Source organism: Streptococcus sp. SG1, from assembly GCF_030439935.1.
In the GTDB taxonomy this organism is placed as follows: domain Bacteria; phylum Bacillota; class Bacilli; order Lactobacillales; family Streptococcaceae; genus Streptococcus; species Streptococcus gordonii.
The window spans coordinates 1-55,600 of the sequence record NZ_JAQFJC010000012.1 but is presented as its reverse complement, the minus strand read 5'-3'; the positions used below and the strand labels follow the sequence as shown (position 1 = coordinate 55,600).

Genomic DNA, 55,600 nt, shown 5'->3' with positions numbered 1-55,600 from the left:
CTTCCTCAAAAGAAAAATAGATACAAAAGCGATTGATGCTGCCGGTATTCAAACAATCTATGCTGACAAACTCATTGAAATTTCAATTCCATTAAAATAAGCTTCTAAGCTTATTTTTTTATTCTTTTATAACAACTTAATCTGCCTTATAAACCATGGTAAGGTGAGGTGTTGACTCAAATAGAAAGGGCTGACCAACTGCCTCAAAGCCGTATTTCTCATAGAGTTCAACAACTTGTTCTTGTGCCTCAATTTTAATTTCCTTTCCTGGCCATTTTTCGGCACAGAAACTCAGAATTTCTCTGATAAGCTGTCCTCCCAATCCTTTTCCTCGACTAGATTTAGCTGTAACAACTCGACCAAAGACTAGATGTTCACCCTCCACAAAGACACGAGCATAAGCGTCAATTTCTTCGCCTTCATTAGTATGAAAAACGTGTACTGCTTCTAGATCCTTCGCATCTAATTCATGGTAGATTCGCTCCTGCTCCACCACAAAAGTATCAATTCGTAGTTTTAGGATTTGATAAAATTCTATCACATCCAGCTCACTTAAATTTTTCTTCCACCACATACTTGTTTCCTCCAAACTTTTAATGTATAATAATTGCAAATGCAACTACAAAGGAGTTCCTATGGATTACCGTCAACTTTTCAGACAAATGGGTTTCATTTCAAGACAGGCCATGATGAAAATGAATCAGGAAGCTAGTAACTACGGGCTTGACAATAATCTGTTTCTACTTCTGATTCGCATCGTCGAGAATGAAGGGATGACACAATCTCAACTAGCAGAAATGGTCCAGATTGATAAAACAACTCTTAGCAGATCTTTACAAAAGTTGGAAGATCGAGGGCTTATTATCAAAAAGACCAAAGCTCAAAATAAGAAATTCAAAGAGCTCTATCCTAGTAGTCAGGCTCTCAAACTCTATGACCAACTGATTGGCTTTGAAAATAGCTACGTCAGTCAGGCACTGCAGCAACTGACCTCTTCTGAGCTCTTTCAGCTCCAAAACATTTTATCTAAAATAAGCACTCCTAGATTATAATCTAGTATAGCACACTATAGTTGCAAATGCAACTATGGATTTTATTCCAATATCCAACAATATAAAATAGAATTAGTTTATATAAAAACGGCTTGCCATTTAAAGGCAAAGCCGTTTTTATTGTTTTAAGAAATTAATTATTTTGTCTCAAATCCTTCTGCGACCGCATCTGCAAAGTTTTCTTCTACAATGCTTGCACAGTGGTCACAGATAACTGCATGGTAGCTACGTTCAGCAGTAGTTGGATCAATACGACGACAACGGTCACAAACTTCACCTGTAGCGCGTTCAACTGTAAAGGTTACGTCTTCGAAGCTAACTGCGCCTTCTGGAGCTGGTCCTTCTGCGATGGTCAATTCAGACACGATCAAAAGTTGAGCCACATTGCTGTCCACTGCTCCAAGAAGAGTTTTCACCACTTCATTTGGGTAAACTGTCAAGTGTGCTTCGAGTGATTTACCGATTACTTTGGCATTACGTGCCTCTTCCAAGGCTTTTTGGGCCTGTCCACGGAAGCCCATGAAGGCTGCCCATGTATCCAAGATTTCTTCTTGATTAGCAAAAGTTTCCGCTTCTGGCAATTCTGACAATTGAACAAAGTCTTCAGCTTCAAACTCAAGATATGACCAGATTTCTTCCGCAGTGTGAGGAAGGATTGGTGTCAAGAGTTTGGTGATTTTCACAAGAATATCATAGAAAACAGTCTGCATTTGACGGCGTTCGAGTGATTTGGCACCTTCAATGTAAACAACGTCTTTAGCGAAGTCAAGGTAGAAGGCTGACAAGTCAACGTTGATAAAGTTCACCAAGGCCTTGTAGATTGTCAAGAATTCAAAGTCTGCATAGGCATCACGAATAGTCTTAACAAGCTGATTAAAGCGAACAGTCATGTACTTATCAACTGAACGGAGCTCATCGTAAGCTACTGCGTCCTCAGCTGGGTTAAAGTCAGATGTATTAGCAATCAAGAAACGAAGAGTGTTACGAATCTTACGGTAAGTTTCAGAGACTTGGCTCAAGATATCCATAGAGATACGCACATCGTTGCTTGAGTCCACACTTGTTACCCAGAGACGCAAGATTTCCGCACCAAATTGTTTTTCAACATCGCTTGGAGCAATCGTATTCCCAAGAGATTTAGACATCTTCTCACCTTTACCGTCAAGGGCAAAACCTTGTGACAAGATTTGTTTGTATGGCGCTACGCCATGGTTAGCAACTGATGTGATAAGTGATGAGTTGAACCAACCACGGTATTGGTCAGAACCTTCTAGGTAGAGGTCAGCTGGGTATTTGAGTTCTGGACGGTTGACCACAACTCCATTCCATGAAGAACCTGAGTCGAACCATACGTCCATGATATCCGTTTCTTTCTTGAACTCACCATTTGGTGAACCTGGATGGGTAAATCCTTCTGGCAAGAGGTCTTTAGCCTCACATTCCCACCAGATGATAGAACCGTGTTCCTCAAAGAGTTGAGCCACGTGCTCAATAGTTTCAGCTGTCATAATTGGCGTTCCGTCTTCTGCATAGAAGATAGGAAGAGGAACTCCCCAAGCACGTTGACGAGAGATTACCCAGTCACCACGGTCACGAATCATGTTGTAAAGACGCACTTTACCCCATTCTGAGTGGAATTTCACTTTTTCAATTTCGTCCAAGATTTCTTGGCGGAATTTTGAAACTGAGGCAAACCACTGTGGAACTGCACGCCAGATGATTGGTTTTTTCGTACGCCAGTCAAATGGGTATGAGTGAGAGATTTCTTCTTGAGCAAGAAGGAGATTACCAAGTTTTTCGATAACAGTTGGAACAACCTTGTCATAGAACTGACCTGCAAAATCAGGACCTGCATTCTCCATCATGATACCACGTTCGTTAACTGTTACAGCAACTTCAAGACCGTTAGCAACACCGACATTGTAGTCGTCCTCACCAAAACCAGGGGCTGTATGGACAATACCTGTACCAGAGTCAGTCGTAACGTGGTCACCAAGGATCACCAACTCATCTACAGCTGTATCCCATGGGTGGACTGTCACAATGTGGTTCAATTCTTGACCACGATAGGTCGCCAAGACTTGCACATCAGCCCAACCAAATTTCTCAGAAAGACTATTTAATAATTCTGAAGCAACCACAAACTTACGAGATTCACCAGCTGGTTGTACGACTACATAATCAATATCTGCTCCAACTGTCAATCCACGAGAAGCCGTAATGGTAAATGGCGTAGTTGTCCATACGACGATATAAGTATCTGTATCTAGCACACCTTTTCCGTCTTTGACGCGGTTAGCATAGTAAAGGGAAGTTGAAAGCAAATCATGGTACTCAATTTCCGCTTCAGCAAGGGCTGACTCAGAAGACCATGACCAGTAAACTGGCTTGGCACCACGATAGATATAACCTTTTTTAGCCATTTCACCGAAGACACGGATTTGAGCTGCTTCATAGTCTGGTGTCAAGGTCACATAAGGATTTTCCCAGTCACCAGAAACACCCAAACGTTTAAAGTCTTCTCGTTGTTTATCAACTTGAGAAAGAGCGTACTCACGGCAAAGTTTCAAGTACTCAACCAAGTCCATTTCTTTGCGTTTAACACCTTGTTTTGCCAATACCTGCTCGATTGGCAGACCATGTGTATCCCAACCAGGAATATAAGGTGCGTAAAATCCAGACATAGACTTCGAACGAACAATAATATCTTTAGAAATCTTGTTCATCGCGTGTCCAACGTGGATATTTCCGTTTGCATACGGAGGTCCATCATGCAAGGTGAAATGCGGTTTTCCTTGGTTCAATTCTTGACGACGTTGGTAAAGTTTTGCTTCTTCCCATTCTTTTTGCCAAACTGGTTCTTTAGTTGGAAGACCAGCACGCATTGGAAAGTCTGTTTTCCCAAGATTAAGGGTTTCTTTAAGTTTCATTGTTTCTCCTTTAATTTAAAATGACAAAATAAAAACCACGACTCGCAAAAAGGACGAAAATCGTGGTACCACCTTTGTTTAGATAGAAAATAGCCACTACTATTACTATCCCTCTTTTTCCGTAACGTGGAAGAAACGTCGTATTTTACTAATTTCAAATACGATATTGTAAAATGATAAATCAACTAATAGGGATTGCAAGTCTTACACCACCACTTGCTCGCTAGGAATATATTGGTTAATTTGTGTTTTTACAGTTCTTTCTTATAGGATATCAACAGGTTCAGAAGTTTTTTCTTCTGTTGCTTCTGGAACAGCCTCCATAACTCTCGTCTCAGACAAGTCACCATCTGACTCAGCAATTCGTTGCTGTAAATCAGCCATCTCTTCTGGTGAAAATTGACGAGTTACTTCAGATTCGTCATCTACATAAGGCGTCATTGTTTGACCAAGTGCCTCTTGAATAACTTCTTTGAATGCATCATCACTTGTTTGGAGATAAGTTGCTGTCGGGCGAAGAATTTCTTCCCATTCAGATGAATCAACAATGCTCAATTGACTTTCAATTGTTGACTTAAGACGTTGATGGAAGACACGAGCCTTATTTTTCAGCTCTTCTGTTTCTATCGCAACTTTTTTAGCGTTATCAGTTGCTTGGCGTAAAATTTCGTTTGCCTTGAACTTAGCATGGTCTAAAAGATGTTGCGCTTCTTGATCAGCCTGACGCATGATGTTATCAGATCTTTCTTGAGAAGCCTGTTTAAGCTTTTCAGCAGTGTCTTGTGCTATTAAAACAGACTGACTAAGAGAATCTTTCATCTCATCAAAATAAGTTAAACGCTCTTCTAAGTTCTTAATGCGTGCATCTTTATTATGATTTTCACGAACCAAGTCCTCGTAATCGCGAACTACAATATCAAGAAATTCGTCTACTTCCTCAACATTGTAACCTCTAAATTTCGTACTAAAGGATTTATCTTTAATTTCTAATGATGTAAGAGCCATATTTTTTCCTCATTTACTAGATTGTATTTGAATCGTTAATTTATGCTTCCCATTCTTAGAGAAGCCATTTTCTTTTACTATTTTAAATCTTCCAAATCTACGGACACTAATCAAATCATTTAATTCAACTAAATAACTGGGATTATCAATAATAGAATAGTTTACTTTCACGTGTTTCCCAAAAATCAACTGGGAGGCATCATTCCGAGATAGTTTAAAGCTACTAGCAATCAATTTGTCCAATCTCATACTCGAAGCAAGAATCTCTTTAGAAACCTGAGCCTCTTGCACTCGTAAAAGCCTCTCAAAGCCAACTTCTTTTAGTTTAACAGGAGTTTTAGCAATTTTAGAGATATGATCTATAAAAAATTGAGTAAACCTTTTATCTACTAGAACCTGAGCCCTATCCTTTTCCACCAGAATATCACCAAAAGTTCGACGATCCAATCCTAATCGGTTCATCAAAGTCCCAAAGATTTGAGAATGAGTTAGTTGCTGAAATTTACTAGGATAGACAATTTCAAGCAAGGTCAAATCAAAATCTTCTTTATCTAATTGGTAATAGGAAGGTGCAATTATTACCCTGACCCATTCACTAGGAAAATAGTCACTACTGACAAAAGTTTGTAATTGATATTTGTTCGCAAGACTTTCAAGAATTTTAGCCTGATGAGGATTAATAAAAGAAGTAACCTCTATACTGTATGTATCCTCAACCCGCTGAATCAATTCCAAACTTTTATCTAGGAAAGCATGATCTTCCGCAGAATAGTGTTGAAAGATTTCTTTATGTCCCCTTGTCATGCAAGTACCGAGAGCAAAATCTGAACAAGCCATTGGCTACCGAAATGGATACAAAGTACAGCAACATAAACTGTCAAATCCAAACCAGCAAACTGAAGTGGTAGGCGACGGAAAGGTTTCAAGATAGATTCTGAAATTCTTAGAACGAGTTGCCCTAGAGACGTCTGATAAGCACCAGGAAACCATGACATAAGAGCATATGCAACAAGAATCAGCGAAAGAATTCTCGCTGATAATAAGATAAAGTTTATAATAAATAACATCTTATCTGCGCTTCATGTCAAAATCAAATTCACTATGCACGCCATCAGGCAATTTAATATCCTCGATATTCACCACGACATTTACTGGAGTCAAGAGGTACATAGTGCCAGAAACTCTTCTGAGATTCCCCATCAGGACTTGCTTAGCGCCATCCAAGTAATCAATACAGCGACGCGCTTGCACTTCTGTCATATATTGGAAATCAATCAAAACACTTTCATTTGCGAGAAGCAAATCTACAATTGCAGGTGCATCTTCATATTTTTTAGGATAACGAACATCAATCGTTACTTTTTCTGAAGTCGCAACTGAATGATTTTGAGCTAACTCTTGTTGACGAGCATGCAAACGTGTAATATTCTCATTAGATGACGGTGTATTAGTCACATGTTGAGACGAGCTAGACACTAAACGAGGCTGTTTAATATCTCTAACCGGTTCCTGCTGAGCAGGACGTGAATTAGATGGCTTTACTGCTTGTTGCTGGACTCTAGATTCTGCAACCTGTACGTCATCTCCGTCTTCTGTAAAATATTCTATAAATTTATCGAATCTATCTTTTAATGACATGGTTCTTCCCTATTTAAAAAATGATGTCCCTATTCTCACAAATGTTGACCCGTTAGCAATTGCAGTTGCAAAATCTCGACTCATTCCCATACTGATCTCAGAAAAGGGCATATTAGTTATTTGTTTATTTTGTAATTTTTTCTGAAGTTCGTGGGTCGCTTGGAATATTTTTTCTAAGTCTTCTTCTCCAGCGTCTATGGGAGCCATAGTCATAATCCCCACTATTTCAAGATGTTCAAGTTTTTCTAAAGCAGGTAAAACAGCTTCTATCTCATTCACCGCAAAACCGTGCTTACTTTCTTCACCTGACACATTGACTTGCAAGAAGCATTTAATAGTATGTTCTGCCCGCTTTTCAATTTCCTCGGCTAGTTTGAGAGAGTCTAAAGCATGGAAATAATCAACACAGTTAATAACTTCCTTAACTTTTCTACGCTGAAGCGTCCCTATTAAATGCCAAGTCAACTCCTCATCCTTTAAATACTGGTACTTTTCTAAGAATTTATCTACTCGGTTTTCACCGATATGTTTTACTCCTGTTTTTACCAGCTCTTTAGCAGTAGAGCTGTCAACATACTTGGTGACAGCTACAATACTTACTGAATTTTCAGGACGATTCGCCTTTCGAGTAGCTTCAGCTACTGCTGCAAAAACTTGATCCTTATTTTTTTGTAAATCCATTTTTAGCGATTTCTAAAAAACGGAGGTGTTTCTAATTCATCATCATCAGATGAACTATCTGTATATCTTTCTACAGTTGGCTTAGAACCACCTTGTGTTTCACGGACAATATTGTCACGGCGCAAATCCCACTCACCGAAAGCTGAAGTTTGTTTTTTCTCTGGCTGTTGACGAGTAGTTTTTGGAATTTCAACTGTTTCAGTCAAATCGAAATTTCTATCATAAGAATGATGACTACGAGTTTCGCGAACAGGCTCGTTATGTGAACGTTTTGGCGAACGAATACCGCTAACTTTTTCAACACGATCCTGACGAACACCTGTGGCAACCACAGTCACGCGAATTTCATCACGCATACTTTCATCAATTGAAGTACCCAACCAGATGTTTACTCCGTGTCCAGCAGCTTGATTTACAATTTCAGAAGCCTCTTCAGCCTCAATCAATGTCATATCCAGACCACCAGTAACGTTGACAATCACGTCTTCAGCACCATCAATAGTTGTTTCAAGAAGTGGTGAGTAAATTGCTTTACGAGCTGCTTCAATCACACGCTCCTCACCACTACCAATACCGATACCCATCAAGGCATTACCCTTATCAGCCATGACAGTCTTAACATCTGCGAAGTCAAGATTAATCAAACCAGGGCTAGTAATTAAGTCAGTGATCCCTTGGACACCTTGGCGAAGAACATTATCAGCTTCACTCAAAGCTTCAAGAAGAGGTGTTTTCTTATCGACAATCTCAAGTAAGTTATTATTTGAAATAATCAACAGAGTATCGACATGCTCGCGAAGCTCATTGATTCCTTCAATTGCAAAATTACCGCGTTTGCTTCCTTCAAAGCCAAATGGGCGAGTTACAACTGCAACAGTCAAAGCTCCCAAACCTTTTGCAATGCGAGCAATAACCGGAGCGGCTCCAGTACCGGAACCTCCGCCCATACCAGCCGTAATGAAGACCATATCTGCTCCTGAAAGAGCTTCTGTCAATACTTCTTCACTCTCTTCAGCAGCTTTACGACCTACTTCAGGCTGTCCTCCAGCACCAAGTCCACGTGTTAATTTTGGACCAAGCTGGATAACTGTTTCAGCTTTTGTACTACTCAACGCTTGAACATCCGTATTGGCAGCGATAAACTCAACGCCAGCAACACCTTCGTCAATCATGCGGTTAATAGCGTTACCACCGCCACCGCCGACACCAATTACTTTTATGATTGCGCCTTGAGCCGCAGCTGTGTCAAATGAAAATGTCATATTTAAACCCTTTCCTTTAATCAAACAGATTGCCTAACCAGTTACGGGCACGATCTGTTAATTTTTCTGTCTTTGTTTCTTGTTCTTGGCTTTGCGCCACTTCAATCGCAGGTTCAACTCTAGTTTCAGCTTCTACCTGAGGTAGTGGATCTCTTTGAGTAGTAATACGAGAAGGATTGATAGACTGCGTTTGGAGCGGACGTACAAAATTGCTTGGTTGCTGACGCAACATCTCATTACCTTGAACGGCTGCCTGAGCCAAAGCATCAACATCCGTCAAGTTTCCAGCATATTCAGACAAGCTAATCACATGAGCAAAGGCTGGATTTCGAATTCCAATTTGATTTGGAACATAAAGTTTAACTGGAACTCCAAAAATTTCTTGAGCCAATTCCACAACACCTGGTAAGATAGCGCCACCACCGATGATCACGATTCCACCTGGCAAATCTAACAAGTGTCTTCTTTCTAGATCCTGCTTAATTTGCTCAAAGACATGTTTCAAACGTGCTGAAATAATCTCAGCTAAGTAACTTTCTGTTACTTCAACTGGATTAACTTCACCAATGACTTCAACTTGGAATGTTTCTTGACTAGCTGCTGGTACATAAGCTTCACCATAGTTGAACTTCAAACTTTCAGCTAGTTTTTGAGAAGTCTTAAGAACTTTAGAAATATCTTTTGTGACATAATCGCCACCTTCTTGGTAGATATTGGTGTATTGAAGTTCTTGATTTCTAACAGAAGCTACTGTTGTTTGGCCTCCACCCATATCGATGACTGTGGCGCCAAATTCACGTTCACCTTCGTTTAAAACTGATTTTGTCATTGCAAGTGGTGAAATAATAATGTTTTCAATTTGAACCCCTGCACGTTCCACAGTTTTACGTAAGTTATGAAGAATAGTACGCGGACCAGTATAGAGCAAACCACGCATTTCTAAACGAATCCCCATCATACCGCGAGGATCGCGAATTCCTTGGAAACCATCAACGATGAATTCCTCTGGAATAAATGTGATTACTTCCCGATCAGGGGTCATACTCTTCGTCAAAGCTGACCGAACAACATTTTCTACATCAATATCTGTGATTTCTTTGGCATCATTTGTAACAGGAATCATTCCTTGTGAAGGCTCAATTTGTAGTAAGTTCGCAGGCAAGCCTACATTAACTACTTTGATTGAAATCCCCGCTTTTTCTTCTGCTTGAGCAATTGCTGTTTTAATAGCAGCAGCTGCTGCCTCTATATCTACAATAATTCCGTCTTTTACACCAGCACTTTTGGCATTACTAACACCAATTACATTAATTTCGTCATTGATGTGCTCAGCCACTAATACTTTAATGGAGCTAGTTCCTATATCTAATCCTGTAAAGAAGCCGTCTCTAGCCATTACATCATTCCTCTCTATCATCCGAGTTTCCTACTTTATCGACAACTCTAAAAAATACAGTTATCCATTGCCTATTATAACACAAAATTAGCAAAAGTGGAGAGTTTTTCTTCGTTTTCTTTAGTTATTTGTTTCATCAGTAACATCTGACGGTGCTGCCTCTGTTTCACTTTGCTCAGTTTCTTCTGAACTTTCGTTTTTCTCTTGTTCTTCTTTTTGCGCAAGACTAGCAGAATAGCTAAAGATTCCTGCTTCCATATCCACAATACTAGGTTCTGTCAACAATGGATGCACACGACTGTAGTATGGCAATTTCTTATGAATATCTGAAAGAGGGACAATAATCTTATGCTCATCTCTCATTGTTAAAGTTAATAAATCTTTTGTAGCCTTACTTGGAGTCAAGTCAACAGTTTGAATTTCATTCTTGATACTATCCGGTACATCTGATAATTCTTGCATAAGTTTCTTAACCTTAGCTTTATCAGATAGATTAAGACGCATGTAATTTTCAGGCAAAGCTTCTTTCTTTACTGGCTGATTAATCACGGTTCCATTGCTGATGACTGGATAGATATTTCCAGTAGAAGCTTCATAGGCTAGAATCTTATATTCTGTAACTTGGATTTTGAATGTAATTGGGAACTGATATGAAATTTCAGCCTTTTCGATCCAAGAATTCGCTTTTTTCAAGTTGTTAGCATACTGATTACGATTTAAAAACGTTGTTAAAGTGTAATCTCGACTATCAATTTGGGTAGCTTTGATAATTTCATCTTGAGTTACACGCTCATTTCCTGTAACTACTAAATTTTTAAGGCTACCTAAAGGAGTGATAAAGTAGAGTGACAGAAGAATCAAGAGAGAGCTGATGACCAGAACTGGTAGAGCCCTGTATAGATGAATTCTTTCGATTCTAGGTTTATCTGGCTTAGCTTCTTTTTCTATTCCTATATCAGCTTGACCAATAAAATTTTCAGTTCGATCTACTGAATCATCACTTGATTCTTCGATGTTTTCTTTATCAGACTCTTCATCGTCTTCTGAGGGTTCTTCTACCTCTTCTGACTCTTCAGACTCAGTCACCTCATCGTCATCTGAATCTTGATCTTGAACTTCTTTTTCTTCTTCACTACTATCTGTTTCGTTTGTTTCAGTAGACTCTGAAGTTTCAAAAGTCTCATCGTTACGCTCTTCTTCATCAGTTTCAGAGGCTTTTTCTTGAGATTTTTTTTCTAAGTACTCCTGATGACGCTTTTGCCATGCAGATAAATATTTCTGGAGTTCTTTTTGGTCACCTTTATCTTTTGTCGTCATTTTTTCCCTTTGTTAATATCATTCTTCAATACAGCATAAAAATCTTCTACTGACTTGATTTCATGAGAATTTTTCATCGCTTGATAATATGATTCTTTATCCCTTAGAACCTGCTCCACAGAAGCTTCCAGCCCTTCTAAAGTTAGCTGCTTTTCTTCCAGCTTCACAGCATAGCCTTTTTTCACAAAATAATCCGCATTTTCAATCTGATCGCCGCGGCTGGCTTCGCGTCCTAAAGGAACGATGATATGCAACTTAGCCATAGCCAAAAGCTCAAAGATAGTATTAGATCCGCCACGTGTCACTACTACATCTGCCAGGTCCATCAAAGTCTGGTAGAGGTCCGTCACATAGGCTCTTCGAAAGAGGCGATTCGACAGAACATCCAAACTTGAATCACCAGTCAGATTGATAACGTTGTAGCGCTCAGTCAGCGTAGCTTGATTCTGGCTGACAAAATCATTAAAGACCTTGGCGCCAGCAGAACCACCGACAAAAAGCAGGGTGGGCAGTTCTTTATCAAAATATTGACGGATTTCTTCTAGTTCCTGCGGTAGGTCTGACTTTGTGCCACCAACCTTAGTCACAGCTCCGACATGTTCAATCTTAGTCAGACTGGAAGGTTGCTCAAAGGTCGCATACATCTTGGTCGCACACTTATAGGCGATTTTATTAGCCAAGCCAATGGATAGATCCGACTCATGAACATAGACGGGCACCCCAGACAGCCGAGCTGCAATCACAGGCGGAACGGATACAAAGCCTCCCTTAGAAAAGAGGGCCTGCGGCCGAACCTTGAGCATAATGCCCAGCGACTGGAAAATGCCCCAAATGACCTTAAAGCCATCCAGCAGATTCTGCCACGAAAAGTAGCGACGAAGCTTACCCGTAGCTACCGAATGGAAGGTCACGTCCAATCCAGACTTTTGGATTTCCTGATACTCAATCCCATTCTTATCGCCAATATAATGGACCTGCCAGCCTTCTTTGATAAATTTCGGAATCAGGAGAAGGTTGAGGGTTACATGCCCAACCGTTCCTCCGCCTGTAAATATAATCTTTTTCATTTTAACCTTTTAATTCTTCAAATGCAGCGAGAAATTCATCGCCTCGAACTTCAAAATTACTATACATATCCCAGCTGGCGTTGGCAGGACTGAGCAAGACAATATCTCCTGGCTCTGCTAGAGCAAAAGCCTTATGAGCTGCATCCCGGACATCAGTCGCATCCAGATAAGAAACCTCGGCCTGATCAGCTGCCCTCTTTACACGCGGAGCTGATTGCCCTAAGATGACCATTTTCTTGAGCCCTTTGAGGTCAGGAACTAATTCGTCAAATTCATTGCCACGGTCCAAGCCACCTGCAATCAGAATCACCTTGCTATTATCAAAGCCAGATAGAGCTTTCTGGGTTGCCAAGATATTGGTAGACTTACTGTCGTTGTAAAAGGCAACCTCATTTACCTGCCCCACATACTGGAGACGATGCTTAACGCCTCCAAAAGCTGACAAGACTTCTTTGATCGTCTGATTATCAATACCACGAAGTTTAGCTACTGCAATAGTAGCCAGAGCATTTTCGACATTGTGACTGCCAGGAACACCGATTTCAGCCACCTTTATAATCGCTTCTCCACGGAAGGTCAAGACATCACCATCAAGATAGGCACCATCCTCCTTTTCAGTTGTTGAAAAAGGAACAACAGTAGCCTGAGTTTGGCTAGCCATTCCCTTGGCCCAATCTTGATTGAAATTCAAAACAAGATAATCATCAGCTGTCATGTTTTTCTGGATATTCCACTTGGCAGCTGCATATTCCTCAAAAGAGCCATGGTAGTCCAGATGAGTCGGCATGAGATTGGTGATCACAGCTATCTGTGGATGAAAAGCCTCAATCCCCATCAACTGGAAGGAAGACAGTTCCATGACCAGTGTATCTTTGCCACTAGCTGATTGGGCTACTTGACTGGCAGGAAAACCGATATTACCAGACAAAAGACCATTTTGACCACCAGCCGTCAAGACTTGCGCAATCATGGTTGTGGTCGTCGTTTTGCCATTTGATCCCGTAATACCAATAATTGGAGCTTCAGAAATCAGATAAGCCAACTCAACTTCAGTGATAACAGGAATCTCCTTCTCCAGAGCCCGAATAACCATAGCATTATTATAAGGAATACCTGGATTTTTAACCATCAATTCAAAGTTTTCATCCAGCAACTCCAGAGGATGGCCTCCTGTCACCACTTTAATGCCTTCTTCTAGCAAGGATTGAGCAGCAGGATTTTCCTCGAAAGGTTTACCGTCGTTAACTGTCACGATGGCTCCTAATTTATCTAAAAGGCGAGCAGCAGATTCACCTGACTTAGCCAAACCTAAAACCAAGACTTTCTTGTTAGCAAAACTTGCTATATTCTTCATAAAAAACCTCTTTAATTGTACTTCATTCTATTTTACCCTTTTTTAAAGAAATAAAAAAGTCATAGATGCGCTTTATTTACGTCTGTTGTTAACTTGTGAAAAAAATGTGATATTTTTTCTGATTTGCAATGATTTGTAATAGAATTCTAAAAGTTATCAGAGTTTAACTCTTATCCTCCTTTCATTTCACAATCTATAAAAAAAGGCCCAGAACTAAATCAAATTTTAGTTCTTAAGCCAATTTTTAATCTTTGCTTTTATCGTCTAAAAAATCAAACAAACCAGGTTTCTTATCTAATCGAGCAATGTCGCGTAAGGCAAAATAAGCCAAAATAAGCATAGCAGCCCCGACAAATAACTCTCCTGGCATTTGAAAAATCCTAAACGCTGCTAATACCAAGAGAATGATAAACAAAACCAAGACTAATACAACTGATAAGACATTAAAGGTGCCTTTAATGCTCTGAGGAGCAGCAAAAAGGTAATATAAGAGTATCAAAATTCCAATTATTAAATAAACCATCTTGCTACTCCTTTCCCTTTTACTTATTCAGCTGCAGCTGATTTTTTCTTTTTGTTGGCTTTCTCGCGCTCTGCCTTGTTTAGAATTTGCTTACGTAAACGGATAGACTCTGGTGTTACTTCCATGTATTCATCATCATTCAAGAATTCCAAAGATTCTTCTAGCGTCAAGATACGAGGTGTCTTGATAACAGCTGTTTGGTCCTTGGTAGCTGAACGAACGTTAGTCATCTGTTTAGCTTTGGTGATATTCACAGTCAAGTCGTTTTCACGAGAGTTTTCACCGATGATCATTCCTTCATAAACCTCAGTACCTGGGTTGACAAAGATAGTACCACGTTCTTCAATAGACATGATAGAGTATGTTGTAGCCTTACCAGCATCAATGGAAACAAGGGCACCACGATGACGACCACCGATTTCACCAGGAATCACTGGCAGGTATTGATCAAAGGTATGGTTCATAATTCCATAACCGCGAGTCATAGATAAGAACTCAGTAGAGTAACCAATCAAACCACGTGCAGGAACCAAGAAGACCAAACGAGTCTGTCCATTACCAGTAGCCACCATATCTAGCATTTCACCCTTGCGTTCTGAAAGGCTTTGGATAACAGAACCTTGGTATTCTTCTGGTGTGTCGATTTGGACGCGCTCAAATGGTTCGTACTTAACGCCATCAATCTCTTTTACGATAACTTCTGGACGAGATACTTGTAGCTCATAACCCTCACGGCGCATTGTTTCGATCAGGATTGACAAGTGCAATTCTCCACGTCCTGAAACAGTCCATTTATCTGGTGAGTCCGTTGGGTCAACACGAAGCGAAACGTCTGTTTGCAATTCTGCTTGCAAGCGTTCTTCCACCTTACGAGAAGTCACCCATTTTCCTTCACGACCTGCAAAAGGTGAGTTGTTTACCAAGAAGGTCATTTGAAGCGTTGGCTCATCGATGTGTAGGATTGGAAGAGGTTCAATGGCATCTGTCGGTGTAATGGTTTCACCAACAAAGATATCTTCCATACCTGAAACGGCAATCAAGTCACCTGCTTTAGCTTCTTGGATTTCACGACGTTCCAAACCAAAGAAACCGAAAAGTTTTGTAACACGGAAGTTTTTGGTTGTGCCGTCTAGTTTAGAAAGGGTAACTTGGTCACCGACTTTCACACTACCACGAAAGACACGTCCGATACCGATACGACCTACGAAGTCATTGTAGTCCAAAAGAGACACTTGGAACTGCAAAGGCTCATCTGAATTGTCCACTGGAGCTGGGATATGGTCGATGATGGTATCAAAGATTGGTGCCATTGTTTTTTCTTGATTAGCTGGATCGTCTGACAAGGAAGAAGTTCCGTTGATCGCTGATGCATAAACAACTGGGAAATCAAGCTGGTCATCATCTGCACCAAGCTCGATGAAGAGTTCCAATACTTCGTCTACTACTTCTGCTGGACGAGCTGATGGTTTGTCGATTTTATTTACAACCACGATTGGAACAAGGTCTTGTTCCAAGGCTTTTTTCAATACGAAACGAGTTTGTGGCATGGTTCCTTCGTAGGCATCTACCACCAAGACAACACCGTCAACCATTTTCATGATACGCTCAACTTCTCCACCGAAGTCCGCGTGTCCAGGTGTGTCCATGATATTGATACGAGTTCCGTTGTAGGCAACGGCTGTATTCTTAGCAAGGATGGTAATTCCACGCTCTTTTTCGATATCGTTTGAGTCCATCGCACGCTCTGCCAACTCTGTACGTGCATCAAGAGTTTCAGATTGTTTCAATAATTCGTCAACGAGGGTTGTTTTACCGTGGTCAACGTGGGCGATAATCGCAATGTTACGGATATCTTCTCTTAATTTTGTCATGATTTCCTCTAATATTTAAATTTTTATTTCTAACTGAACAATTATACCACAGTCTCACTCAAAAATCACAGTTCAGCTAAGTGTAAATGTTTTCATTGAAAAATCAGCTCCTCTCGCACTCGTTTGCATTTCTTACATTGAAATTTTATAATTAATCATAAGATCATTGAAAGGAAGAATTATGCGATTAGACCGTTTGCTAGCTCAAGCATCAATTAGCCGAAAATCCATGAAACAGGCCTTGCTCCGAAGAGCTATTCTGGTAGATCAAACCCCTGCTAGAAATCTTAGCCAGAATGTAGATACTGGGCTACAAGACATCCTCTTCTACAAACAGAAGATTTCTGCTCCTGCTCATCGTTATTTTATGATGAATAAACCGCGAGGCTATATAACAGCCAATTCCGATGCCAGCAAAGCAACAGTAATTGATCTTATTCAAAAGGAAGACTTTAGTGAGGAACTATACTCTATTGGTCGCTTAGACAGAGATACGACTGGACTCCTCTTAATTACTGATAACGGTCCTCTTGGCTTTCAACTACTTCATCCTCAATATCATGTTGATAAAACTTATTTCGTTCAAGTCAATGGACTTCTGGACAATCAAGCTATTGAAGCCTTCCAACAAGGCGTTCGCTTCTTAGATGGCAAGGTTTGTAAGCCGGCTCAACTCATAATCCATTCTGCTACCCCTGTTTTAAGCACAGCTTCTGTAACTATCTCAGAGGGAAAATTTCACCAAGTAAAGAAAATGTTCCTAGCAATAGGAGTGAAAGTTACCTATCTCAAAAGAACTCATTTGGGAGATTTTCAACTCGATCCCAATTTGGATGAGGGTGACTATCGTTCTTTAAATCAAGATGAGCTGAAGCTTATCAAGAACTATCTAGAACTAAGTCGATAGATTATATATTTTTTCTATCTTTAATACTTGGCCATTCTTCTTGACTAAACGATCAAATCATAACCACCCGTCTATGTACCTTACGGAGCAAGATGGACAAAAATCACATAATAAAAGGCACAGATAAAATCTGTGCCTTTTATACATAATATGTTTAAAGCTAAATTAACTTGTTTTAACTTTTCCCTTCCAGCTATCCAGACCATAAGACAGGATATAGATGTCAGAAAAACCATTTTTCTTTAAAAGAAGGGCTGCATTCATTACTCGTTGACCGCGAGCATTTTCATAGAGCAGGACTGGCTTATCTTTACGAAGTGCTCCCAAATTTCCTTTTAACTGCGTTGATGGGATGTTTCGAGCCCCCAAGATATGTTTTCGATGAAAGTCAACAGGTTCTCGTAAATCCACAAGCTGACCTTGACGGATTAGGCTCGCAAACTCTGCATTTTCAACTACTTTTGCTGCTCTACGCAATCTAAAATAGTTAAAGCCCATCCAAGCCAGTATACCAGCCATAATCGCCATCAAAATCCAGGTCATTTCTTCCATTCTCCATTCTTCTCAATATATTTCAACTCTAACTGATGTTCACGGCGCAAGACTGCATCAGCCTCTAAATATTCTAGTTTGTCCATCAAGCCCGCATCGTAAATTCGCTCTAACTCAATCTTCATCAGTTCTATATCATACAATCGCTTGCCCATATAGATTACGATGCCAAAACTTTTAAGAAATTGCTGAACATCATAAAATGTTTTCATGTGCCCTATTGTACCAGAATTTGCACATATTTTCAAGATGGAAAAATAAACAGAAAAAGCAGCTGTGTCAGCTGCCTTTACAAAGAGGGGTGATAAAAAATTTGTATCATTCTAAAATTAAATTTCTCTATATGAAACTCTAATCATATTTTAGAATTTAACTTCTTCTTTAATTTTTTTACAATCCTGGTGCTTGACCAATTTCAGCTGTTAACATCCAGATTGTCTTTTCTAAATCTGCTTTAGCTCCAACAAAGATATCATTGGTTACATCGTCACCTTCTTCGTCAGTCACATCCAGCGCTTCTTGGTATACATTTGTCAAATAGCGGAAGATTTCAATTACACGCGCTAAACTTTCTTCTACGTTTTTGCTGAATTCACCAGCTTTTTCTTCGATCTTACTATGTTGGATAAATTCTGTCAAAGTAGAGTATGGTTTACCGCCCAATGTAATCAAACGTTCACTAACTTCATCCAAGGTTGCATCCAAAGTTTCCATGTATTCATCCATTTTTGGATGCCAAACCATGAAACCAGCACCACGCATATACCAGTGAACTTGGTGAAGAGCAATATGAGCAGTATAAAGATCTGCCACCACTTGGTTCAATACAGCCTTAGTTTTTGGCAAAGAGTTTTGGTTTACAAAAGTTGCTACATCAGTTGCAGCGGCATTTTTTACTTGAGTCATATTCTTACCTCGCTTATTTTATTTATAATCATTCTAATCTTTTTAGATTATGGTTTAATTATAATGCTTCTAAATAAGAAAGTCAAGACAAAAGATTCAAAAAAAGACTTTATTAGAAAAGTTGCAAAATTTCAGAATTTTTCTGTTTAAAATTACGAATAAATAAGTATGATTCACCTATACTTTTTTCTTGTTGGTACCGTCTTTGCCTCATTCCTAGGCTTGGTCATCGACCGCTTCCCAGAGCAGTCTATCATCGCTCCAGCTAGCCATTGCAATGCCTGCGGGAAAAGATTGGCACCGCGTGATTTGATTCCTATTTTTTCCCAAGTCATGAACCGGCTTCGTTGCCGCTTCTGCGGAGATAAGATTCCCTTACGCTATTTATTTTTTGAATGTCTCTTGGGCGGTCTTTTTCTGGCAACTTCTCTGAGCATTCTTTCCATTAGTCAATTATTGGTAGTCACCATGGGCTTAACCTTAGCTATCTACGATCAAAGAGATCAACAGTATCCCTTGATGGTCTGGTTAATTTTTCAGCTCTTGCTGATGGTGACAGCAGGCATCAATCTTCTCATGCTTTTCTTTTTAGCCTTAGGACTTCTAGCCTTCTTCTACAATCTTCGTATTGGTGCTGGTGACTTTCTATTTCTGGCGTCCTGCTCAGCTTTTTTCAGTTTGACAGAGGCCCTCATCCTTATCCAAATCGCTAGCTTCTCTGGCCTCGCCTGCTTCTGCTTTAAAAAGAAAAAAGACAGGCTGGCATTTGTACCCTGTCTTTTGTTTGGTGTGGTGGTGATTATTTTCTATAAATCCCTACTCTTTTACTGAACTGGAACCCAAAGCTCAACTTCTGCATCCATAGGATTCCCATTTAAAAGTATTTCTAAGATAATTCCATCTTGGTAAAGGGAACTGCTTTCTTTCTCAAAAAAGTTATTCTCCAATTGGTCAAACAGGAGTCTTGATTTATCACCACTGGCTGAGCTTACTAAATAATCTTTCTCTGGGACGAGAATGCTTTCGTAGCCTGCCACAGCATTCTTTGCCGCAACTCCTGCATAGTATTGAATACCATCTTTATGAGGAACAATCAAGGCATAGCCTTTTTTATCTAGAGAATGGGGCATCAATTTCTCCAGCATTCCTTCTTTAAATAACTGAGCATAGAACGCCGTCTTCTCTTTAGAATAGTGCTGTTCATGAACCGTAGTTCCTTCTACCAAAATACTCCTGCCAATAAGGGTAAACGATGGTTTGGTTTGATGTTTCATTATATGAACTCCTTTCTTTATGGTATAATCATAACAAAAGTAATATGACATCTATCTGTCATATTTAAGGAGAAAATCATGAAAATTGACCGTCAAATGGGAATCATTTCTCATTTAGTAAATCAACGAAAAACAACAGCTAAAGAACTATCAGAACTTTTTAAAGTCAGCACCCGAACTATTATGAGAGATATTGATGATTTATCTCTTGCAGGAATCCCTCTCTATGTAATGAAAGGAAAAAACGGAGGCATTTTTCTTATGGAAGACTTCCAAACTGATAAACCTCCCCTGACCCAATCCGAACGACTTTCAATCGAATCCGGTTTAAAAAGTCGTTATCAAGTTTTGGAAGACACCTCTACTTTCAATGCTATATTGAAATTAAATGCTACCAATACATACTCTGATTTCGAAATTGATTTGTCTCTATCTCAAGGGAACTTGGAAATACGCACTTTAATTTTTAATTTATTGGAAGCTATCAGAGGTAGAGTAAAAATAAAATTTTCCTATATTAATTCACAAGGACTGGTGAGTCAAAAAAATTGTGAGCCTTACCGTATTGTCTATAAGGACCGGAGTTGGTATATGGATGCCTACGATACTGAAAAAGCGCGTTTTTCTGTTTATAAAGTTGCTAGAATTAGTGAACTTACTCTCTCTGATACTTTTTCAAAAAGACATTTTACACCACTTCCCTATGATGGTGGTACATGGATGAATGAAAACAAAGTACCTGTCATCCTGCATGTCCAGAAAATTGTCCTTGATCGATTTGTGGAACTCTTAGGCTATAATGCCATAAAACCTATTAATAGCGATATTTACGAGATTACTTATCCTTTAAACGACAATGATTGGGGATACAATACCTTGCTTGCTTTTGGAAAATACATCACTGTTATATCTCCTAAGCATTTTTTGAAACATTTCACCAGCTATATAGATACCATTCATAAGCAATATCCAAACTAATATTCAATCACCATCAAAAATCAAACATTTCTTAAAAATGAATTATACGAAAGTTACTTTTTTATGGTGATGAAATTCAAGAACATGGGTCAGGCTCTAGTTCTTATCCAAATCGCTAGCTTCTCTGGCCTCGCCTGTTTCTGCTTTAAAAAGAAAAAAGACAGGCTGGCATTTGTACCCTGTCTTTTGTTTGGTGCTGTGGTTCTTATTTCTTATAAGCTGCTGCTTCTTGGATAAAGGCTGCGATACTGGCGTCCTTTTCATGAAGAGCTTTGACAATCTTAGATCCGACAATTACTCCGTCTGAGACTTGATTGAAACGGTCAACATCCTCTAAAGTTGAAACGCCAAAACCTGTCAGCACTGGAATCTCGGCAATATCATGGAGCTTACTCAAATGCTGGTCCAAATCATTGCGGTAGCTTCCGCTCTTACCTGTCACACCGTTGATGGCTACAGCATAGATAAAACCTTCAGCTTCCTTGATCAGCTCCTGCTGACGTTCTAGTCCAGTCGTCAGGCTCACTAAAGGAATAAGAGCAATATCTGAGTCTTCCAGTAAAGGCAAGATGAAATTTCTATGTTCGTAGGGCAGATCCGGAATGATCAATCCTTTAACCGGTGTCGTAGCCAAATCTTTGACAAAATCTTTGAGACCGTATTGGAAAATAGGATTGAAGTAGGTCATGATGATGAGAGGTAGCTGAGTGTCCAACTTCTGCAAGCTTGCGATTAAAGACTTGGCGGAAGTATGGTGACCCAGACTTCTCAGACCGGCTTCTTCAATAACCGGCCCATCTGCAACAGGGTCTGAAAATGGCAGGCCGATTTCAATGGCTGACACGCCCAAGTTTTCCAAAAATGCGATAGTTTCTGGCAAACCTGCTAAACCTTTCTCGTGGTCCCCAGCCATGATATAAGGAAGGAAAATTCCCTTACCTGATTTTTTGATGGCTTCTAAATGCTGTGTGAGTGTTTTAGTCATGGGCACCTCCTTTTTGAGCCGCTTCATTTTCCAAGCGTTCCTTTACCTGAACGACATCCTTGTCACCACGGCCGGATAGGCAGACGATCATTGATTTATCCGGTCCCAACTCCTTAGCCAGCTTAACTGCGTAAGCAATAGCGTGGCTAGACTCTAGAGCAGGAATAATCCCTTCAATACGAGACAGGAGCTGGAAGGCTTCCAAGGCTTCTTCGTCCGTGACTGGGACATAAGTGGCACGCTTGATAGCATTAAAATGAGAATGTTCAGGACCGATGCCTGGATAATCCAGCCCGGCAGAGATAGAGAAAGCTTCCAGAATCTGCCCTTGCTCATCCTGTAGGACATCCATCAAGGCACCGTGTAAAACACCCGGCCGACCCTTTGTTAAGGTCGCAGCATGTTCATCTGTATCGATGCCTCGCCCAGCTGCTTCTGTTCCATACATGGCAACTGTGCTATCGTCAACAAAGGGATAAAAGAGCCCAATAGCGTTTGAACCACCGCCAACGCAAGCCACTAAAGCATCGGGTAAGGCACCTGCATTTTGCTCAGCAAACTGGCGCTTGGCCTCACGCCCAATCACACTCTGATAATCTCGGACAATCTCTGGGAAAGGATGGGGACCTAAGGCTGAGCCCATAATATAGTGAGTATCATCAACCTGAGCCACCCAAGCTCTCAAGGCAGCATTAACTGCATCCTTGAGGACTCGAGAGCCATCGGTCACTGACTCTACCTTAGCTCCCAGAAGTTCCATTCGAAAGACATTGAGAGCTTGGCGCTTGACATCTTCTTCGCCCATATAGATAGTACAGTCCATATTGAAAAGGGCTGCAGCTGTGGCAGTTGCCACTCCATGCTGACCCGCACCAGTCTCGGCAATGATTTTCTTTTTGCCCATCCGCTTGGCTAATAAAACCTGGCCTAGGGCATTATTGATTTTATGGGCTCCGGTATGGTTGAGGTCTTCCCGCTTCAGATAAATCTTAGCACCGCCAGCATAGGCTGTCAGATTTTTAGCGAAATAGAGAGGATTCTCCCGCCCTACATACTGCTTCAGCAACTCGTCCAGCTCAGCCTGAAAGGCTGGGTCTTTTTTACTCTCACGGTAGGCTTTATCCAGCTCTAAAACTGCTGTCATCAGCGTTTCTGGAACAAAGCGTCCGCCAAACTCACCATAAAATCCTTCTTGATTGGGTTGATTATATGCCATATTTCACTCTTTCTATAAATTCTTTTATCTTTTCTAAGTCCTTCTGGCCGTCAGTCTCGACCCCGCTAGAGACATCAACTGCGTAAGGGGCAAAGTGCTGAATAGCTTCTTGGACATTTCCTGCATTCAAACCACCGGCAATAAAGAAGGGCTGGTGGATTTGACTCTTATCAAAAACTTGCCAGTCAAATGTCTGACCACTACCAGCAAGAGGTGCATCAAAGAGCAGATAGTCCGCTTGTTGGCTGACATCTTTTAAGGCTCCCTTGACCTGATAAGCTCGAATAACCGGCCGACCGATCTGAGTCAGAAGCTCTTCAGAAAAATCGCCATGAATCTGCACCAAATCCAGATTTGCCACCGAAATAGCTTCCTGCAGTTCTGTCAAGCTCGGAGAGACGAAAACTCCTACCTTTTGAACAGTAGCCGGCACCAATGCAGCTAGCTTCTGTGCTTGCTCCAAACTAACCCTCCGATGGCTCTCAGCAAAGACAAATCCAATGTAATCCGCACCACTCTGGCATGCCGTTTCCACAGCGCTGGCCGTTGATAAGCCGCAAATCTTAACCTTTGTCAATTTTCAGCTCCTTGATTTTTTCTGCTACATCCTCTGCCTGCATCAAAGCAGTTCCGACTAAAATTGCATGGAAGTAAGGAGCTACCAGTTCTGCATCTTCCTTGCTGAAGATAGCGGACTCTGATACGTAAACCCTGTCATCTTTGAAATGGGCAGACAGCTGAAGACTGGTATTGATATCTGTCTCAAAAGTGACTAAATTGCGGTTATTGACACCGATAATCCGAGCTCCTATTCTATGGGCAATTTCCAGCTCCGCCAGATTATGGGTTTCGACCAGAACTTCCAAGCCTAAACCCGTCGCAAAATCATAGAGTTCTTGCAGCCGCTTTTCAGACAAGGCAGCTACAATCAGAAGAATAACTGTCGCTCCTGCATTGCGGGCGCGAACAATCTGCTTTTCATCAATGATAAAGTCCTTATTGAGGGTTGGAATGGTCACTTGACTGGAAATCTCTCTCAGGTAATCCAGATGTCCTTTGAAGAAAATTTCATCCGTCAGGACTGAAATCATAGCTGCACCGCATCGTTCATAGGTGCGAGCCTGCTCCACAATATCCACAGCAAGATTAATATCTCCTAGACTTGGGCTGGCTTTTTTGACCTCAGCAATCAGCTGCAGCTCTTGGGACTGGCTTTTGAGATACTCATAGAGGGAATAGGTCGAGCGTAGGGGCTGCAGTTCTTCACAGGACATGGCTGCCACTTCCTGCTCCTTTTGCTTTAGAATGGTTGGGAGAAATTCTTTGCTCATTTTTGATACCCCTGTAGTTGCTTGAGTTTTTCATAGGCTGCGCCGCTAGCAATCACTTGGCGGGCCAAAGCTATTCCTTCTTCTATGCTGTCTGATTTCCCATTAGCATAGAAGCCCAATCCAGCATTCAGAACTGTCGTTTCTAGATAAGGACTGGCTTGATTTTGCAGGACAGATAGTAGAATTTCTGCATTTTCCTTAGCATTGCCTCCACGAATCGCTTCAAGAGCTATCTCTTCCATGCCAACATCTGACGGCAGAAAGCTGTGCAGGCTGATTTGCCCATTTTCCAGCAGAGCATACTGGGTACGGCCATGAAGACCCGCCTCATCTAGACCATCCGGCCCCGACACAACTACTGCACGCTTACGGCCCATATTTTTCAAAACCTCTGCCGTACTCTCTAGCATATCCGGCCGGCTGGTCCCCAAAAGCTGAGTTTCTAGACTCATGGGATGGATGAGCGGACCAGTTAGGTTCATAATGGTGGGAATACCAAGACTAAGACGAGCTGGCATAATGTATTTCATAGCTGGATGCATATTCTTTGCAAAGAGAAAGACGATACCTGTCTGCTCAAAAACCTTGCCCAAGCTAGCAGCATCCAAGTCTAGATTGATACCCAGAGCTTCTAACACATCAGCTGAGCCCGACTTAGAAGAAATGGAGCGATTGCCGTGCTTAGCCATCTTAATCCCGCCACCTGCCAGTACAAAAGCTGCCGTAGTTGAAATATTGAAGCTGAAAGACTTGTCCCCACCTGTACCGCAATTGTCCATGGCAGTGCGAATAGTGGTCGGAATCTGCTTAGCATGGCCTCGCATTACCTGAGCCAAAGCAGTTCGTTCCTCAATCGTCTCCCCCTTCATCTTAAGCCCCAGCAAGAAAGCTGCAATTTGGGACTCTGTCACCTGTCCAGTGACAATACGCTCGATCACATCTGTCATCTCAGCGCTACTTAAATCCTTAAAATCAGCTAGTTTTGCAATAATCTCTTTCATACATCCTCCTTTACTTTACTAAGTCAATGAAATTCTTGATAGACGACAAGCCGTCCGGCGTGCCAATACTTTCAGGATGATACTGAAAACCATAGATAGGCAGGCTCTTGTGCTGGATAGCCATGATCGAGTTGTCATCAGCCGCCCGAGCCGTCACTTCAAAGTCCTCTGGCATCTCTTCAATCAAAATCGAATGATAGCGCATGACCGGTTGCCCATCTTCTATCCCTTGATAGATAGGAGATTTGCCCTCAAAGCGCAGAATACTTTGCTTGCCGTGCATGACTTTAGGAGCCAATCCTAGCTTTCCGCCAAATACTTCTGCAATAGCTTGGTGCCCCAAGCAAATCCCCAAAATCGGCTTTTTACCAGTAAAATCACGGATAACTTCCTCCATCCGTCCTGCATCTGCTGGCCAGCCTGGACCCGGAGAAAGAACCAAAGCATCTGCTTCTTCTGCCACTTGATAAAGTCCTGCATCATCATTTCGCAAGACCTTAACTTCTGCGAAATTGCCGATATACTGGGCTAAATTGTAAGTAAAAGAATCATAATTATCAATCAATAAAATCATTGCATCTCTCCTATCTTGGTCATTGATTTGGCCTTATTGATGGTTTCTTGGTATTCATTAGTAGGAATCGAGTCATAAACAATACCCGCTCCAGCTTGAACGTAAGCTCTGCCATTTTTCAAAATCATGGTCCGAATAGCGATGGCAAAATCCATATCACCTGTCGCAGACAGATAGCCGATAGCCCCCGCATAAACGCCACGTTTTTCCTGCTCCAGCTCATAAATTCGCTTCATAGCTCGAATCTTAGGCGCGCCCGAAACAGTGCCGGCCGGCAAGGTTGACTTGAGGGCATCCATGGCTGTCAGTTGGGGCAGAAGCTGACCACGAACTACACTAGTCAGGTGCATGACATAGCGGAAATACTCCACTTCCATGTACTTAGTGACTTCCACGCTGTTATTCTGGGCAATTTTACCGATATCATTACGTCCCAAATCAACTAACATACGGTGCTCAGCCACTTCCTTCTCGTCAGCCAGCAACTCCTCTGCCAAGGCTTTATCTTCTCTTTCATCCTTCCCTCGCGGTCTGGTTCCAGCAATAGGATTGGTCGTAACCTGCCCCTGCTTGACAGACACCAGACTTTCTGGGCTGGCTCCTATAATCTGATAATCTCCGAAATCATAAAAGTAGAGATAGTTGGAAGGATTGGTCACACGCAGATTGCGATAGTAATCCAGTGGCCTACCAGAATACTCTGCTGAAAAACGCTGACTGAGCACACATTGGAACATATCTCCCTGCCGAATCAAGCTGCGCGCTTCTTCCACCATTTTTTCAAAAGCTGCCTGCTCGATATGGCTCTGGAAATTCAAACTGGACAGTTCCAGTGGTGAAAATTCATCTGTCGCTGGCTGCGCCAGCTCAGTCATGATATGCTCCAGACTAGCAGTCAATTCTGCTTCACTTCTATTACTGTAGAGGGCCTCCTCAACGATATAGACCTTGTCTTTTTTATGGTCAAAAACCATGTAACTCTCATAGACGAAAAAGTGCATATCTGGCGTTCCAATCACATCAGCTGGAATTTGACCAATCTCCTCATAGAGGGAAATCATATCATAGCCGACAAAGCCAATAGCTCCACCACCAAAAGGCAGGTCTGAATGATGATCTTTTTTTACTGCCAACTCATGCAGATAGTCCAATGGATCTGCCTCAATTACTTGTCCATTCTTTGTTAACTGGCCATTTTCATAGCGAACTTCAAAGACTGGGTTATAAGCTAGGATAGAAAAGCGAGCTGTCTCGCTATCTCTCGGAATACTTTCCAAAATCACCTTGTGGTCGCCCTGAATCCGCATGTAAGCAAGGATTGGGGTCAAAATATCAGCACTCAATATCTTCTTTTTCATATTCAGTCTCACTTTCTATTTAGATCATGATTGCTATTAATTTTTAGCTCTAAAGCTGTGAAAGCCTCAATCATCGTTTGCCAAATAGCCAGAGCAACATCTGGTGATAGACCGAGCTTTTCTGCCTCTTGCTGTCTATTTAAAAGGACTTGTTTCACTCGATCAGGAGCAGTGACAGCTGCTTGACTGTTGATAGGTTTTAGCTGACCAATCTTTTCAACAATTTGCTGACGTTGCGCTAATAGAACTAATAATTGATGATCTAACTGATCAATTTGATTTCTCAGATTCTGGATACTTGTCATAATTATCACCTGCATTAAAATTGAATGAAGATAACAAAAAACCTCACACAGAAAATCTGTGTGAGGGCGTATCATCGCGGTGCCACCTCAGTTATGGAGTTTTCAAGCTCCACATCTCATTTACCTATTTGCAGTCATTTAGATCCCTTTTAGCACAAGGCAGCATACTGGCTTATGGCAAAGTAAGCTAACAAAGTGATAAAAGTTCAACTAAAGGACTAAATGTTGACTCCAGCAGCCCATTTCATAACTTCTCCTGCCTGTTTACAGCAACCACAGACTCTCTGAAAGGAGGGATGTTACTACTCTTCTGCTGGGTGTTTTATTTTCGTTTTTCTAGATAGTCGGCAATGGCTGCCACATCCTTGTCTCCACGACCAGATACATTGATAATGATGATTTGGTCAGATGACAATTTTGGAGCTCGCTTGATGGCTTCAGCAATGGCGTGAGAGCTTTCGATCGCTGGCAAAATTCCTTCCTTTTGTGTCAAGAGGAGCAAGGCATCCACAGCTTCATCATCTGTCGCTGCTACATATTCTACTCGACCAGAATCTTTAAAGAAAGCATGTTCAGGACCAACTCCAGGATAGTCCAAGCCTGCTGAAATCGAGTAAACCGGCGCCACCTGACCGTCTTCAGCAAAGACAGCGTAAGTCTTCATACCATCCACTACTCCTACACTTCCCTTGGTCATGGTCGCTGCGTGCTGGTCTGTATCAAGACCACGCCCGGCGGCTTCAACCCCCACTAACTTAACTTCTTCATCCGCCACATACTGAGAGAAAGCACCGATAGCATTGGACCCACCACCTACACAGGCAATGACATAGTCTGGCAAGCGGCCTTCCTTGTCCAAAATCTGACGGCGAGATTCTTCACTGATCACCTTTTGGAACTCATGGACAATCGTCGGATAAGGGTGTGGACCGACAGCAGATCCCAAAACATAGAAGGCTTCCAAATCACTCATCCAAGCTCCAAAAGCTGCATCAACTGCATCCTTGAGGGTTTTGGTTCCTGTTTCCACTGCGTGAACAGTCGCTCCCATCATTTCCATGCGGAAGACATTGAGGCGCTGGCGCTCTACATCCTCTGCACCCATGTAGACATCGCACTTCATACCAAATTTAGCTGCGGCTGCCGCAGTTGCCACACCATGTTGGCCAGCTCCTGTTTCAGCGATGACTCGGGTCTTGCCCATACGCTTAGCTAGAAGAATCTGCCCCAAAACATTGTTGAGCTTGTGAGAGCCCAGATGATTGAGATCTTCCCGCTTCAGATAAATCTTAGCCCCGCCCAGATGCTGGGTCAGACTTTCCGCAAAATAGAGCGGAGTCTCCCGGCCCGAATAATCCGCCAAATAATGTCGGTATTCATTTAAAAATTCTGGATCATTCTTATACTTCTCAAAAGTCACTTCCAATTCATCCAGCAAGGTTTGGATAGGCTCCGGTACAAAAGAGCCTCCGAATTGTCCAAAATATCCTTTAGTTTCTACCATCTTGATTGCCTCATTTCTTTATTTTCAAGCAAAACAAAAGCCCACACACAGAAAAAACTCTGTGTGAGGGCGTAAAATCGCGGTGCCACCTCAATTATGGAGCAAAGTATAGACTGCCTCCATATCTCTGTCTTGTCTAACAACAAGCTGCACTGTAAGGTGTGCTCACCGAATTTTTATTGCTTCAAATTCATTTTTTGCATCAGCCCACTTCATAATCTTCCACTGCCTGTTTCCACCAACCACAGGCTCCCTGAAAGCAGAAAAAATTATTACTTTTCTGATGATTTATTTTATTATAGGCCTTTCCCTTTTTCTTGTCAAGAAAAAATTTAATTTTTCAACCTAAATCCGAACCTTTCTCTTGTTAATCTCTTTTGAAAGCGTCATCTTGACGATTTTTCCAGATTTTCTGACCAAGCTGAAATGCCCGCCAAGCCAGATAACCACCCAAAGTATTGGTCCAGAGATCATCAATCTCAAAGACTCTATTGGCGTTGATGAGAAGGTCCAGCAGAATCTGGGTCACTTCGATAGACAGACTCATCCCAAAGCTCAACCATACAACCTTTTTTGTCTTCCGCAACTTCGGAAAGAGCCAAAGCAATTGAAAGATTAAGGGCGACAGTAAGAAGATATTGGCTAGATTTTGGATAAAGACCTTGGCCAGCTGGATCCAAGAAGTAATCTCTCCAATATTGACAAAGGAATTAAAAGGGATTAACAAAACCACTATTCGGCCAAAATACTGGATTCCCGGCGTCTCCATTCCCGGCTCTGGAACCTGAGGAATAAAGCACAGAACACAAAGCATCAAGAAATAGAGCCAGCTTCCCCCTACCAGCAATTTCCGCCCCTTAGCTGTCAGCTCACCGTCTGAAGTCAGATAGTTCTTAAGGCTGAACATTTTCTACCAATGCTTTCTCGCGATCACGCTTCATGGTATTAGAACGTAGCTGGCCACAGGCTGCATCAATATCCGTTCCATGTTCCTGACGAACCACGCAGTTAACTCCGTTTTTCTTGAGGGTATCATAGAAAGCCATCACGCGCTCTTTGGGACTGCGGCTGTATTGGTCGTGCTCGCTAACGGGGTTGTAAGGAATAAGATTGACATAAGACAGCTTCTTAATGTTCTTGAGTAGCTCAGCCAGCTCCTTGGCCTGCTCTACCCCGTCATTGACTTCATTGAGCATGATGTACTCAAAAGTCACCCGGCGGTTGGTCGTCTCAATATAGTATTCGATAGCTGCAAAAAGCTTTTCGATAGGGAAGGACCGGTTAATCCGCATGATGCTGGTCCGCAAATCATTATTTGGGGCATGGAGGGATACAGCTAGATTGACCTGCACACCTTCATTGGCAAAGTCGCGAATCTTATGCGCCAGCCCTGAAGTTGAAACCGTGATATGGCGGGCACCGATAGCCAAACCTTTGTCATCATTGACCGTCCGGACAAACTTGAGCACATTATCATAGTTATCAAAAGGCTCGCCGATTCCCATAACTACGATGTGACTGACCCGCTCATCCTGACCACGCTCATCAAAATACTTCTGAACCAGCATAATCTGAGCTACAATCTCACCGTTATTGAGGTCGCGTTGCTTTTTAATTAAGCCGGAAGCGCAGAAGGTACAACCGATATTACAGCCAACTTGGGTGGTCACACAGACAGAAAGTCCATAGTGCTGACGCATGAGTACCGTCTCAATCAACATACCGTCCGGCAGCTCAAAAAGGTACTTGACCGTACCGTCAGCAGACTCTTGGACGATGCGCTGTTTAAGCGGATTGACGACAAACTGATCATTTAGCTTGGCAATCAAGTCCTTGGACAGATTGGTCATCTCTTCAAAAGACTGGACCCGCTTGCGATAGAGCCACTCCCAAATCTGGGCAGCACGGAATTTCTTTTCTCCCTGAGCTTCCGCCCATTCAATCATTTCCTGACGTGTTAAACTATAAATAGATGGTTTCATGTTTCTCCTTTATTTTTGACGGATGACAAAGTGACGATTGGCTTCTTTTGCGACTTTTTCTTTTGGTTTGTTTTGACGATTATCGCGACTCTGGTCATTCCGACGTCTTGAGCGTCTAGAACGTGAGCGTTTTGACGTTGAACCCGAATTCTGTTCTTGCTCCCGTTTACTGCGAGATTTTTTATCAAAAGAAGCCCGCTTAGGCTGAAGATTTTCTAATACAAAGTAGGCACAGCCATAATTACAGTACTCCAGCAAATAATCTTCCAAACGACTGATTTTAAAGTCGCTTTCCTTAGCTTTTTCATCCTGATAAAAGCCTCGCAACCGTAGCTGATCATTGCCCCAATCACCGACAATAAAATCAAACTTGGTCAAAATTTCTGAAAAGCGTTGGTTAAAAGCTGTCACATCAAAAGCTTCTCGGTAGTTCTCTACCAAATTAAACTCAATCTCCTCCGTTAAGACCTGTGAACCAATCTGTTTGAACTCAGGGCCAGGAAATTTATTGTAATTATAAAGCTCTGGAGCAATTTCTTTGCGCATATATTTTCTCACTTCTATCTAGATAACTCCTCTATTATACTACAAAAACAGGCAGATTTTAAGCTTTTACCCTTAAAAAGTCATTTCTGAGAAAAGTCAGATAATTTCTCTAATTTGACAAATAAGACTTCCATCAAAAAAATAAAGCTGAGACAAGACTGCCTCAGCTTTATTATTTATTGTTCTTAAGATAATCAATGGCATCCTGTAAGGTTTTAACAGGAACAATTTTCATATCTGTTTTAATCTTTTTAGCAGCCTCAACTGCTGTTTCATAGTTCGTCTTTGCTTTTGGATCGATTTTTTTCATTTCTTTTGTTACAGGATTATTGGGAGCAAAGAAGATGCTGGCCCCACTTTTAGCAGCTGAGACGACTTTCTTATCAATCCCACCAATATCACCAACTTCTCCATCACGATTGATACTTCCGGTACCTGCAATCACACGCCCATCTCGTAAAGTTGGATCTGCAAGTTGTGTATAGATTGACAAGCTAAACATGAGACCCGCACTAGGTCCTCCAATGCCTTCTGTGGTAAATTCAATTGGAATGTTACTAGTAACTTCTGTTCTATCGATTAAGCTAATACCGATTCCGTTTTTACCATTTTCTAGCTTAATAATCTTTCCAGTCGCTGATTTTTCTTGGCCATCTTCCTGGTAAGTGACCTTAACCTTATCTCCTAATTTCTGAGAATTAACATATTTCACCAATTCTTCTGAACTGTCAAAAGTCTTGTCATTAACTCCCGTTACCGTGTCCGCAATATTCAAAATTCCCTTAAAAGTCGAATCTTTTGCGACTTGCAAAACATAGACGCCCAGATATTTCATGCTAATATCTTTTCCAGCCGTTTTCAAGCCTTGATACTTGGCCATGTTTTGGGATGTTTCCATATAAAACTGATTGATTCGAATAAATTCTTGGTCCGATGATCCACCAGTCATTTCTTCGGCAGAGTAGATATCCGTGAAATCAGTCAGCCACGCATAGACAAGATGAGCAAAGGTTGCTCGTTGAACTCCAACTGTCACAAACTCGTAGGCCCCAGCTTCCTTATCTTCCTTATTATCAACCAGCAAGACCTTTCGAATATCCTCTGCACCGCCAGGAACTTCAATATAGTATGGTAAAGGAACCGTCAAAGATACGACAAGCAAAATCAAGCTTGAAAAAATAATAATGGGCCATTTATAAACACTAATTTTTTTCATAAGTTCTTCTTTCTAATTCTTTGATTACACTTTGGGGCACATAATCCGCGATATCCTGCTGAAAAGCAATCAGCTCACGAATACGTGATGAACTGATATGCTGATAGACTGGCTTGCTGAGCAAGAAAATCGTCTCCAGCTCTCCTGCCAACTCGAGATTAAAAAAGTTCATATCAGCTTCATAGTCTAGATCTTGGCTGTTACGAAGCCCACGCACAAAAGCCTTGGCTCCCAGTCTCCTGGCCACTGTTACCGCCAGCTCATTCTGAGAAGTAATAACCTCAACATTATCCAAATGTTCTAGCGCTTCTTTGACGATCCGCTCTCTAGCCTCAATTGTGAAAAAACCAGACTTTTCACGATTATAGAAAATTCCTACATAGAGCTTATTAAATAGCTTACTAGCCCGCTCGATCAGATCTACATGCCCCTTAGTGATCGGGTCAAAAGACCCTGTGAATAATCCTATCTTATCTGACATACACCGTCACCTTTGAAATTCCATATCTCTTCTGTTTCCAAATTCCCAGCCCTGCAATTTCTTCTGGTAATTCCACATCCTTGTCTGTCTCACAGACCACTAGGACAGCCTGACTCAAGAGCTGACGCTCCTCTAGCTTCTCAAGGTCTGCCACAATCTGCTCCTTGGCATAAGGCGGATCCAAGAGAACTAAGTCAAAAGCACCTGTCAACATTTCCAAAGCTCGGCCAGACTCCATCTTGAGCAAGTCAAAACGTTCCGGCTCCTTGGTCATCTGAATATTTTCTGAAATAATAGCTTGAGCTCTGCGATCCTTTTCAACTAAAACAGCTTCCTCCATACCTCGCGAAATAGCCTCAATGGCCAAACTCCCGCTCCCGGCATAAAGATCCAGCACCCGACCACCGTCAAAATAGGGACCAATCATATTAAAAATTGCCCCCTTAACCTTATCGGTCGTAGGCCTAGTCGTCTTGCCATCCAAAGTCTTGAGGGGCCTGCCCCCGTATTTACCTGCAACAACTCTCATAAAGAGTATTATAACATAACTAGGCTCTAGCAGGCCAATCTTTTGAAAATTAAGCAGATAAAAAACAGAAGCACCCCAGCATTAGAGACTTCTGTTTTCTTTTAGTTTCAGTAAAAAATCAATTAATTCAGGCTGACAATCTGCCTTATCCAAGATCAGTCCCATTGACCGGCCAACCATGATGTAAAAACTCTCCGGCTTATCCAAAATCGCCACAATATCCTGATAATCATATCGGGAGGTATGATTGCGATTAATGACTTGAAAGTCTGTCTCATAGAAGCTAAACTCCTGCTCCAAATCATGCCAGAGAGGATTATCCTTATAGAGCTTGAGGAATTGTTGGTTAAAAGAACGATAAAGTAAAAAAGGCATGATCGGCATGAAAATGAAAATACCAATAGCTGGCAAAGGCTCCCTAAAAAATAGACAGACCAATCCCACTGCTAACAAAGCCACTTCACCAACGATTAGAGGCAAGAGCCCAGTCTTTCGATACCAAAAATTGGCCCAAGCGAAACGGCGATAAGCTTCTTCTGTCATGGTCGTTTTTGCTGTCATAGGAAACATCTCTCTACCTCCAAATCAATCTTTTTTCTAGTTTACCACAAACTTTACGGAGATGGCAATCTTAATACTGACAAACCCTATCTTAGATTTACTCCTAATTTTCCATGATAAAGAACTTGCATTTAAAATGTTCTTCTGTTATACTATACGTAACTTTTGTAACGTTACATAGGAGGTGTGATATGTTTTCGCATGAAAAATTAAAAAAACGCCGGCTGGAGCTCAATCTGACTCAATCGTCCATTTACAAAGAGCTTGGAATTTCCAGAAAGACTTACTCTGCTTGGGAAAATGGTCTAGCAGAACCCCACGCAAAAAATCTCAGGAGGTTGGCCACCTGTCTCAAGGTCCAAGAGAACTACTTTGTGGATGAGACCAGCGCGCTCTACACCTACCCTCTACTGACCGCACCACATAAAAAAGAAGTAGACCAACTCGCTAGTCGGCTCTTAGAGAGACAGCGTAAGATTAGCTCCCTTACAGCCTATAAGGTTCTATCCGTTGAGCTGGCTGCCGGTCGCGGTCACAGCTACTATGACAATGAAACAGACTACGAAACTGTCTACTTTGATCAGGATATCCAGCACGACTTTGCATCCTGGGTCTCTGGGGATTCTATGGAGCCCAAGTATCCCAATGGCTCTGTTGCCCTTATGAAACAGACGGGATTTGACTATGATGGAGCGGTCTATGCTCTTATGTGGAATGGCAAGACCTATATCAAAAAAGTCTACCGCGAAGCTGAAGGCCTACGCTTAGAGTCTATCAATCCTGACTACGAGGATCTCTTTGCTCCCTATGAAGACCAACCTACTATTGTTGGTATCGTAGTTGGACATTTTCTGCCGATTGAGGTGTAAGTGATGGTCCTATTTGATTATTCACGCGAGCCTCGTTCAGACATCGCTTTTGTGGATATGAAAAGTTTTTATGCCTCTTGCGAATGCATTGCTCTTGGCCTTGACCCTTTAAAAACTTCGCTCTGTGTCATGAGCCGAGTTGAAAATTCTGCTGGACTGATACTAGCTGCCACCCCTCTTTTTAAAAAGAATTTCGGTAGCCAGAATGTCAGCCGAAGCTATAATCTTCCTTTCGATGTCCACACCCGTAAGTTCAACTATACTGCTGCCCGCAAGCAGGGACTGCCTATTACAGCAGATTATGTTCGCTTTATCGAAGACTCTGCCCAAAAAACACTACTGGTCCCACCTCGGATGAACTACTACATCCAGAAAAATATGGAAATCCAAAAAATTTTCCAGGATTTTGCAGCTCCCGATGATATTTTCCCCTACTCAATCGATGAGGGCTTCTTAGATTTGACAAGCTCTATCAACTACTTCATTCCCGATCAGACGCTGGACCGCAGGACCAAACTAGACCTGCTGGCTGCCCGCATTCAACAGGCTATCTGGAAGAAGACTGGGATTTATGCCTCTATCGGCCTGAGCAACGCCAATCCTCTTCTCGCCAAGTTAGCCTTGGACATTGAAGCTAAACACACAAAAAAGATGCGGGTCAACTGGTCCTATGAGGATGTACCAAGTAAGGTCTGGACCATTCCGACCATGACTGATTTTTGGGGTATCGGCCACCGAACTGCCACCCGTCTTAAGAAGCTAGGCATCCATTCCATTTATGATTTGGCTCACTTTAACCCCGATATTCTCAAAAAAGAAATGGGGGTCATGGGCCTGCAGCTTTGGTTTCACGCTCACGGCATTGATGAAAGCAATGTGCACAAGCCTTATCAGGTCAAGTCACACGGCCTTGGGAATTCGCAAATTCTCCCCCGAGATTATAGACAGCAAGCAGAGATTGAGCTGGTTTTTCGAGAAATGGCTGAGCAGGTCGCCATTCGTCTCAGACGCTCTGGTAAGAAATGCCAGCGTGTCTCCATCTATGCCCGCTATTCCAAGCAGGAACTCCTGCCTTCCATTCATACACAGAAAAAAATTGAGCCCACCAATAACAGCGATCGACTAGCTCAAATCGTGGTTCAGCTTTTTCGTTCTAAATATCAGGGCAGGGCTATCCGACAGATTGGCGTTTTTTACAGTGACTTTGTCAATCAAGGATATAGTCTGATTTCTCTCTTTGACGATCCCCTGCAAGTTCAAAAAGAAGAGGAGCTCCAGCTGACGATTGACCAAATCAGAGATCGCTTTGGCTTTGCCTCTTTGCTTAAGGGATCTGCCTTGCTGAACTCCTCCCGTGCTATTGCTCGAAGCAAGCTAACCGGAGGCCATTCAGCTGGAGGTTTGGAGGGCTTATCATGACCGATCGCTCCTACCTCCCCTATCAGTCAGCTCGTGACTTTCAGGATCGGGGCATGGCTAAGTGGGCTGGTTTTTTTCTCTCTGAACACAGCACTGCTCTAGCCAAAAAAGAACTAGATATCAGTCGCCTGACCCAGCTTGACAGACAGGACAAATTCCACTTGCTCAGACAAGCCTACAGCCAACAAGTTCCCATCCGAATCACCTTTCTTAATCAGGGCAAGCTGACCGATGTTGTTGCTACTGTCTTTCATCTAGACAGCAAACAGGTCCTCCTGCAGGAAGGTGACCATTACAAAGGCCTTGCTATCCATCAGATTCTTTCGATACAAGCTTCAGGAGGCGCAGATGACCACTCAGAATCTACATGAAGAACTTCAATTTGACTATTTTTCTCATAATTACTATCAATTTCAAGAGGATTTTTATCAATTCTCCAATCTTCCCCAGCCTCTGATGGCCATGGAAGACGATATCCTCCGTCACATGGCCAGCCGCCAGGTCACTTATTTCAAACTCTCCAAGACCAAAAGTTTAGATCAGAAAGACCATTACTTCCACTTTACCGTCAGCCGTCCAGATCAGGCAAAGCGGCTCTGCATTTACCACTATCAAGGCCAAACAGAAGATATAAAGCACTAAGCTCCCAAGCGAAGTATGGGAGCTTTTTATATGGGGCTAATCAGCATGATATAAATAATCTTGCCTTACTAAAATTAAGTATTAATCTTCTCCTTTAAAGTTATAGACTTCCGAACGTTTTGCCACATGAATATTCAGAATCACGAAATCTTCATCATCAACCTTAGCAATAATCCGATAAGATCCCACACGAAAGCGCACATAGCCCGAAAGGTTGCCTGACAAATATTTCCCTGGCGCCCTAGGAAAATCGACATTTACCAGATGTTTATCAATCCACTTGGCGATGACCTTCTGTGTCCCTCTATCCAATTTATCCATAGCTTTGAAAAAAGTTGAGGCATAACGAACCTGATATCTAGCCATAGCGCTTCATCATCTCATCATGAGAATAAGTCTCTTGGCCATTATCAAGCCACTCCTGCATCGCCAGATCAGCTTCTTGGATATCATAAAGATCCTCTAACTTTTCTGCCAAAACCTGAGCAATAAACTCCGACTTAGAGATATTGTGGGAACTCGTCCATAGAGTCAGCTTTTCATTTAACTCATCTGATAAACGGACTGAAGTTGGTACAGCCATGAAATTACTCCTTTTAAAATTGGTTTTCTTATGTAGTTACATTTTACTACACTCTAGAATAAAAAACAAGATGGATAAATCTATCTTATAATTCGTAAAAAACTAGAAAAACCAAATATAACTAAACATCCTTTGAAGATTATTTTGGATGTGTGATCCAACTCGCAGCCCTATAACACTCTAAATTCTTTAGTTCGTTCAAACCCCAACTTAATTCCCCCCAACACCTGAGAAGAAGACTGCAATGTTATTACTTCTCAAGCCAGTTCGAACTTACAGAACTTAGCATATTAGCCCTGTACATCTTAATTTGTAAAGGTTTATTTCTTATTCAAATAAATTTCTATTTTTGCAAATTATATTCCTTCTTAGTTTTATCAATACTGTTTACTAAAGTTGGTTGCCGAAACTTAACCTCATCAATATTGCTCTCATTTAATTCATTAGTTCTCATGTAATAATAAATATCATCTTTAAAAGGAGATAAAAGTTTGTATTGAGGAAATCTTATCTGAATAGGATCCTTTTGTCTTGTTCTTACTATAGTCTTTCCTTTATCATCAATCAAAGCTATATCATAAGTTATTAAACTAGCTTTGTCAACTAAAATGTTAAATTTGAAATAATTTTTTCCTTCTACTAGTTTTTGATCAATAATAAAGCTATAATCCTGTTTATATGGCTTAACTAATTCAAGCACTGGGACAATAGGTTTATCGAGCGGTTCTCCATTAAATCCAAGATTTCTATTGAATTTTCCCTCTGAACTTAAATATGGTATGACTATCTGACTTTCTTCATGATCAGAATGTATAGTAATTTTAATATCTTGTTTATAATCAGCAATTTTATTATCAAAATGTTTTTTTATTTTAGAATCGGATAAGTCGATTTTAAATATTGATTCAATATCACCTCCCATTAATGGTTTACCAGCTATTGATTCACTCCTAATGATACTGGTACTATTATCTATTGAATTATGGTATTTAATATCAACTTTATATTCTTTTGCGTTACTCTGCTGAGTTCCATTATTAAATCTGTAAAAATCTACAATCTGAGTATCATTATTAAAACCATTCTGAATAACTAAATCAACATATTGATAAGGTTCGACAGATACATTTGTTAAAATAAACTTGTGAATTGTACTCTCAAATTTACTATTTTCAATAATAAATTTAGCTTGAACATAATTTTCTAAAACATTTGTATCATCACTTCGTAATTCCTCACCATTAACAATTTTGGGAACATTTATAAAGTTCTTGTTTGTTATTTTAACGTTTCCAAAATATTTTCTAACGTTACTAAAAATAATAGGAAGAACAATTAAAATCAATCCAACTATTATAGGAGCAATTATCCAGTTAATTAGTTTCTCGTGTTGATTAATCCATTGCCTAAAATTAGCAATCATATTAGAAATTGTAGTCATATTTTCCTCATCTCATCAATACGTGCCACTGTCGCATCGTACTTGGCTTGGTAGTCGGCTTGTTTGTCGCGTTCTTTTTGGACGACTTCTGGTTTGGCGTTGGCTACGAAGCGTTCGTTAGAGAGCTTCTTGCCGACCATATCCAGTTCTTTTTGCCATTTAGCTAGTTCCTTGTCGAGACGAGCCAGTTCTTCTTCGACATTAAGGAGATCTGCCAGTGGCAAGTAGATTTCTGCTCCTGTGATGACGCTTGACATAGCCAGTTCAGGCGCAGGGATGTTTGAAGCGATTTCCAACTGTTCTGGATTTGTGAAGCGTTTGATGTAGTTGACATTGCTGTTAAAGAAGGCTTCCAAGTCTCTATCGCTTGTCTTCACAAGGATGGTGATTGGCTTGCTTGGTGCTACGTTAACTTCTGCACGCGCATTACGAACGGCACGTATCAAGTCTTTGAGACTTTCCACACCAGTGTGAGCCACAAGGTCTTCAAAGGCTGGATTAACAGTTGGGTAAGCAGCTGTAACGATAGAACCTTCTGAGATTTGTCCAAAGATTTCCTCTGTCACGAACGGAATGATTGGATGAAGGAGACGAAGGATCTTGTCCAAAGTATAAAGGAGAACAGAACGCGTGATGACTTTCTCTTCTTCGTTGTCGCTATAAAGGACTTCCTTGGTCAACTCCACATACCAGTCCGCAAACTCGTCCCAGATGAAGTTGTAGAGGATGTGTCCCGCCACACCGAACTCAAACTTGTCAAAGTTTTCAGTGACTTTGCCAATCGTTTCATTGAGATTGTGGAGAATCCAGCGGTCAGTGACATTTCCAGCTTCCTTGTTGGCAACTTTTTCGACATTGGCAGTTGCTTGCTCAAGGGTCAAGCCTTCATTGTTCATGAGGATGTAGCGAGAGATATTCCAGATCTTGTTAATGAAGTTCCATGAAGCATCCATTTTCTCGTAAGAGAAGCGGACATCTTGCCCTGGCGCAGAACCATTTGAAAGGAACCAACGAAGAGCATCGGCACCGTATTTCTCGATGACATCCATTGGGTCAATCCCATTACCGAGAGATTTAGACATCTTGCGTCCTTGCTCATCACGAATGAGACCGTGGATCAGCACGTTTTGGAATGGCTGACGGCCAGTGAATTCCAAGGATTGGAAGATCATACGAGACACCCAGAAGAAGATGATGTCGTAACCTGTTACCAAGGTTGAGGTTGGGAAGTAACGTTTGAAGTCTTCTGAGTCGACATCCGGCCAGCCCATGGTTGAGAATGGCCAAAGGGCAGAACTGAACCAAGTATCCAAGACGTCTTCGTCCTGAGTCCATCCGTCACCTTCTGGAGCTTCTTCACCGACGTACATTTCACCCTTAGCATTGTACCAAGCAGGGATTTGGTGACCCCACCAGAGCTGACGAGAGATTACCCAGTCGTGGACATTTTCCATCCATTGGAGGAAGGTATCGTTGAAACGAGGTGGGTAGAATTCTACCTTGTCGTCTGTATCTTGGTTGGCAATGGCATTCTTAGCCAATTGGTCCATCTTGACGAACCACTGAGTAGACAAGCGTGGCTCAACCACAACACCTGTACGCTCTGAGTGACCAACACTGTGGACACGTTTTTCGATTTTAACGAGAGCACCGATTTCTTCCAACTTGGCAACGACTGCCTTACGAGCTTCAAAGCGGTCCATACCAGCAAATTCGAAGGCCAAGTCATTCATGGTTCCATCATCGTTCATGACATTGACTTGTGGCAAGTTATGGCGTTGACCAACCAAGAAGTCGTTTGGATCGTGGGCAGGTGTGATTTTCACGACACCAGTACCAAATTCAGGATCTGCGTGTTCGTCTCCAACGATTGGGATGAGTTTATTAGCGATTGGAAGGATAACATTTTTACCGATCAAGTCCTTGTAGCGTGGGTCTTCTGGATTGACCGCAACCGCAACGTCCCCAAACATGGTCTCAGGACGAGTTGTCGCAACTTCAAGGGCGCGTGAACCGTCTTCCAGCATGTAGTTCATGTGGTAGAAGGCACCTTCGACGTCCTTGTGAATCACCTCGATATCAGAAAGGGCTGTGCGAGCAGCTGGGTCCCAGTTGATGATGAACTCACCACGGTAGATCCAGCCTTTCTTGTAAAGGTCCACAAAGACCTTGCGAACCGCTTTTGACAAGCCTTCGTCAAGAGTGAACCGTTCGCGAGAGTAGTCTACAGAGAGCCCCATCTTGCCCCATTGTTCCTTGATGGTAGTGGCATATTCGTCTTTCCATTCCCAGACTTTCTCTAGGAATTTCTCACGACCAAGGTCATAGCGGGAAATTCCTTGCTCCCGCAAACGCTCCTCGACCTTAGCCTGAGTGGCAATCCCCGCGTGGTCCATCCCCGGAAGCCAAAGCGTATCAAAGCCTTGCATGCGTTTTTGACGAATGATAATATCCTGCAGAGTCGTATCCCAAGCATGACCAAGGTGGAGTTTACCAGTTACGTTTGGTGGTGGAATCACGATCGAATAAGGCTTAGCCTTTTGATCTCCAGAAGGCTTGAAAACATCAGCATCAAGCCATTTTTGATAACGACCAGCCTCAACCTCGGCTGGATTGTATTTAGGTGAAAGTTGTTTAGACATGTGTTTGTCCTTTCTCTATTGTATTCATTTTATCTTGAATCTGCTTAGCAACTTCTTCTGCAGACAGATTCGTATTATTTATTTTAAGGTAGTGGTGCAACTCATTCGGTTGATGTTGGGAATTTAATTGAAGTGTTTCAGCTGTCTCTAAAATTTCTCTTTCAGATACCTCAATGTGTCGTTTTAAGGGTTTGTGCTTTAATCGATTCTCCGTTCGATTTCGACGTAAACGCTCTTCAAGACTTGTTTCCAACTCCACAAAAAGAATCTCTTGATGATAGTCATCCAACAAATCCTGAATTTTCTTCAAATACAGAAGCTGGTACTGATTTGAAAAATCAATTACGTCTGTTAAAATCACCGATCGATGATTTCTAGCACTTACTCCAAGGAAAGAAAAGGTAATCCCTCGAACAAACTCCCACATTTCCTCTGTAAAATCATGATAGATTTCTAGTGCAAAATCAATGGCTTGATGGTTATAAAAGAGGGTAGCAGCCATTAGTCGAGATAATTCTTGACCAATCGTCATTTTCCCAGAAGCCGGAGCCCCAATGATGAAAATGTGCATCAAACCACCTCCCACTCACTCCTAAGCAAGCCATATCTCAAATCATCACAGCGATTGCCTTGGGCATCTTTGCGGTCTCGAATGCGAGCTTCGAGAGTAAAGCCAAGCTTCTCAGCTACTCGTTGACTTTGGACATTGTAGCCAAAGCAGGTCAGCTCAATTTTGTGAAGACCCAGTTCTCTAAAAGCCAGATCAATCAAGGCACGCGCTGCTTCGGGAACATAACCACGTCCCCAATAGTCTGGATGCAAGATATAGCCAATTTCCAGCACATCATTTTCATGGCGATGGTTGAAATCGACAGAGCCAACGATTTTATCCGTTCCTTTGACGACAATCCCGTAGCCTACTGGGAGATTTTCCTTTTGATTACGCTCAGGAAGAATATGCTTCAGATAATAAACCTCATCTTCCAAGGTCTTGACGGGCGGAAAGCCTGCTGGATAAGAGACTTCTGGCCGACTGGCATAGTCAAAGACATCCTCAGCATCAGCCACGGTGCGGACTCGTAACACGAGCCGTTCTGTTTCTAATCGATCTGGTAACTCAGCTCTTGTCATCCTTCTACCTCGCTTTCTACAAAAAATCGCCCCTGCCATATCCATGACAGGGACGAATGTGCTTATCCGCGGTACCACCCAGTTTCGGGCCAGGCCCGCTGCTTTATTTATTTCAATTTATCATCTCATCAGCAACCAGTTTTGACACACTTGTGGACTTCTCAGCTCCGCCACTTTCTGTAAAATGCTTGACTCAAAACACCTCTGATGAACCTATTCTATCACCTTTCCAGTGAAAAATCAATAATTTCTCTCCCCAAAAAGTCCATCTGGCAGGTCGTGAAATCCTTTGCCCGTCTGATAGTTGGCAAATTTCCCTAAAAGGAACTGGTAGGCATCTAGACGACTTTCATAGCGAATGGCCGCTTCCTTAGCCCGCTCATCTTTGTCTGCCTCGTAGACCGCCTGACTCTCCTTGAGGGCCATCTGGTTAATCATGACCTGGGACTTTACCCAAGCTTCAAACTCCTGTAAAAATTCCTGTTCGTAACTCATTTTTCTCACTTTCTAACTGCAAATACCTAGTCCAAACCTCGGTAAAAATCACTGTCAATATCACGGAAGGGCTGAATATCCTGCACATACTCCAGCACCCCCTGAAATTCACCAGATTCATCCCGCACCGCCGCATAGGTCACATGGACAAACTTGCCCCGTGATTCCGATTTGAACCACATCTCAAACTTGTCCCGCTCTCCCTCTCGCAAAGCCTTGAAAATCCGCCGCACCTTGTCCAAAAACTTGGGCGGGTGACAGAGCTCAACATTGCGCCCTATCTGGGAAGGCGTCCGCTTGAAAATCATCTCATCCGCTGGCACGCTGTCATTATAATACTGGAAAATATCGTCCTTATTGACAAAGGTAATCTCCATGGGCAGATGGTCCAAAATCAGATTGGCCTCCGCCACCGACAGGTAGCCATGACCAAAAGGCTGCTGGGAGTCCCGATTAAAGGTTTGCTCCTTCTTTTCCTTAGGCTTAAAGGAAATGGTGACCTGACCATCCGGCGTATCAATGACCTGCTGAAACCTACCATCACTAGTCTGCTCTGTGCTGGCTGGCACTTCGCTTCCTTCATCAGCAGCATCCCCAGCTTCCTCCTCCGAGAATTTGTGCCGCGCAGGAATCCATTTTTCCGTTGGCTTGATAATGGCATAGCCATAAGCATCACTCTCCTCAGCAATCTTGAGCCAGTCATCCTGATGGAAGGACTCGAGGAGAATCATGAGAAGGATGGATTCTTCCTTGAAAATCATAGCTTCAAACTCAGCCGCAAAGGTCTCAAACTTGTCCTTGACTTCTTGAATCGAAGTATCAGGCAGCTGCTCTGCAGCAATCTTAGCCTCTTGGAAAAGGGCTCGAATCTGATCATCTACCCCCCACATGACCTTGGGCGGCGAATCGTGACCGTAGCCCTCCATGATGGGAAACATGAGCTCTTCCTTGCGCTGATAGTGGACATCAAACTGTCCCACCAAACTCAGCTGGCGCTGGAGTCCCTTACGGATTTCTGGAAGAAGCTCCTCATCTTCTGTACTTTCATAGGTAGATAGGAGCCTGCGAACTCGCATGAGGGCAGCCCGCAACGCTAGATTTTCCTGCTTGAAGACTTGAACCGGATGACCTGGATGGTCGGTATCCGCCACCTCTACATTCTGAATGGCTCCTTTAAAGAGGTTGGCATGGACATTGCAGAGGGACATGACATCTTCGAAGGTCACTCCCGTATCCGAGTTCATCAGCTCATGCTCCATCAGGCTGATCTCAATAGCGGACACACCAGCAAAATGCTCGTTGAAAAGCTCCTGAACGGACTCTGCAGAAGCACCGTTATGTAGGTCCAGCAAGATAGACTTGAGGACTTCAATACGTTCAGTAGCCATGTCTAAATCCCCACCACTTCATAGCCATTTAATTCCAGAGTTTGCTTGATTTTATTAAGGTCAATGCCATTCATACCAGCGCCTTTTTTGATAGAAACCACGCGCCCGACTGTATTGCGCATAACGGGATTGGCCAGAGGCGTAAAGCCTAATTCTACCAAGACATCCAAAACCTCGGGATGTTTCTCAATCACTTCTGCCACCGGGATAGACAAATCAATCACATTATCCATAGCTGCTCCTTCATCGTCATTTTTCTACAATTATACCATAAAAAAGCTATCAGACTCAAAGCAAAAAAAAGCAGGAGTGTCTGCTCCTCTTACGCTTGTTCAAAAGAAATGGAATAGCGAATTAAGATAGACATAATGACAGACTTCTGCCTTCCATTATTGACCCAGGCAACGATAAGAAAAATTGAAGCACATTGTTTCTTCTTTTTCCTATTTTGTGTTAAGCTAAGACTAGTGAATTGAAAGGGTTTTCGTATGTATCTAGCAGACTTAATGGAAAAGAGTGAAGCGGGACAGTTTATTGTCCTATCTTATTTACAGCAACATTCTACATCCAGTTTGAAGGATGTCATGTCTGAAACAGGCTTCTCCAAAGCAACCTTGACCAAGTACATTAGCCTGATAAATGACAAGGCTATCGACCATCATGTAGCCTTATCCATCCAGCTTCAGGACGAATCGCTCAGTCTGTCTGTCGGTCCAGATACCAAGGGACGGGACATTCGCAGACTCTTTTTAGACAATGCTGTCAAATACCAGATTTTAGACTACCTGCTCTACCATCAGCAGTTTTTAGCCCATCAATTAGCCCAAGAGCTCATGATCAGTGAAGCAACACTAGGCCGTCATATATCTGGTCTAAATCAGATTTTATCAGAGTTTGAACTATCTATCCAAAATGGCCGCTTGAAAGGACCTGAGCACCAGATCCGCTACTTATATTTCTGCCTCTTTCGCAAGGTCTGGACCAGCCAAGATTGGGAGAAAGAACTTCAAAAAACAGAAAGAAGGAAGGAAGTTGTCGTCTTAGAAGAACTCTGCGGAGCCCAGCTCTCTCAAGGCCAGCGATTGGACTTGGCCCTTTGGGCACATATCACCCAACAGCGCCTAAGAGTCAATGCCTGTCAATTCAAAGACATTGAGCAGAAAATGCAGGGCTATTTTGAAAATATCTTCTACCAGCGCTTGCATCGCAGGACAAATGATTTCTTTGCTGGACAGCACATCACTCTGAGTCAGGAAGACGGGGAAATGATGATTTTCTTTTCATTTCTGCTTTCCCATCGGGTTCTACCCTTGCACACCATGGAGTATATTCTGGGCTTTGGCGGTGAAATTGCCAGTCTGATTACGCAACTGATTCAAGAGATGAAGGGCCAGAACTTGCTAGGGGACTATATTGAGGATCAGGTGACCTACGAACTAAGCCAGCTCTGCGCCAGTGTCTTTCTTTTCAAAGGCTATCTATTGCAAGACAAATACAAGCACAACTTGGAATTGCGCCACCCATACTTGTGGAGCGAATACGATTATCGACAAGTAGCAGACACTATTTTTAGCAAACTGCCTATTTTCCAGCAGGGAACATCTCTGGATAAAAAGGTGTTGTGGGAATGGCTCCAGCTGATGGAGTATATTGCTGAAAATGACGGTCAAGTCATCAAGATAGGCATGGACTTGACCGATAGCTTTATAGTTGTTTCCAGAATGACGGCCATTTTAAGGCGGTATTTAGAGTACAATCGCTTTATTACGATTGAATCCTACGACCTTACCAAAAATTACGATCTCATCATCACAAACAATCCCATCCATCAGGACCAACAGATTCCCGTCTATTATTTAAAAAATGACTTGGATTTAGAAGATTTAGCAAAAATTCGGAACATGATATTTCATTGAGAAACTTGGAGAAATCCAGGTTTCTTTGTGATTTTCGCACAATCTCCTCATATTTTTTTAAAATTTAAAAAAAGTTGATGAAAAAGAAAGCGTTTTATTTTATATACTAGTTACTGTAGAGGAAACATCCTCAAGATTTTTACCAGGAGGACAGTTCATGTCACAAGAAAAATACATCATGGCCATTGACCAAGGAACAACTAGTTCCCGCGCTATCATCTTTAACAAAAAAGGAGAAAAAGTTAGCTCCAGTCAAAAAGAATTTACTCAGATTTTCCCTCAAGCTGGATGGGTTGAGCACAATGCCAATGAAATTTGGAACTCTGTGCAGTCCGTTATCGCCGGTGCCTTCATCGAAAGTGGAGTAAAACCTAACCAAATTGAAGCCATCGGAATCACCAACCAGCGTGAGACAACTGTCGTCTGGGATAAGAATACGGGACTTCCTATCTATAATGCTATCGTTTGGCAGTCTCGTCAGACAGCTCCTCTGGCTGAACAGCTGAAAAGCCAAGGCTACGTAGAAAAATTCCATGAAAAGACTGGTTTGATTATTGACGCTTACTTCTCTGCTACCAAGGTTCGCTGGATTTTGGACCATGTAGAGGGAGCGCAAGAAAGAGCTGAAAAGGGCGAATTGCTCTTTGGTACTATTGATACCTGGCTGGTTTGGAAATTGACTGACGGCGCGGCTCACGTGACCGACTACTCCAATGCCGCTCGTACCATGCTCTATAACATTAAAGATCTCAAATGGGACGATGAGATTTTGGAAATCCTCAACATTCCAAAAGCCATGCTTCCAGAAGTTCGTTCTAACTCAGAAATCTATGGTAAAACTGCAGCCTTCCATTTCTACGGTGGAGAAGTTCCAATCTCTGGTATGGCTGGTGACCAGCAGGCAGCTCTCTTTGGACAGTTAGCTTTTGAGCCTGGTATGGTCAAAAACACTTACGGAACTGGTTCCTTCATCATCATGAACACCGGTGAAGAGATGCAGCTGTCTGAAAACAACCTCTTGACAACCATCGGCTACGGTATCAACGGCAAGGTTTACTATGCTTTAGAAGGTTCTATCTTCATTGCCGGAAGTGCCATTCAATGGCTGCGCGACGGTCTTCGGATGGTTGAAAATTCACCAGAATCTGAAAAATATGCCCTAGATTCTCACAACAATGACGAAGTCTATGTCGTACCTGCCTTTACAGGTCTGGGCGCTCCCTACTGGGATCAAAATGCACGTGGATCTGTCTTTGGTTTGACCCGCGGAACCAGCAAGGAAGACTTTATCAAGGCTACTCTGCAATCCATCGCTTACCAAGTACGCGACATCATTGATACCATGCAGGTGGATGCCAAGACTGCTATTCAAGTCCTCAAAGTCGACGGCGGTGCTGCTATGAACAACTTCCTCATGCAGTTCCAGGCTGACATTTTGGGAATCGATATTGCCCGTGCTAAAAACTTAGAAACAACTGCTCTCGGTGCAGCCTTCTTGGCAGGTCTGTCAGTAGGCTACTGGAAAGACTTAGACGAACTCCGTACTCTCAATGAAACTGGAGAACTCTTTGAGCCGTCTATGAATGAATCTCGCAAGGAACAGCTCTACAAAGGATGGAAAAAAGCCGTTAAAGCAACTCAAGTCTTTGCAGAAATCGACGACTAATACTGAAAGAATAACGCGACTTAATTAGAAAGTGTGTAAATATGGAATTTTCAAAGAAAACACGTGAATTATCGATTAAAAAAATGCAGGAACGCACCTTAGACCTCCTGATTATTGGTGGGGGGATTACCGGTGCTGGAGTAGCCTTGCAAGCAGCAGCTAGTGGCTTGGAGACCGGTCTGATTGAAATGCAAGACTTTGCCGAAGGGACTTCTAGCCGCTCTACCAAATTGGTCCATGGTGGCCTTCGTTACCTCAAGCAATTCGACGTAGAGGTGGTCTCAGATACAGTTTCTGAGCGTGCTGTGGTCCAGCAAATTGCCCCCCATATTCCAAAACCAGATCCTATGTTGCTTCCTGTTTATGAAGAAGAGGGCGCTACCTTTAGCCTCTTCCGTCTGAAAGTGGCTATGGACCTCTATGACCTCTTGGCCGGTGTCAACAACACTCCTGCTGCCAACAAAGTTTTAAGCAAGGAGGAAGTGCTAGAACGGGAACCTGAACTCAAGAAGGAAGGTCTGGTTGGTGGCGGTGTCTATCTTGACTTCCGCAACAACGACGCTCGACTCGTAATTGAAAATATCAAACGCGCAAACCAAGACGGTGCCCTGATTGCCAACCATATCAAGGCAGAAGGCTTCCTATTTGATGAAGCTGGAAAGATTACAGGAGTCGTTGCGCGTGACCTCTTGACAGACCAAGTCTTTGAAATCAAGGCTCGTCTAGTTATCAATACAACTGGACCTTGGAGTGACAAGGTACGCAATCTGTCAAATGACGGTGAGCAATACTCACAAATGCGTCCAACCAAGGGAGTTCACTTGGTAGTTGACTCTAGCAAAATCAAAGTTTCTCAGCCAGTCTACTTTGACACAGGCTTGGGAGACGGCCGGATGGTCTTTGTCCTTCCACGTGAAAATAAAACCTACTTTGGTACGACAGACACTGACTACACTGGCGACCTAGAGCATCCAAAAGTGACTCAGGAAGATGTAGATTACCTCTTGGGCATTGTCAATAATCGCTTCCCAGAAGCAAAGATCTCAATTGACGACATCGAAAGCAGCTGGGCAGGTCTGCGTCCTCTCATCGCAGGAAACAGTGCTTCTGACTATAATGGCGGAAACAACGGTACCATTAGCGACGAAAGTTTCAATGCTCTGATTGCGACTGTTGAGAGCTATTTGGCTAAAGAAAAATCTCGCGAGGATGTCGAAGCGGCTGTTACCAAACTCGAAAGCAGCACTTCTGAAAAACACTTGGATCCATCTGCCGTGTCTCGCGGTTCCAGCTTAGAACGCGATAACAATGGTCTCTTGACCCTTGCTGGCGGTAAGATTACGGACTATCGTAAGATGGCTGAAGGCGCTATGGAGCGTGTCGTTGGAATCCTCAAAGCAGAATTTGACCGCAGCTTCAAGCTCATCAACTCTAAGACTTACCCTGTTTCAGGTGGAGAGCTCAATCCAGCAAATGTGGATTCCGAAATCGAAGCATTTGCTCAACTTGGTGTCTCACGTGGCTTAGACAGCAAAGAAGCTTTCTATCTTGCAAATCTTTACGGTTCAAATGCTCCTAAAGTCTTTGCTCTCGCACACAGCATCGAACAAGCACCAGGTCTCAGCCTAGCTGATACCTTGTCACTGCATTATGCTATGCGTAACGAATTAGCACTCAGCCCAGTCGACTTCCTGCTTCGCCGGACAAATCACATGCTCTTTATGCGGGATAGCTTAGATGCTATTGTAGAGCCTGTTCTGGATGAAATGGGTCGATTCTACGACTGGACAGAAGAAGAAAAAGCAACTTATCGAAATGATGTTCAAGCTGCCCTTGCAAATAACGATTTAGAAGAATTAAAAAAATAGAAAATACGAGAAGAGGCGGTAGGCAAAACAACTGTCTGCCTCCCCTTCTTTTAAATGGAGTAACATAGATGATGAAAGAAATATTTGGTGAATTTTTAGGAACACTGCTCTTGCTCCTTCTGGGTAATGGTGTAGTTGCAGGTGTGGTTCTTCCCAAAACTAAGAGTCACAATTCAGGCTGGATTGTGATTACCATGGGATGGGGGATTGCTGTTGCCATCGCTGCTTTTGTATCTGGCAACCTTGGCCCAGCCCATCTGAACCCTGCCCTAACAATCGGAGTAGCTCTGAAAGGTGATTTGCCTTGGGCATCTGTTCTTCCTTACGTCCTTGCTCAGTTTGCAGGTGCTATGGTCGGACAGTTCCTAGTCTTCCTACAGTTCAAACCTCACTATCTAGCTGAAGAAAATCCGGCTAATGTCTTGGGTACATTCAGCACAGGCCCAGCTATCAAAGATACCTTCTCTAACCTGATTAGCGAAATCCTTGGAACCTTTGTTCTTGTGCTGACTATCTTCTCTCTTGGACTTTATAAGCTGCAAGCAGGCATTGGCACTTTTGCAGTCGGAACATTGATTATCGGGATTGGACTATCACTTGGTGGAACAACTGGCTATGCCCTCAATCCAGCTCGTGACTTAGGACCTCGCATCATGCATAGTCTTCTTCCTATTCCTAAAAAAGGAGATGGCGATTGGAGCTATGCTTGGGTTCCAGTTGTCGGACCAATCATCGGTGCCGTCCTTGCAGTCCTAGTCTTCGGTTTATTCTAATATAACCTATTATCATTAGAGAACGCTTGACGTGTGTTCTCTTTTTTTGACTAATTGATTAGGCTAAGACTGAATCCCTATAAAACCGTTGCAATTTTGACAAAAGAAAAGACTTAGCCCTGTATTAGAGAAAACTAAGTCCTTTTTAGAATGATTTTGTTAGCTCTTGCGAGCTGCTTACAATTAACTCGAACGAGAGCTATCTCGCTTGGATAATTTCACCACTGCCTCGGTCCGAGCGGTATGCGGAAACATATCAACCGACTGGATATAGTGAACATCGTAGACCTGAGAGAGCTTGACTAAATCCCGAGCCAGAGTTGAGACATTGCAGGAAACGTAGACCATCTTCTCAGGTGCATAGCGGACAATTGTCTCCAGCAGCTTATCGTCCAGACCAGTTCGTGGCGGATCGACAATCAAGGCATCCGCCCGATAGCCCTCAGCATACCAGCGAGGAATAATCTCCTCTGCCGTCCCAGCCTCATAGAGTGTATTATCAAATCCCATTCGTTTCGCATTACGCTTGGCATCTTCAATGGCCTCAGGGATGATATCCATACCCCGCAGAGACTTGACTCTTTTAGCAAAGGCAAAGCCGATGGTTCCAACCCCGCAATAAGCATCAATCAAATGGTCTTCTTTCGTCACATCAAGCGCCTTAACCGCCTCCCCGTAGAGCACCTCTGTCTGCTCAGGATTGAGCTGATAGAAAGCTCGAGGCGATAGGGAGAACTCATAGTCCAGCACTCCTTCTTGGATGGTCTTCTCGCCCCAGATAATCTCTGTCTTATCCCCATAAATCTCACTGGACTTGCTCGTATGATAATTGACTGCTATTGTTTCCAACTCAGGAAATTCAGCCACCAGGTCTCGGACGACTGGAGAAAAGTCCAGTTTGCGGCCTGTCACAAAAATCATCTGCACCTGACCCGTCTTTCTGGCTCTTCGAATCATGACCGTGCGTACTCCAGCAGTCTTCCTCTCATCATAGATAGGCAGCCTATACTTACTTAAAAGCCGAGCCACCTTATTGATGATCTGTTGCGTTACCTTGTCCTGAACCAGACAGTTTTTCAGCGAGACCAGATAGTGGGAATTCTGGGCATAAAGCCCCGCCTTGACCTCATCCTTAAATTTCCGAGTCTGAAACTGCAGTTTAGCCCGATAATAGAGTGGCTCCTGCATACCAATAGTCGGACGAATCTCATAGTTCTCATAGCCTGATGGCGCAAATTTTTTCAAGGCCTGACGCAGCAAATCTTCCTTAAACTCTAACTGCTTGTCATAGTGGAGGTGCATGATTTGACAGCCCCCGCAGCTATCATAAATCTCACAAGGCGCCTCCACCCGAAATTTCGACCGTTTGTTAATTGTCAAGAGCTTGGCCTCAATGAAATTACGCTGAATCCTGGTCACCTGACAGTAGACTTCCTCACCCTTCAAAGCCCCTGGCACAAAGACCAGTGTTTTCTTATAAAATCCAATTCCTTCCCCATTAATCCCCATTTTCTTAATTTTCAAAGGGATTCTTTGCTTCACTTTCACATTCATGCTTCTATTATACCACGCTGCCTCGCATTAGTTGAGAATATGTTAAAATAAAAGTATGAAAACAGAAAAAATATCCCTTCCACTAGCCCAATACCCTAAGCAAATACGAACTTATCTAGAGAGAGCCAATTTTTACGACAGGTCCTCACATTCTGGAGCCAGTGTTTTCTATGCTGATACGGGCTATTATTTGAAAATCGACCAAAAAGGCCAGTTAGCTCAAGAGGCCACACTTGCCAAGTGGTTTGAAGAGCAAGGACTCGGTGTACCTGTCATTCACTACCTGACAGCAGATAAAGACTACCTGCTGACTAAAGAAGCCGAGGGCAAGGACGCCCTAGCCTTTCTCCAACAGCCAGAAGAACTTTGCCAAACGATGGCTGTCACACTCAAAAAACTTCACAGCCTCCAACCCCAGCATTTCCCAATCCAGCATCGCCTCCAACACTATAAAGAGCAAGCAGAGGAAAATTATCGGAAAGGCTACTTTTATCAAAAAGCCTTGTTGCCTCAATTTCATATCCAAAGCCGTGAGGAAGCCTACAAGCTTATCCAAGAACAGGGACACTTACTGACTGCGGATTCCTTGATTCACGGTGACGCCTGCTTGCCTAATTTCATTTTGAAAGAGGCTTCAACCTTCTCCTGCTTTATTGACCTTGGTCTCGCTGGCCTTAGCGATCACCACATTGACCTTTATTGGGCCATCTGGTCTCTTACTTATAATTTATCTGACCCACAATACGCAGAGCTCTTTCTTGATTACTATGGCCGGAAGGATGTTGATATAGACAAACTACGCTTGATAGCTGCCTTTGAAGCATTTAGCTAAAAGAAAGGACTTTACCAAAATCCCCAATGAAAATCACAAAAATCGAAAAGAAAAAAAGACTCTACCTCTTGGAGTTGGACGACAGCGAAAAGCTCTATATTACAGAAGACACCATCGTCAGATTCATGCTGTCTAAAGGAATGGAAATCACAGAGCAAGAGCTAAAAAAAATTCAAGACTATGCCCAATTTTCCTATGGCAAAAACCTAGCCCTCTACCAACTCTCCTTTAAGCAAAGAACTACTAAGGAAGTTAAAGACTACTTAACGCAGCACGACATCCAACCGGAAACCATCAGCCAGGTCTTGGACAATCTAAAAAAAGATAATTGGATTAATGATAGAAAGTATGCTAATTCTTTTATCCAATCCAACCTTCTCACTGGTGACAAAGGCGCTTTTGTTCTCAAGCAAAAACTCAGTCAAAAAGGAATTTCTAGCACTATCATAGAAGAAGAATTGAGCCAGTTTGATTTCACTGAATTAACAGACAAGGTTGCCCAAAAGCTGCTCAAAAAATACCAGGGTAAACTGCCCAGCAAGGCCCTACAAGAAAAAATTCTTCAATCCTTGATAAACAAAGGTTTTTCATATAGCCAAGCCAAAAAAGCCTATCAGCATTTGGACATCGAAGAAGACCAAGAGAACCAAGAAGAGCTACTCTATAAAGAGTTAGACAAGCAATACCGCAAGTACTCAAAAAAGCACGACGGCTATGACTTAAAACAGCGTCTGACCCAAGCTCTAGCTCGCAAAGGCTATGATTTCTCCGACATCTCTAGCGCTCTGAGAGACTATTTCTAAAAATTTTAGGGAAAAACTTAGAATTATTCATGAAAATATGATACAATAATTAGTGATAAACTTTAAAAATTGTAGAAAGTTGGTAAAAAATGAGACTTCCCAAAGAAGGCGACTTTATTACAATTCAAAGTTATAAGCATGATGGTAGCTTGCACCGTACATGGCGCGACACCATGGTACTAAAAACAACAGAAAATGCGATTATTGGGGTAAATGACCATACTCTTGTTACTGAGAGTGACGGACGACGCTGGGTCACTCGTGAACCAGCAATCGTGTATTTTCATAGGAAATATTGGTTTAATATCATTGCAATGATTCGAGAAAATGGCACATCTTATTACTGCAATCTAGCCAGCCCCTACTATCTCGATAGTGAAGCTTTAAAATACATTGACTACGACCTAGATGTAAAAGTCTTTGCTGACGGTGAAAAACGCCTGCTAGATGTAGAAGAATATGAACGTCATAAGAAAAAAATGAATTATTCAAATGACTTAGATTATATTCTAAAGGAAAATGTAAAAATTCTTGTTGATTGGATCAACCAAGAGCGTGGACCATTTTCGCAAGCTTATGTTAACATTTGGTACAAACGCTATATAGAACTAAAGAATCGCTAAAGTTGTCAAAAGAGCTCACGCTCTTTTTGTTTTCCAAAAATGAAAAGCAATTTCTTGCAATCTAAGCAATTTTTCAGTATCATAAAGAAAACAATTTACGAAAGGAGCAGTTAATATGGCATTTACCAACACTAAAGGACGATATGCCAGTTTTGGAATAGTTACTAGTTTACCAGATGAAGTTATTGATACATTTTGGTACATTATTGATAACTTCCTGAAAGATACATTTCCACTAGAAAATCTCATCCAATTCGAACTTCTCAATAATAATGGAAAACTAACTTATCGATTTTCTGAAGCTCATCTTGATACACTGATCTCCTTTGATTTCACATATAAATTCAATCCATTCTATCCTCGAACTATCTACATTACAGATAATAATGGAAAAGAAACGATTATGTTAGCAGATGAATACTCAATCATGTAATAAACAAATCTATTATGAAAAGAGTCAATTGAAGTTTCTTCAATTGACTTTTTTAAAAAATAAAAACTAAACAATAAGTTTAGTCCTAATTAAATACAATCGGGAAGACAGGATTCGAACCTGCGACACCTTGGTCCCAAACCAAGTACTCTACCAAGCTGAGCTACTTCCCGTCGTGATCGAATATCTCTCCTATCACTATATGCACCCTAGAGGAGTC

The 55,600-nt window shown here is 42.2% G+C and carries 61 protein-coding genes, 1 tRNA gene, 1 pseudogene and 1 other annotated feature (1 of these 64 cut by a window edge); of the genes and pseudogenes, 18 read left to right on the top strand and 45 right to left on the bottom strand.

From position 1 onward, the window contains the following. A protein-coding gene (locus PCY06_RS10150) for a DUF1827 family protein (protein ID WP_045773849.1) crosses the window boundary here: on the top strand, positions 1 to 100 show its 3' portion. The gene continues 200 nt to the left of window position 1, outside the view; the window shows 100 of its 300 coding nt (coding positions 201–300); its start codon lies off the left edge, out of view; it ends in the stop codon at positions 98 to 100. A 36-nt stretch (positions 101 to 136) separates the two neighbouring features. Here PCY06_RS10150 and PCY06_RS10145 read toward each other — a convergent pair whose 3' ends face one another. Continuing rightward, positions 137 to 574, bottom strand: a complete 438-nt coding sequence (locus PCY06_RS10145; protein ID WP_082307108.1) for a GNAT family N-acetyltransferase — start codon at positions 572 to 574, stop codon at positions 137 to 139. Positions 575 to 596: 22 nt separating this feature from the next. Between PCY06_RS10145 and PCY06_RS10140 the strand changes: the two genes are divergently transcribed. Then, positions 597 to 1,052, top strand: coding sequence for a MarR family winged helix-turn-helix transcriptional regulator (locus PCY06_RS10140; RefSeq protein ID WP_045501900.1), 456 nt, complete (start codon positions 597 to 599; stop codon positions 1,050 to 1,052). A 137-nt stretch (positions 1,053 to 1,189) separates the two neighbouring features. Here the strand turns inward: PCY06_RS10140 and ileS are convergent, their stop codons facing one another. The 13 genes from ileS to typA form a co-directional block, all read right to left on the bottom strand. Further along, the gene (ileS, locus tag PCY06_RS10135) at positions 1,190 to 3,982 is read right to left on the bottom strand and encodes an isoleucine--tRNA ligase (RefSeq protein WP_082307109.1); all 2,793 of its coding nucleotides are present in this window, start codon (positions 3,980 to 3,982) and stop codon (positions 1,190 to 1,192) included. 264 nt (positions 3,983 to 4,246) lie between these two features. Next, on the bottom strand, positions 4,247 to 4,987 hold the full coding sequence (locus PCY06_RS10130) for a DivIVA domain-containing protein (protein ID WP_008809100.1): 741 nt from the start codon (positions 4,985 to 4,987) through the stop codon (positions 4,247 to 4,249). A gap of 9 nt (positions 4,988 to 4,996) precedes the next feature. Beyond that, a complete protein-coding gene (locus tag PCY06_RS10125) occupies positions 4,997 to 5,791 on the bottom strand; it encodes an RNA-binding protein (RefSeq protein ID WP_082307110.1) in 795 nt (264 codons plus the stop codon). Continuing rightward, positions 5,788 to 6,054, bottom strand: a complete 267-nt coding sequence (locus PCY06_RS10120; RefSeq protein WP_012000152.1) for a YggT family protein — start codon at positions 6,052 to 6,054, stop codon at positions 5,788 to 5,790. The genes PCY06_RS10125 and PCY06_RS10120 overlap by 4 nt, the downstream gene beginning before the upstream one ends. A 1-nt stretch (position 6,055) precedes the next feature. Next, positions 6,056 to 6,625, bottom strand: a complete 570-nt coding sequence (locus PCY06_RS10115; protein ID WP_008809103.1) for a cell division protein SepF — start codon at positions 6,623 to 6,625, stop codon at positions 6,056 to 6,058. 9 nt (positions 6,626 to 6,634) lie between these two features. Beyond that, positions 6,635 to 7,306 carry a YggS family pyridoxal phosphate-dependent enzyme gene (locus tag PCY06_RS10110; protein WP_082307111.1) on the bottom strand — a complete coding sequence of 224 codons (672 nt, stop codon included), beginning with the start codon at positions 7,304 to 7,306 and terminating at the stop codon, positions 6,635 to 6,637. 2 nt (positions 7,307 to 7,308) lie between these two features. Continuing rightward, entirely contained in the window at positions 7,309 to 8,568 is a 1,260-nt protein-coding gene (gene ftsZ, locus PCY06_RS10105) for a cell division protein FtsZ (RefSeq protein WP_045773856.1), read from the bottom strand. 16 nt (positions 8,569 to 8,584) lie between these two features. Beyond that, the gene (gene ftsA, locus PCY06_RS10100; protein WP_053794841.1) at positions 8,585 to 9,964 is read right to left on the bottom strand and encodes a cell division protein FtsA; all 1,380 of its coding nucleotides are present in this window, start codon (positions 9,962 to 9,964) and stop codon (positions 8,585 to 8,587) included. Between the two features lie 120 nt (positions 9,965 to 10,084). Continuing rightward, entirely contained in the window at positions 10,085 to 11,281 is a 1,197-nt protein-coding gene (locus PCY06_RS10095; RefSeq protein ID WP_301390562.1) for a cell division protein FtsQ/DivIB, read from the bottom strand. After that, positions 11,278 to 12,348 (bottom strand): UDP-N-acetylglucosamine--N-acetylmuramyl-(pentapeptide) pyrophosphoryl-undecaprenol N-acetylglucosamine transferase, encoded by a 1,071-nt coding sequence (locus PCY06_RS10090; RefSeq protein WP_082307112.1) that lies wholly within the window; start codon positions 12,346 to 12,348, stop codon positions 11,278 to 11,280. Before PCY06_RS10090 ends, PCY06_RS10095 begins: the two co-directional genes overlap by 4 nt. A gap of 1 nt (position 12,349) precedes the next feature. Continuing rightward, positions 12,350 to 13,702, bottom strand: a complete 1,353-nt coding sequence (gene murD, locus PCY06_RS10085; protein ID WP_008809109.1) for a UDP-N-acetylmuramoyl-L-alanine--D-glutamate ligase — start codon at positions 13,700 to 13,702, stop codon at positions 12,350 to 12,352. A gap of 244 nt (positions 13,703 to 13,946) precedes the next feature. Then, entirely contained in the window at positions 13,947 to 14,225 is a 279-nt protein-coding gene (locus PCY06_RS10080; RefSeq protein WP_008809110.1) for a DUF3165 family protein, read from the bottom strand. 23 nt (positions 14,226 to 14,248) lie between these two features. After that, positions 14,249 to 16,096, bottom strand: coding sequence for a translational GTPase TypA (gene typA, locus PCY06_RS10075; RefSeq protein ID WP_082307113.1), 1,848 nt, complete (start codon positions 16,094 to 16,096; stop codon positions 14,249 to 14,251). A gap of 181 nt (positions 16,097 to 16,277) precedes the next feature. Between typA and PCY06_RS10070 the strand changes: the two genes are divergently transcribed. Continuing rightward, positions 16,278 to 17,003, top strand: coding sequence for a 16S rRNA pseudouridine(516) synthase (locus PCY06_RS10070; protein ID WP_008809112.1), 726 nt, complete (start codon positions 16,278 to 16,280; stop codon positions 17,001 to 17,003). Positions 17,004 to 17,168: 165 nt separating this feature from the next. On the opposite strand, the gene PCY06_RS10065 is transcribed toward PCY06_RS10070, so the two are convergent. From PCY06_RS10065 to PCY06_RS10055, 3 genes are all read right to left on the bottom strand, one after another. Continuing rightward, positions 17,169 to 17,546, bottom strand: coding sequence for a rhodanese-like domain-containing protein (locus PCY06_RS10065; protein ID WP_020992684.1), 378 nt, complete (start codon positions 17,544 to 17,546; stop codon positions 17,169 to 17,171). Next, on the bottom strand, positions 17,543 to 17,767 hold the full coding sequence (locus PCY06_RS10060; protein ID WP_075202768.1) for a YqgQ family protein: 225 nt from the start codon (positions 17,765 to 17,767) through the stop codon (positions 17,543 to 17,545). Before PCY06_RS10060 ends, PCY06_RS10065 begins: the two co-directional genes overlap by 4 nt. A gap of 178 nt (positions 17,768 to 17,945) precedes the next feature. Beyond that, positions 17,946 to 18,461: a DNA starvation/stationary phase protection protein gene (locus PCY06_RS10055; RefSeq protein ID WP_008809115.1), complete on the bottom strand. Its 516-nt coding sequence runs from the start codon at positions 18,459 to 18,461 to the stop codon at positions 17,946 to 17,948. A 168-nt stretch (positions 18,462 to 18,629) separates the two neighbouring features. Between PCY06_RS10055 and PCY06_RS10050 the strand changes: the two genes are divergently transcribed. Next, entirely contained in the window at positions 18,630 to 19,292 is a 663-nt protein-coding gene (locus PCY06_RS10050; RefSeq protein WP_061598763.1) for an A24 family peptidase, read from the top strand. Here the strand turns inward: PCY06_RS10050 and PCY06_RS10045 are convergent. Next, positions 19,286 to 19,735 carry an effector binding domain-containing protein gene (locus PCY06_RS10045; protein WP_105165072.1) on the bottom strand — a complete coding sequence of 150 codons (450 nt, stop codon included), beginning with the start codon at positions 19,733 to 19,735 and terminating at the stop codon, positions 19,286 to 19,288. The genes PCY06_RS10050 and PCY06_RS10045 overlap by 7 nt on opposite strands. Positions 19,736 to 19,813: 78 nt before the next feature. On the opposite strand from PCY06_RS10045, the gene PCY06_RS10040 reads away from it, so the two are divergent. Then, positions 19,814 to 20,713: a YafY family protein gene (locus PCY06_RS10040; RefSeq protein ID WP_048775287.1), complete on the top strand. Its 900-nt coding sequence runs from the start codon at positions 19,814 to 19,816 to the stop codon at positions 20,711 to 20,713. A gap of 81 nt (positions 20,714 to 20,794) precedes the next feature. After that, positions 20,795 to 20,950: pseudogene (locus tag PCY06_RS10035) on the top strand (prepilin peptidase); the annotation flags it as partial. Here PCY06_RS10035 and trpA read toward each other — a convergent pair. The 16 genes from trpA to PCY06_RS09955 form a co-directional block, all read right to left on the bottom strand. Further along, on the bottom strand, positions 20,919 to 21,698 hold the full coding sequence (gene trpA, locus PCY06_RS10030; RefSeq protein WP_061598765.1) for a tryptophan synthase subunit alpha: 780 nt from the start codon (positions 21,696 to 21,698) through the stop codon (positions 20,919 to 20,921). The pseudogene PCY06_RS10035 and the gene trpA overlap by 32 nt on opposite strands. Then, entirely contained in the window at positions 21,691 to 22,914 is a 1,224-nt protein-coding gene (trpB, locus tag PCY06_RS10025; RefSeq protein ID WP_082307114.1) for a tryptophan synthase subunit beta, read from the bottom strand. Before trpB (PCY06_RS10025) ends, trpA begins: the two co-directional genes overlap by 8 nt. After that, positions 22,904 to 23,491 (bottom strand): phosphoribosylanthranilate isomerase, encoded by a 588-nt coding sequence (locus PCY06_RS10020; protein WP_061586151.1) that lies wholly within the window; start codon positions 23,489 to 23,491, stop codon positions 22,904 to 22,906. Before PCY06_RS10020 ends, trpB (PCY06_RS10025) begins: the two co-directional genes overlap by 11 nt. Then, positions 23,478 to 24,245 carry an indole-3-glycerol phosphate synthase TrpC gene (gene trpC / locus PCY06_RS10015; RefSeq protein WP_061586152.1) on the bottom strand — a complete coding sequence of 256 codons (768 nt, stop codon included), beginning with the start codon at positions 24,243 to 24,245 and terminating at the stop codon, positions 23,478 to 23,480. Before trpC ends, PCY06_RS10020 begins: the two co-directional genes overlap by 14 nt. After that, a complete protein-coding gene (trpD, locus tag PCY06_RS10010) occupies positions 24,242 to 25,246 on the bottom strand; it encodes an anthranilate phosphoribosyltransferase (protein ID WP_082307115.1) in 1,005 nt (334 codons plus the stop codon). The genes trpC and trpD overlap by 4 nt, the downstream gene beginning before the upstream one ends. A 10-nt stretch (positions 25,247 to 25,256) precedes the next feature. Then, positions 25,257 to 25,820 carry an aminodeoxychorismate/anthranilate synthase component II gene (locus tag PCY06_RS10005; protein WP_008809122.1) on the bottom strand — a complete coding sequence of 188 codons (564 nt, stop codon included), beginning with the start codon at positions 25,818 to 25,820 and terminating at the stop codon, positions 25,257 to 25,259. Continuing rightward, on the bottom strand, positions 25,817 to 27,178 hold the full coding sequence (trpE, locus tag PCY06_RS10000) for an anthranilate synthase component I (RefSeq protein WP_008809123.1): 1,362 nt from the start codon (positions 27,176 to 27,178) through the stop codon (positions 25,817 to 25,819). The genes PCY06_RS10005 and trpE overlap by 4 nt, the downstream gene beginning before the upstream one ends. Before the next feature lie 8 nt (positions 27,179 to 27,186). Continuing rightward, on the bottom strand, positions 27,187 to 27,483 hold the full coding sequence (locus tag PCY06_RS09995; RefSeq protein WP_002262050.1) for a chorismate mutase: 297 nt from the start codon (positions 27,481 to 27,483) through the stop codon (positions 27,187 to 27,189). A gap of 322 nt (positions 27,484 to 27,805) precedes the next feature. Further along, positions 27,806 to 28,987, bottom strand: coding sequence for a tryptophan synthase subunit beta (trpB, locus tag PCY06_RS09990; RefSeq protein WP_008809124.1), 1,182 nt, complete (start codon positions 28,985 to 28,987; stop codon positions 27,806 to 27,808). Positions 28,988 to 29,049: 62 nt separating this feature from the next. Continuing rightward, positions 29,050 to 29,285, bottom strand: a binding site (T-box leader). A 69-nt stretch (positions 29,286 to 29,354) separates the two neighbouring features. Beyond that, positions 29,355 to 29,894, bottom strand: coding sequence for a VanZ family protein (locus PCY06_RS09985; RefSeq protein ID WP_082307116.1), 540 nt, complete (start codon positions 29,892 to 29,894; stop codon positions 29,355 to 29,357). Further along, positions 29,881 to 30,969, bottom strand: a complete 1,089-nt coding sequence (gene rlmN, locus PCY06_RS09980; RefSeq protein ID WP_002911938.1) for a 23S rRNA (adenine(2503)-C(2))-methyltransferase RlmN — start codon at positions 30,967 to 30,969, stop codon at positions 29,881 to 29,883. The genes PCY06_RS09985 and rlmN overlap by 14 nt, the downstream gene beginning before the upstream one ends. Before the next feature lie 9 nt (positions 30,970 to 30,978). After that, positions 30,979 to 31,515 (bottom strand): YutD family protein, encoded by a 537-nt coding sequence (locus PCY06_RS09975; RefSeq protein ID WP_053794854.1) that lies wholly within the window; start codon positions 31,513 to 31,515, stop codon positions 30,979 to 30,981. Between the two features lie 172 nt (positions 31,516 to 31,687). Continuing rightward, positions 31,688 to 32,731: a SepM family pheromone-processing serine protease gene (locus PCY06_RS09970; protein WP_046165911.1), complete on the bottom strand. Its 1,044-nt coding sequence runs from the start codon at positions 32,729 to 32,731 to the stop codon at positions 31,688 to 31,690. Then, positions 32,718 to 33,212, bottom strand: a complete 495-nt coding sequence (coaD, locus tag PCY06_RS09965; RefSeq protein WP_082307117.1) for a pantetheine-phosphate adenylyltransferase — start codon at positions 33,210 to 33,212, stop codon at positions 32,718 to 32,720. The genes PCY06_RS09970 and coaD overlap by 14 nt, the downstream gene beginning before the upstream one ends. Next, a complete protein-coding gene (gene rsmD, locus PCY06_RS09960; RefSeq protein ID WP_185760801.1) occupies positions 33,202 to 33,750 on the bottom strand; it encodes a 16S rRNA (guanine(966)-N(2))-methyltransferase RsmD in 549 nt (182 codons plus the stop codon). Before rsmD ends, coaD begins: the two co-directional genes overlap by 11 nt. A 72-nt stretch (positions 33,751 to 33,822) precedes the next feature. Then, the gene (locus tag PCY06_RS09955) at positions 33,823 to 34,311 is read right to left on the bottom strand and encodes a YcxB family protein (protein ID WP_082307119.1); all 489 of its coding nucleotides are present in this window, start codon (positions 34,309 to 34,311) and stop codon (positions 33,823 to 33,825) included. Positions 34,312 to 34,493: 182 nt separating this feature from the next. Here PCY06_RS09955 and PCY06_RS09950 point away from each other — a divergent pair, with 182 nt between their 5' ends. The 4 genes from PCY06_RS09950 to PCY06_RS09935 are packed head-to-tail and all read left to right on the top strand — an operon-like array spanning position 34,494 to position 37,232. Next, entirely contained in the window at positions 34,494 to 35,171 is a 678-nt protein-coding gene (locus PCY06_RS09950; RefSeq protein WP_125376053.1) for an XRE family transcriptional regulator, read from the top strand. A gap of 3 nt (positions 35,172 to 35,174) precedes the next feature. Beyond that, positions 35,175 to 36,590 (top strand): Y-family DNA polymerase, encoded by a 1,416-nt coding sequence (locus tag PCY06_RS09945; protein ID WP_125376054.1) that lies wholly within the window; start codon positions 35,175 to 35,177, stop codon positions 36,588 to 36,590. Beyond that, a complete protein-coding gene (locus tag PCY06_RS09940; protein ID WP_045634730.1) occupies positions 36,587 to 36,961 on the top strand; it encodes a hypothetical protein in 375 nt (124 codons plus the stop codon). Before PCY06_RS09945 ends, PCY06_RS09940 begins: the two co-directional genes overlap by 4 nt. Beyond that, positions 36,939 to 37,232 (top strand): DUF5960 family protein, encoded by a 294-nt coding sequence (locus PCY06_RS09935; protein ID WP_045634731.1) that lies wholly within the window; start codon positions 36,939 to 36,941, stop codon positions 37,230 to 37,232. Before PCY06_RS09940 ends, PCY06_RS09935 begins: the two co-directional genes overlap by 23 nt. A gap of 81 nt (positions 37,233 to 37,313) precedes the next feature. Here the strand turns inward: PCY06_RS09935 and PCY06_RS09930 are convergent, their stop codons facing one another. The 9 genes from PCY06_RS09930 to PCY06_RS09890 all read right to left on the bottom strand — a co-directional run bounded on the left by PCY06_RS09930 (position 37,314) and on the right by PCY06_RS09890 (position 45,145). Next, positions 37,314 to 37,598: a type II toxin-antitoxin system RelE/ParE family toxin gene (locus PCY06_RS09930; protein ID WP_045634732.1), complete on the bottom strand. Its 285-nt coding sequence runs from the start codon at positions 37,596 to 37,598 to the stop codon at positions 37,314 to 37,316. Beyond that, positions 37,591 to 37,815, bottom strand: coding sequence for a type II toxin-antitoxin system RelB family antitoxin (relB, locus tag PCY06_RS09925; protein ID WP_008809136.1), 225 nt, complete (start codon positions 37,813 to 37,815; stop codon positions 37,591 to 37,593). The genes PCY06_RS09930 and relB overlap by 8 nt, the downstream gene beginning before the upstream one ends. Before the next feature lie 343 nt (positions 37,816 to 38,158). Beyond that, on the bottom strand, positions 38,159 to 39,256 hold the full coding sequence (locus tag PCY06_RS09920; protein ID WP_048809621.1) for a hypothetical protein: 1,098 nt from the start codon (positions 39,254 to 39,256) through the stop codon (positions 38,159 to 38,161). Further along, the gene (locus PCY06_RS09915; RefSeq protein ID WP_082307122.1) at positions 39,253 to 41,898 is read right to left on the bottom strand and encodes a valine--tRNA ligase; all 2,646 of its coding nucleotides are present in this window, start codon (positions 41,896 to 41,898) and stop codon (positions 39,253 to 39,255) included. Before PCY06_RS09915 ends, PCY06_RS09920 begins: the two co-directional genes overlap by 4 nt. Further along, positions 41,891 to 42,469 (bottom strand): AAA family ATPase, encoded by a 579-nt coding sequence (locus PCY06_RS09910; RefSeq protein ID WP_061593731.1) that lies wholly within the window; start codon positions 42,467 to 42,469, stop codon positions 41,891 to 41,893. The genes PCY06_RS09915 and PCY06_RS09910 overlap by 8 nt, the downstream gene beginning before the upstream one ends. Continuing rightward, the gene (locus PCY06_RS09905) at positions 42,469 to 43,029 is read right to left on the bottom strand and encodes a GNAT family N-acetyltransferase (protein WP_185760800.1); all 561 of its coding nucleotides are present in this window, start codon (positions 43,027 to 43,029) and stop codon (positions 42,469 to 42,471) included. Before PCY06_RS09905 ends, PCY06_RS09910 begins: the two co-directional genes overlap by 1 nt. A gap of 240 nt (positions 43,030 to 43,269) precedes the next feature. Then, positions 43,270 to 43,524 carry a DUF1912 family protein gene (locus PCY06_RS09900; protein WP_061594643.1) on the bottom strand — a complete coding sequence of 85 codons (255 nt, stop codon included), beginning with the start codon at positions 43,522 to 43,524 and terminating at the stop codon, positions 43,270 to 43,272. Between the two features lie 26 nt (positions 43,525 to 43,550). Beyond that, a complete protein-coding gene (locus PCY06_RS09895) occupies positions 43,551 to 44,912 on the bottom strand; it encodes a DUF438 domain-containing protein (protein WP_082307123.1) in 1,362 nt (453 codons plus the stop codon). Between the two features lie 2 nt (positions 44,913 to 44,914). Next, positions 44,915 to 45,145 carry a DUF1858 domain-containing protein gene (locus tag PCY06_RS09890; protein WP_045501785.1) on the bottom strand — a complete coding sequence of 77 codons (231 nt, stop codon included), beginning with the start codon at positions 45,143 to 45,145 and terminating at the stop codon, positions 44,915 to 44,917. 255 nt (positions 45,146 to 45,400) lie between these two features. Between PCY06_RS09890 and PCY06_RS09885 the strand changes: the two genes are divergently transcribed. The 4 genes from PCY06_RS09885 (at position 45,401) to PCY06_RS09870 (ending at position 51,135) form a co-directional block, all read left to right on the top strand. Further along, positions 45,401 to 46,828 (top strand): helix-turn-helix domain-containing protein, encoded by a 1,428-nt coding sequence (locus PCY06_RS09885; protein ID WP_082307124.1) that lies wholly within the window; start codon positions 45,401 to 45,403, stop codon positions 46,826 to 46,828. A 157-nt stretch (positions 46,829 to 46,985) separates the two neighbouring features. Next, positions 46,986 to 48,494 (top strand): glycerol kinase GlpK, encoded by a 1,509-nt coding sequence (gene glpK, locus PCY06_RS09880; protein WP_046165927.1) that lies wholly within the window; start codon positions 46,986 to 46,988, stop codon positions 48,492 to 48,494. A gap of 41 nt (positions 48,495 to 48,535) precedes the next feature. Next, positions 48,536 to 50,362, top strand: coding sequence for a type 1 glycerol-3-phosphate oxidase (gene glpO, locus PCY06_RS09875; RefSeq protein WP_096754702.1), 1,827 nt, complete (start codon positions 48,536 to 48,538; stop codon positions 50,360 to 50,362). Positions 50,363 to 50,430: 68 nt separating this feature from the next. Next, the gene (locus PCY06_RS09870; RefSeq protein WP_082307126.1) at positions 50,431 to 51,135 is read left to right on the top strand and encodes an MIP/aquaporin family protein; all 705 of its coding nucleotides are present in this window, start codon (positions 50,431 to 50,433) and stop codon (positions 51,133 to 51,135) included. Between the two features lie 183 nt (positions 51,136 to 51,318). On the opposite strand, the gene rlmD is transcribed toward PCY06_RS09870, so the two are convergent. Beyond that, entirely contained in the window at positions 51,319 to 52,689 is a 1,371-nt protein-coding gene (rlmD, locus tag PCY06_RS09865; protein WP_082307127.1) for a 23S rRNA (uracil(1939)-C(5))-methyltransferase RlmD, read from the bottom strand. A 55-nt stretch (positions 52,690 to 52,744) separates the two neighbouring features. On the opposite strand from rlmD, the gene PCY06_RS09860 reads away from it, so the two are divergent. The 4 genes from PCY06_RS09860 to PCY06_RS09845 all read left to right on the top strand — a co-directional run bounded on the left by PCY06_RS09860 (position 52,745) and on the right by PCY06_RS09845 (position 55,380). Then, positions 52,745 to 53,521: an aminoglycoside 3'-phosphotransferase gene (locus tag PCY06_RS09860; RefSeq protein WP_082307128.1), complete on the top strand. Its 777-nt coding sequence runs from the start codon at positions 52,745 to 52,747 to the stop codon at positions 53,519 to 53,521. Between the two features lie 26 nt (positions 53,522 to 53,547). Further along, positions 53,548 to 54,324 (top strand): recombination regulator RecX, encoded by a 777-nt coding sequence (gene recX, locus PCY06_RS09855; RefSeq protein WP_082307129.1) that lies wholly within the window; start codon positions 53,548 to 53,550, stop codon positions 54,322 to 54,324. An 89-nt stretch (positions 54,325 to 54,413) separates the two neighbouring features. Beyond that, the gene (locus tag PCY06_RS09850) at positions 54,414 to 54,947 is read left to right on the top strand and encodes a DUF402 domain-containing protein (RefSeq protein ID WP_012000105.1); all 534 of its coding nucleotides are present in this window, start codon (positions 54,414 to 54,416) and stop codon (positions 54,945 to 54,947) included. Positions 54,948 to 55,062: 115 nt separating this feature from the next. Beyond that, complete coding sequence (locus PCY06_RS09845) at positions 55,063 to 55,380, top strand: DUF960 domain-containing protein (RefSeq protein ID WP_008809152.1); 318 nt, start codon at positions 55,063 to 55,065, stop codon at positions 55,378 to 55,380. Positions 55,381 to 55,479: 99 nt separating this feature from the next. Here PCY06_RS09845 and PCY06_RS09840 read toward each other — a convergent pair. Beyond that, a tRNA-Pro gene (locus PCY06_RS09840) sits at positions 55,480 to 55,553 on the bottom strand. Between the last annotated feature and the right edge of the window lie 47 nt (positions 55,554 to 55,600).

Excerpts from the sequence above, each read along its gene's own strand:
- PCY06_RS10145 (WP_082307108.1), bottom strand. The coding sequence starts at position 574 with ATGTGGTGGAAGAAAAATTTAAGTGAGCTGGATGTGATAGAATTTTAT.
- PCY06_RS10140 (WP_045501900.1), top strand. The coding sequence starts at position 597 with ATGTATAATAATTGCAAATGCAACTACAAAGGAGTTCCTATGGATTAC.
- ileS (WP_082307109.1), bottom strand. The coding sequence starts at position 3,982 with ATGAAACTTAAAGAAACCCTTAATCTTGGGAAAACAGACTTTCCAATG.
- PCY06_RS10130 (WP_008809100.1), bottom strand. The coding sequence starts at position 4,987 with ATGGCTCTTACATCATTAGAAATTAAAGATAAATCCTTTAGTACGAAA.
- PCY06_RS10125 (WP_082307110.1), bottom strand. The coding sequence starts at position 5,791 with ATGACAAGGGGACATAAAGAAATCTTTCAACACTATTCTGCGGAAGAT.
- PCY06_RS10120 (WP_012000152.1), bottom strand. The coding sequence starts at position 6,054 with ATGTTATTTATTATAAACTTTATCTTATTATCAGCGAGAATTCTTTCG.
- PCY06_RS10115 (WP_008809103.1), bottom strand. The coding sequence starts at position 6,625 with ATGTCATTAAAAGATAGATTCGATAAATTTATAGAATATTTTACAGAA.
- PCY06_RS10110 (WP_082307111.1), bottom strand. The coding sequence starts at position 7,306 with ATGGATTTACAAAAAAATAAGGATCAAGTTTTTGCAGCAGTAGCTGAA.
- ftsZ (WP_045773856.1), bottom strand. The coding sequence starts at position 8,568 with ATGACATTTTCATTTGACACAGCTGCGGCTCAAGGCGCAATCATAAAA.
- ftsA (WP_053794841.1), bottom strand. The coding sequence starts at position 9,964 with ATGGCTAGAGACGGCTTCTTTACAGGATTAGATATAGGAACTAGCTCC.
- PCY06_RS10095 (WP_301390562.1), bottom strand. The coding sequence starts at position 11,281 with ATGACGACAAAAGATAAAGGTGACCAAAAAGAACTCCAGAAATATTTA.
- PCY06_RS10090 (WP_082307112.1), bottom strand. The coding sequence starts at position 12,348 with ATGAAAAAGATTATATTTACAGGCGGAGGAACGGTTGGGCATGTAACC.
- murD (WP_008809109.1), bottom strand. The coding sequence starts at position 13,702 with ATGAAGAATATAGCAAGTTTTGCTAACAAGAAAGTCTTGGTTTTAGGT.
- PCY06_RS10080 (WP_008809110.1), bottom strand. The coding sequence starts at position 14,225 with ATGGTTTATTTAATAATTGGAATTTTGATACTCTTATATTACCTTTTT.
- typA (WP_082307113.1), bottom strand. The coding sequence starts at position 16,096 with ATGACAAAATTAAGAGAAGATATCCGTAACATTGCGATTATCGCCCAC.
- PCY06_RS10070 (WP_008809112.1), top strand. The coding sequence starts at position 16,278 with ATGCGATTAGACCGTTTGCTAGCTCAAGCATCAATTAGCCGAAAATCC.
- PCY06_RS10065 (WP_020992684.1), bottom strand. The coding sequence starts at position 17,546 with ATGACCTGGATTTTGATGGCGATTATGGCTGGTATACTGGCTTGGATG.
- PCY06_RS10060 (WP_075202768.1), bottom strand. The coding sequence starts at position 17,767 with ATGAAAACATTTTATGATGTTCAGCAATTTCTTAAAAGTTTTGGCATC.
- PCY06_RS10055 (WP_008809115.1), bottom strand. The coding sequence starts at position 18,461 with ATGACTCAAGTAAAAAATGCCGCTGCAACTGATGTAGCAACTTTTGTA.
- PCY06_RS10050 (WP_061598763.1), top strand. The coding sequence starts at position 18,630 with ATGATTCACCTATACTTTTTTCTTGTTGGTACCGTCTTTGCCTCATTC.
- PCY06_RS10045 (WP_105165072.1), bottom strand. The coding sequence starts at position 19,735 with ATGAAACATCAAACCAAACCATCGTTTACCCTTATTGGCAGGAGTATT.
- PCY06_RS10040 (WP_048775287.1), top strand. The coding sequence starts at position 19,814 with ATGAAAATTGACCGTCAAATGGGAATCATTTCTCATTTAGTAAATCAA.
- trpA (WP_061598765.1), bottom strand. The coding sequence starts at position 21,698 with ATGACTAAAACACTCACACAGCATTTAGAAGCCATCAAAAAATCAGGT.
- trpB (WP_082307114.1), bottom strand. The coding sequence starts at position 22,914 with ATGGCATATAATCAACCCAATCAAGAAGGATTTTATGGTGAGTTTGGC.
- trpC (WP_061586152.1), bottom strand. The coding sequence starts at position 24,245 with ATGAGCAAAGAATTTCTCCCAACCATTCTAAAGCAAAAGGAGCAGGAA.
- trpD (WP_082307115.1), bottom strand. The coding sequence starts at position 25,246 with ATGAAAGAGATTATTGCAAAACTAGCTGATTTTAAGGATTTAAGTAGC.
- PCY06_RS10005 (WP_008809122.1), bottom strand. The coding sequence starts at position 25,820 with ATGATTTTATTGATTGATAATTATGATTCTTTTACTTACAATTTAGCC.
- trpE (WP_008809123.1), bottom strand. The coding sequence starts at position 27,178 with ATGAAAAAGAAGATATTGAGTGCTGATATTTTGACCCCAATCCTTGCT.
- PCY06_RS09995 (WP_002262050.1), bottom strand. The coding sequence starts at position 27,483 with ATGACAAGTATCCAGAATCTGAGAAATCAAATTGATCAGTTAGATCAT.
- trpB (WP_008809124.1), bottom strand. The coding sequence starts at position 28,987 with ATGGTAGAAACTAAAGGATATTTTGGACAATTCGGAGGCTCTTTTGTA.
- PCY06_RS09985 (WP_082307116.1), bottom strand. The coding sequence starts at position 29,894 with ATGTTCAGCCTTAAGAACTATCTGACTTCAGACGGTGAGCTGACAGCT.
- rlmN (WP_002911938.1), bottom strand. The coding sequence starts at position 30,969 with ATGAAACCATCTATTTATAGTTTAACACGTCAGGAAATGATTGAATGG.
- PCY06_RS09975 (WP_053794854.1), bottom strand. The coding sequence starts at position 31,515 with ATGCGCAAAGAAATTGCTCCAGAGCTTTATAATTACAATAAATTTCCT.
- PCY06_RS09970 (WP_046165911.1), bottom strand. The coding sequence starts at position 32,731 with ATGAAAAAAATTAGTGTTTATAAATGGCCCATTATTATTTTTTCAAGC.
- coaD (WP_082307117.1), bottom strand. The coding sequence starts at position 33,212 with ATGTCAGATAAGATAGGATTATTCACAGGGTCTTTTGACCCGATCACT.
- PCY06_RS09955 (WP_082307119.1), bottom strand. The coding sequence starts at position 34,311 with ATGTTTCCTATGACAGCAAAAACGACCATGACAGAAGAAGCTTATCGC.
- PCY06_RS09950 (WP_125376053.1), top strand. The coding sequence starts at position 34,494 with ATGTTTTCGCATGAAAAATTAAAAAAACGCCGGCTGGAGCTCAATCTG.
- PCY06_RS09945 (WP_125376054.1), top strand. The coding sequence starts at position 35,175 with ATGGTCCTATTTGATTATTCACGCGAGCCTCGTTCAGACATCGCTTTT.
- PCY06_RS09940 (WP_045634730.1), top strand. The coding sequence starts at position 36,587 with ATGACCGATCGCTCCTACCTCCCCTATCAGTCAGCTCGTGACTTTCAG.
- PCY06_RS09935 (WP_045634731.1), top strand. The coding sequence starts at position 36,939 with ATGACCACTCAGAATCTACATGAAGAACTTCAATTTGACTATTTTTCT.
- PCY06_RS09930 (WP_045634732.1), bottom strand. The coding sequence starts at position 37,598 with ATGGCTAGATATCAGGTTCGTTATGCCTCAACTTTTTTCAAAGCTATG.
- relB (WP_008809136.1), bottom strand. The coding sequence starts at position 37,815 with ATGGCTGTACCAACTTCAGTCCGTTTATCAGATGAGTTAAATGAAAAG.
- PCY06_RS09920 (WP_048809621.1), bottom strand. The coding sequence starts at position 39,256 with ATGACTACAATTTCTAATATGATTGCTAATTTTAGGCAATGGATTAAT.
- PCY06_RS09915 (WP_082307122.1), bottom strand. The coding sequence starts at position 41,898 with ATGTCTAAACAACTTTCACCTAAATACAATCCAGCCGAGGTTGAGGCT.
- PCY06_RS09910 (WP_061593731.1), bottom strand. The coding sequence starts at position 42,469 with ATGCACATTTTCATCATTGGGGCTCCGGCTTCTGGGAAAATGACGATT.
- PCY06_RS09905 (WP_185760800.1), bottom strand. The coding sequence starts at position 43,029 with ATGACAAGAGCTGAGTTACCAGATCGATTAGAAACAGAACGGCTCGTG.
- PCY06_RS09900 (WP_061594643.1), bottom strand. The coding sequence starts at position 43,524 with ATGAGTTACGAACAGGAATTTTTACAGGAGTTTGAAGCTTGGGTAAAG.
- PCY06_RS09895 (WP_082307123.1), bottom strand. The coding sequence starts at position 44,912 with ATGGCTACTGAACGTATTGAAGTCCTCAAGTCTATCTTGCTGGACCTA.
- PCY06_RS09890 (WP_045501785.1), bottom strand. The coding sequence starts at position 45,145 with ATGGATAATGTGATTGATTTGTCTATCCCGGTGGCAGAAGTGATTGAG.
- PCY06_RS09885 (WP_082307124.1), top strand. The coding sequence starts at position 45,401 with ATGTATCTAGCAGACTTAATGGAAAAGAGTGAAGCGGGACAGTTTATT.
- glpK (WP_046165927.1), top strand. The coding sequence starts at position 46,986 with ATGTCACAAGAAAAATACATCATGGCCATTGACCAAGGAACAACTAGT.
- glpO (WP_096754702.1), top strand. The coding sequence starts at position 48,536 with ATGGAATTTTCAAAGAAAACACGTGAATTATCGATTAAAAAAATGCAG.
- PCY06_RS09870 (WP_082307126.1), top strand. The coding sequence starts at position 50,431 with ATGATGAAAGAAATATTTGGTGAATTTTTAGGAACACTGCTCTTGCTC.
- rlmD (WP_082307127.1), bottom strand. The coding sequence starts at position 52,689 with ATGAATGTGAAAGTGAAGCAAAGAATCCCTTTGAAAATTAAGAAAATG.
- PCY06_RS09860 (WP_082307128.1), top strand. The coding sequence starts at position 52,745 with ATGAAAACAGAAAAAATATCCCTTCCACTAGCCCAATACCCTAAGCAA.
- recX (WP_082307129.1), top strand. The coding sequence starts at position 53,548 with ATGAAAATCACAAAAATCGAAAAGAAAAAAAGACTCTACCTCTTGGAG.
- PCY06_RS09850 (WP_012000105.1), top strand. The coding sequence starts at position 54,414 with ATGAGACTTCCCAAAGAAGGCGACTTTATTACAATTCAAAGTTATAAG.
- PCY06_RS09845 (WP_008809152.1), top strand. The coding sequence starts at position 55,063 with ATGGCATTTACCAACACTAAAGGACGATATGCCAGTTTTGGAATAGTT.